Annotated in this window: 53 protein-coding genes and 1 pseudogene (1 of these 54 running past the window's edge); 37 read left to right on the plus strand and 17 right to left on the minus strand. The window is 55.2% G+C overall.

Annotation, left to right across the window (positions count from 1 at the left end):
* Nucleotides 1-12 precede the first annotated feature (12 nt).
* From mhpT to JZ00_RS15240, 4 genes are all read left to right on the plus strand, one after another.
* Complete coding sequence (gene mhpT / locus JZ00_RS15225) at nt 13-1227, plus strand: 3-(3-hydroxy-phenyl)propionate transporter MhpT (protein ID WP_039591838.1); 1215 nt, start codon at nt 13-15, stop codon at nt 1225-1227.
* A 41-nt stretch (nt 1228-1268) separates the two neighbouring features.
* Entirely contained in the window at nt 1269-2537 is a 1269-nt protein-coding gene (locus tag JZ00_RS15230; protein ID WP_039591837.1) for an OprD family porin, read from the plus strand.
* A 409-nt stretch (nt 2538-2946) separates the two neighbouring features.
* Nucleotides 2947-4695 carry an FAD-dependent oxidoreductase gene (locus tag JZ00_RS15235; protein ID WP_039591836.1) on the plus strand — a complete coding sequence of 583 codons (1749 nt, stop codon included), beginning with the start codon at nt 2947-2949 and terminating at the stop codon, nt 4693-4695.
* 194 nt (nt 4696-4889) lie between these two features.
* Nucleotides 4890-6533 carry an acetolactate synthase large subunit gene (locus tag JZ00_RS15240; RefSeq protein ID WP_039591835.1) on the plus strand — a complete coding sequence of 548 codons (1644 nt, stop codon included), beginning with the start codon at nt 4890-4892 and terminating at the stop codon, nt 6531-6533.
* Nucleotides 6534-6551: 18 nt separating this feature from the next.
* Here JZ00_RS15240 and JZ00_RS15245 read toward each other — a convergent pair whose 3' ends face one another.
* Complete coding sequence (locus JZ00_RS15245) at nt 6552-7202, minus strand: TetR family transcriptional regulator (RefSeq protein ID WP_039591834.1); 651 nt, start codon at nt 7200-7202, stop codon at nt 6552-6554.
* Nucleotides 7203-7207: 5 nt separating this feature from the next.
* A complete protein-coding gene (gene srpS / locus JZ00_RS15250) occupies nt 7208-7987 on the minus strand; it encodes a solvent efflux transporter transcriptional repressor SrpS (protein ID WP_039591833.1) in 780 nt (259 codons plus the stop codon).
* A gap of 226 nt (nt 7988-8213) precedes the next feature.
* Between srpS and srpA the strand changes: the two genes are divergently transcribed.
* The 5 genes from srpA (at nt 8214) to JZ00_RS15275 (ending at nt 14642) form a co-directional block, all read left to right on the plus strand.
* Nucleotides 8214-9362: a solvent efflux RND transporter periplasmic adaptor subunit SrpA gene (gene srpA / locus JZ00_RS15255; RefSeq protein WP_152668439.1), complete on the plus strand. Its 1149-nt coding sequence runs from the start codon at nt 8214-8216 to the stop codon at nt 9360-9362.
* A gap of 13 nt (nt 9363-9375) precedes the next feature.
* Entirely contained in the window at nt 9376-12525 is a 3150-nt protein-coding gene (gene srpB, locus JZ00_RS15260) for a solvent efflux RND transporter permease subunit SrpB (protein WP_039591832.1), read from the plus strand.
* Entirely contained in the window at nt 12515-13927 is a 1413-nt protein-coding gene (srpC, locus tag JZ00_RS15265) for a solvent efflux RND transporter outer membrane subunit SrpC (RefSeq protein ID WP_039591831.1), read from the plus strand. Before srpB ends, srpC begins: the two co-directional genes overlap by 11 nt.
* A 114-nt stretch (nt 13928-14041) precedes the next feature.
* Nucleotides 14042-14362, plus strand: coding sequence for an antibiotic biosynthesis monooxygenase (locus JZ00_RS31975; protein ID WP_039591830.1), 321 nt, complete (start codon nt 14042-14044; stop codon nt 14360-14362).
* Entirely contained in the window at nt 14349-14642 is a 294-nt protein-coding gene (locus JZ00_RS15275; protein WP_039591829.1) for a LysR family transcriptional regulator, read from the plus strand. The genes JZ00_RS31975 and JZ00_RS15275 overlap by 14 nt, the downstream gene beginning before the upstream one ends.
* A 421-nt stretch (nt 14643-15063) precedes the next feature.
* Here the strand turns inward: JZ00_RS15275 and JZ00_RS15280 are convergent, their stop codons facing one another.
* The 3 genes from JZ00_RS15280 to JZ00_RS15290 form a co-directional block, all read right to left on the minus strand.
* A complete protein-coding gene (locus tag JZ00_RS15280; protein ID WP_039591828.1) occupies nt 15064-16068 on the minus strand; it encodes an AraC family transcriptional regulator in 1005 nt (334 codons plus the stop codon).
* A gap of 103 nt (nt 16069-16171) precedes the next feature.
* Nucleotides 16172-17281: an alcohol dehydrogenase catalytic domain-containing protein gene (locus JZ00_RS15285; protein WP_039591827.1), complete on the minus strand. Its 1110-nt coding sequence runs from the start codon at nt 17279-17281 to the stop codon at nt 16172-16174.
* A 151-nt stretch (nt 17282-17432) separates the two neighbouring features.
* Nucleotides 17433-18368: a LysR family transcriptional regulator gene (locus JZ00_RS15290; protein WP_039591826.1), complete on the minus strand. Its 936-nt coding sequence runs from the start codon at nt 18366-18368 to the stop codon at nt 17433-17435.
* Nucleotides 18369-18470: 102 nt separating this feature from the next.
* On the opposite strand from JZ00_RS15290, the gene JZ00_RS15295 reads away from it, so the two are divergent.
* Together JZ00_RS15295 and JZ00_RS15300 are read left to right on the plus strand one after the other, a co-directional pair.
* Nucleotides 18471-19235: an SDR family oxidoreductase gene (locus tag JZ00_RS15295; protein ID WP_039591825.1), complete on the plus strand. Its 765-nt coding sequence runs from the start codon at nt 18471-18473 to the stop codon at nt 19233-19235.
* Between the two features lie 9 nt (nt 19236-19244).
* Complete coding sequence (locus JZ00_RS15300) at nt 19245-19724, plus strand: lipocalin-like domain-containing protein (protein ID WP_046509802.1); 480 nt, start codon at nt 19245-19247, stop codon at nt 19722-19724.
* A gap of 40 nt (nt 19725-19764) precedes the next feature.
* On the opposite strand, the gene JZ00_RS15305 is transcribed toward JZ00_RS15300, so the two are convergent.
* Nucleotides 19765-20253, minus strand: coding sequence for an antitoxin Xre/MbcA/ParS toxin-binding domain-containing protein (locus JZ00_RS15305; RefSeq protein ID WP_046509804.1), 489 nt, complete (start codon nt 20251-20253; stop codon nt 19765-19767).
* A gap of 116 nt (nt 20254-20369) precedes the next feature.
* A complete protein-coding gene (locus JZ00_RS15310) occupies nt 20370-21272 on the minus strand; it encodes a site-specific integrase (RefSeq protein WP_039591824.1) in 903 nt (300 codons plus the stop codon).
* A gap of 336 nt (nt 21273-21608) precedes the next feature.
* Here JZ00_RS15310 and JZ00_RS15320 point away from each other — a divergent pair, with 336 nt between their 5' ends.
* The 3 genes and pseudogenes from JZ00_RS15320 (at nt 21609) to JZ00_RS15330 (ending at nt 23954) form a co-directional block, all read left to right on the plus strand.
* Nucleotides 21609-21968 carry a hypothetical protein gene (locus JZ00_RS15320; RefSeq protein ID WP_412177675.1) on the plus strand — a complete coding sequence of 120 codons (360 nt, stop codon included), beginning with the start codon at nt 21609-21611 and terminating at the stop codon, nt 21966-21968.
* Between the two features lie 100 nt (nt 21969-22068).
* A pseudogene (locus JZ00_RS15325) lies at nt 22069-22810 on the plus strand (SIR2 family NAD-dependent protein deacylase).
* Nucleotides 22811-22937: 127 nt separating this feature from the next.
* The gene (locus JZ00_RS15330) at nt 22938-23954 is read left to right on the plus strand and encodes a DNA-binding protein (RefSeq protein WP_235433092.1); all 1017 of its coding nucleotides are present in this window, start codon (nt 22938-22940) and stop codon (nt 23952-23954) included.
* A gap of 94 nt (nt 23955-24048) precedes the next feature.
* On the opposite strand, the gene JZ00_RS15335 is transcribed toward JZ00_RS15330, so the two are convergent.
* On the minus strand, nt 24049-24960 hold the full coding sequence (locus tag JZ00_RS15335) for a hypothetical protein (RefSeq protein ID WP_039591823.1): 912 nt from the start codon (nt 24958-24960) through the stop codon (nt 24049-24051).
* Between the two features lie 248 nt (nt 24961-25208).
* On the opposite strand from JZ00_RS15335, the gene JZ00_RS15340 reads away from it, so the two are divergent.
* The 9 genes from JZ00_RS15340 (at nt 25209) to JZ00_RS15380 (ending at nt 37140) form a co-directional block, all read left to right on the plus strand.
* Nucleotides 25209-25808: a hypothetical protein gene (locus JZ00_RS15340; RefSeq protein WP_039591822.1), complete on the plus strand. Its 600-nt coding sequence runs from the start codon at nt 25209-25211 to the stop codon at nt 25806-25808.
* Nucleotides 25805-26200 carry a hypothetical protein gene (locus JZ00_RS15345; RefSeq protein WP_039591821.1) on the plus strand — a complete coding sequence of 132 codons (396 nt, stop codon included), beginning with the start codon at nt 25805-25807 and terminating at the stop codon, nt 26198-26200. Before JZ00_RS15340 ends, JZ00_RS15345 begins: the two co-directional genes overlap by 4 nt.
* Nucleotides 26201-26323: 123 nt before the next feature.
* A complete protein-coding gene (locus JZ00_RS15350) occupies nt 26324-26983 on the plus strand; it encodes a hypothetical protein (protein ID WP_152668440.1) in 660 nt (219 codons plus the stop codon).
* A 479-nt stretch (nt 26984-27462) separates the two neighbouring features.
* Nucleotides 27463-29388: a DDE-type integrase/transposase/recombinase gene (locus JZ00_RS15355; RefSeq protein WP_052742323.1), complete on the plus strand. Its 1926-nt coding sequence runs from the start codon at nt 27463-27465 to the stop codon at nt 29386-29388.
* The gene (locus JZ00_RS29735) at nt 29381-30313 is read left to right on the plus strand and encodes a TniB family NTP-binding protein (RefSeq protein WP_052742326.1); all 933 of its coding nucleotides are present in this window, start codon (nt 29381-29383) and stop codon (nt 30311-30313) included. Before JZ00_RS15355 ends, JZ00_RS29735 begins: the two co-directional genes overlap by 8 nt.
* On the plus strand, nt 30310-32580 hold the full coding sequence (locus tag JZ00_RS15365; RefSeq protein WP_152668441.1) for a TniQ family protein: 2271 nt from the start codon (nt 30310-30312) through the stop codon (nt 32578-32580). Before JZ00_RS29735 ends, JZ00_RS15365 begins: the two co-directional genes overlap by 4 nt.
* Before the next feature lie 541 nt (nt 32581-33121).
* A complete protein-coding gene (locus tag JZ00_RS15370; protein ID WP_039591818.1) occupies nt 33122-35410 on the plus strand; it encodes a DGQHR domain-containing protein in 2289 nt (762 codons plus the stop codon).
* Nucleotides 35407-36258: a DNA adenine methylase gene (locus JZ00_RS15375; RefSeq protein ID WP_039591817.1), complete on the plus strand. Its 852-nt coding sequence runs from the start codon at nt 35407-35409 to the stop codon at nt 36256-36258. Before JZ00_RS15370 ends, JZ00_RS15375 begins: the two co-directional genes overlap by 4 nt.
* A gap of 372 nt (nt 36259-36630) precedes the next feature.
* Nucleotides 36631-37140: a BRO-N domain-containing protein gene (locus tag JZ00_RS15380; protein WP_039591816.1), complete on the plus strand. Its 510-nt coding sequence runs from the start codon at nt 36631-36633 to the stop codon at nt 37138-37140.
* A 159-nt stretch (nt 37141-37299) separates the two neighbouring features.
* Here JZ00_RS15380 and JZ00_RS15385 read toward each other — a convergent pair whose 3' ends face one another.
* Both JZ00_RS15385 and JZ00_RS15390 read right to left on the minus strand, forming a co-directional pair.
* Nucleotides 37300-37731, minus strand: coding sequence for a helix-turn-helix domain-containing protein (locus tag JZ00_RS15385; protein WP_235433093.1), 432 nt, complete (start codon nt 37729-37731; stop codon nt 37300-37302).
* The gene (locus tag JZ00_RS15390; protein ID WP_039591814.1) at nt 37728-39041 is read right to left on the minus strand and encodes a type II toxin-antitoxin system HipA family toxin; all 1314 of its coding nucleotides are present in this window, start codon (nt 39039-39041) and stop codon (nt 37728-37730) included. Before JZ00_RS15390 ends, JZ00_RS15385 begins: the two co-directional genes overlap by 4 nt.
* A gap of 343 nt (nt 39042-39384) precedes the next feature.
* Between JZ00_RS15390 and JZ00_RS15395 the strand changes: the two genes are divergently transcribed.
* Nucleotides 39385-40374 carry a hypothetical protein gene (locus JZ00_RS15395; protein ID WP_039591813.1) on the plus strand — a complete coding sequence of 330 codons (990 nt, stop codon included), beginning with the start codon at nt 39385-39387 and terminating at the stop codon, nt 40372-40374.
* Between the two features lie 5 nt (nt 40375-40379).
* Here the strand turns inward: JZ00_RS15395 and JZ00_RS15400 are convergent, their stop codons facing one another.
* The gene (locus JZ00_RS15400) at nt 40380-41195 is read right to left on the minus strand and encodes a sulfite exporter TauE/SafE family protein (protein ID WP_039591812.1); all 816 of its coding nucleotides are present in this window, start codon (nt 41193-41195) and stop codon (nt 40380-40382) included.
* 113 nt (nt 41196-41308) lie between these two features.
* Between JZ00_RS15400 and JZ00_RS15405 the strand changes: the two genes are divergently transcribed.
* Both JZ00_RS15405 and JZ00_RS15410 read left to right on the plus strand, forming a co-directional pair.
* Nucleotides 41309-42085 (plus strand): AraC family transcriptional regulator, encoded by a 777-nt coding sequence (locus tag JZ00_RS15405; RefSeq protein WP_039591811.1) that lies wholly within the window; start codon nt 41309-41311, stop codon nt 42083-42085.
* An 82-nt stretch (nt 42086-42167) separates the two neighbouring features.
* Nucleotides 42168-42485, plus strand: coding sequence for a helix-turn-helix domain-containing protein (locus JZ00_RS15410; protein ID WP_003204826.1), 318 nt, complete (start codon nt 42168-42170; stop codon nt 42483-42485).
* A gap of 32 nt (nt 42486-42517) precedes the next feature.
* Here the strand turns inward: JZ00_RS15410 and JZ00_RS15415 are convergent, their stop codons facing one another.
* Nucleotides 42518-43576: an MBL fold metallo-hydrolase gene (locus JZ00_RS15415; protein ID WP_039591810.1), complete on the minus strand. Its 1059-nt coding sequence runs from the start codon at nt 43574-43576 to the stop codon at nt 42518-42520.
* 186 nt (nt 43577-43762) lie between these two features.
* Between JZ00_RS15415 and JZ00_RS15420 the strand changes: the two genes are divergently transcribed.
* Nucleotides 43763-44371 carry a TetR/AcrR family transcriptional regulator gene (locus JZ00_RS15420; protein ID WP_039591809.1) on the plus strand — a complete coding sequence of 203 codons (609 nt, stop codon included), beginning with the start codon at nt 43763-43765 and terminating at the stop codon, nt 44369-44371.
* Nucleotides 44372-44374: 3 nt separating this feature from the next.
* On the opposite strand, the gene JZ00_RS15425 is transcribed toward JZ00_RS15420, so the two are convergent.
* Nucleotides 44375-45322, minus strand: coding sequence for a LysR family transcriptional regulator (locus JZ00_RS15425; RefSeq protein WP_039591808.1), 948 nt, complete (start codon nt 45320-45322; stop codon nt 44375-44377).
* 14 nt (nt 45323-45336) lie between these two features.
* Here JZ00_RS15425 and JZ00_RS15430 point away from each other — a divergent pair, with 14 nt between their 5' ends.
* Both JZ00_RS15430 and JZ00_RS15435 read left to right on the plus strand, forming a co-directional pair.
* Entirely contained in the window at nt 45337-46047 is a 711-nt protein-coding gene (locus JZ00_RS15430) for a CTP synthase C-terminal region-related (seleno)protein (protein WP_039591807.1), read from the plus strand.
* Nucleotides 46044-46358: an antibiotic biosynthesis monooxygenase family protein gene (locus tag JZ00_RS15435; protein WP_039591806.1), complete on the plus strand. Its 315-nt coding sequence runs from the start codon at nt 46044-46046 to the stop codon at nt 46356-46358. The genes JZ00_RS15430 and JZ00_RS15435 overlap by 4 nt, the downstream gene beginning before the upstream one ends.
* Nucleotides 46359-46406: 48 nt before the next feature.
* Here the strand turns inward: JZ00_RS15435 and JZ00_RS15440 are convergent, their stop codons facing one another.
* The gene (locus tag JZ00_RS15440) at nt 46407-46733 is read right to left on the minus strand and encodes a DUF2025 family protein (RefSeq protein ID WP_039591805.1); all 327 of its coding nucleotides are present in this window, start codon (nt 46731-46733) and stop codon (nt 46407-46409) included.
* A 241-nt stretch (nt 46734-46974) separates the two neighbouring features.
* On the opposite strand from JZ00_RS15440, the gene JZ00_RS15445 reads away from it, so the two are divergent.
* From JZ00_RS15445 to JZ00_RS15455, 3 genes are all read left to right on the plus strand, one after another.
* Nucleotides 46975-48102: a glycerophosphodiester phosphodiesterase gene (locus tag JZ00_RS15445; protein WP_039591804.1), complete on the plus strand. Its 1128-nt coding sequence runs from the start codon at nt 46975-46977 to the stop codon at nt 48100-48102.
* Nucleotides 48103-48224: 122 nt separating this feature from the next.
* Nucleotides 48225-48533 carry a PepSY domain-containing protein gene (locus JZ00_RS15450; protein ID WP_039591803.1) on the plus strand — a complete coding sequence of 103 codons (309 nt, stop codon included), beginning with the start codon at nt 48225-48227 and terminating at the stop codon, nt 48531-48533.
* 208 nt (nt 48534-48741) lie between these two features.
* The gene (locus JZ00_RS15455) at nt 48742-49764 is read left to right on the plus strand and encodes a transporter (protein WP_039591802.1); all 1023 of its coding nucleotides are present in this window, start codon (nt 48742-48744) and stop codon (nt 49762-49764) included.
* A gap of 67 nt (nt 49765-49831) precedes the next feature.
* On the opposite strand, the gene JZ00_RS15460 is transcribed toward JZ00_RS15455, so the two are convergent.
* Complete coding sequence (locus JZ00_RS15460; RefSeq protein WP_039591801.1) at nt 49832-51457, minus strand: methyl-accepting chemotaxis protein; 1626 nt, start codon at nt 51455-51457, stop codon at nt 49832-49834.
* 287 nt (nt 51458-51744) lie between these two features.
* Here JZ00_RS15460 and JZ00_RS31245 point away from each other — a divergent pair, with 287 nt between their 5' ends.
* From JZ00_RS31245 to JZ00_RS15470, 3 genes are all read left to right on the plus strand, one after another.
* Entirely contained in the window at nt 51745-51888 is a 144-nt protein-coding gene (locus JZ00_RS31245) for a hypothetical protein (protein WP_196304793.1), read from the plus strand.
* Between the two features lie 75 nt (nt 51889-51963).
* Nucleotides 51964-52176: a hypothetical protein gene (locus tag JZ00_RS15465; RefSeq protein ID WP_039591800.1), complete on the plus strand. Its 213-nt coding sequence runs from the start codon at nt 51964-51966 to the stop codon at nt 52174-52176.
* A gap of 84 nt (nt 52177-52260) precedes the next feature.
* Nucleotides 52261-53460 carry an MFS transporter gene (locus JZ00_RS15470; protein WP_039591799.1) on the plus strand — a complete coding sequence of 400 codons (1200 nt, stop codon included), beginning with the start codon at nt 52261-52263 and terminating at the stop codon, nt 53458-53460.
* Here the strand turns inward: JZ00_RS15470 and arfB are convergent.
* Nucleotides 53457-53870: an alternative ribosome rescue aminoacyl-tRNA hydrolase ArfB gene (arfB, locus tag JZ00_RS15475; RefSeq protein ID WP_039591798.1), complete on the minus strand. Its 414-nt coding sequence runs from the start codon at nt 53868-53870 to the stop codon at nt 53457-53459. The genes JZ00_RS15470 and arfB overlap by 4 nt on opposite strands.
* A gap of 126 nt (nt 53871-53996) precedes the next feature.
* On the minus strand, nt 53997-55415 hold the full coding sequence (locus JZ00_RS15480; protein WP_039591797.1) for an amino acid permease: 1419 nt from the start codon (nt 55413-55415) through the stop codon (nt 53997-53999).
* Between the two features lie 937 nt (nt 55416-56352).
* Between JZ00_RS15480 and JZ00_RS31250 the strand changes: the two genes are divergently transcribed.
* Both JZ00_RS31250 and JZ00_RS15490 read left to right on the plus strand, forming a co-directional pair.
* Nucleotides 56353-56490 carry a hypothetical protein gene (locus tag JZ00_RS31250; RefSeq protein WP_003178782.1) on the plus strand — a complete coding sequence of 46 codons (138 nt, stop codon included), beginning with the start codon at nt 56353-56355 and terminating at the stop codon, nt 56488-56490.
* Nucleotides 56491-56575: 85 nt separating this feature from the next.
* Nucleotides 56576-57189, plus strand: partial view of a M29 family metallopeptidase gene (locus tag JZ00_RS15490; RefSeq protein ID WP_039591796.1) — the 5' portion only. 352 nt of this gene lie beyond the right edge of the window; 614 of the gene's 966 nt are visible here — the first part of the coding sequence; the start codon lies at nt 56576-56578; its stop codon lies off the right edge, out of view.

A 57189-nucleotide genomic window follows, 5' to 3' on the forward strand; every position in this document is an offset into this window, starting at 1 on the left:
GAGGGGGTCGCTATGACTGACAAAACTGACAAAACCAAACTTTTCATCACCATCGCGCTTTGCTTCCTCGTAGCATTGATGGAAGGCTTGGATCTCCAAGCCCCCGGGATCGCGGCTCACGGCATGTCTGCCGACTACAGCTTGGATAAGCTGGAAATGGGCTGGGTCTTCAGCGTTGGCGTACTCGGTATGCTCCCAGGCGCTTTCATTGGCGGCCGCCTTGCTGATCGCTATGGCCGGAAGAAAGTACTCATCGTCTCGGTTGCACTATTCGGCATCTTCTCCCTCGTCACTACGGTTGCCTGGAGCTTCAGCGCGTTGCTGTTCGCCCGGCTCCTCACAGGCGTGGGCCTGGGCGCATCGTTGCCCAACCTGATCGCACTCGCCTCTGAAGCCGCTGGTGAGCGCATGCGAGGCACGGCAGTGAGCTTGATGTACTGCGGTGTACCGCTGGGGGCCGCATTGGCAGCCGCCATTGGGCTGCTGGATTTCGGGGCTGGGTGGAAGCTCGTCTTCTACGTCGGCGGCGTGGTCCCTTTGGTCATCGTTCCCTTGCTGATTCTCTTCCTGCCCGACGTGTACAAGCAATCAATTGCAGCCACCACGATCGAAGTTCCCTCCACCAAAGCCATCTTGGTTGAAGGCGGTGCACTGAAGAAAACCCTGCTCCTGTGGGTTAGCTTCTTCTTCACACTGATGGTCACCTACATCCTGATCAACTGGCTGCCAAGCATCCTGATTGGACAGGGATTCAAACCGAGTGAAGCAAGCGTCGTCGTGCTGGCCATGCAGCTCGGTGCGGCCATGGGTACGTTGATGCTCGGCGTTGCCATGGATCGCCTGCCAATCTGGGCCATGTCGGCCCTGGTGTATGGGGGCATTTTGATTTCCTTAGCCTGCCTCACCGTGGCGGCCTCACTTCCTACCATGATCGGTGCAGGATTTTTAGCCGGCATCTTCACAACGGGTGGCCAGTGCGTGCTTTACGCCCTTGCTCCTCAGTTCTATCCCGCCAATGGCCGGGCTACCGGGACGGGTGCAGCACTCGCAATCGGTCGTATTGGTGCAATGACCGGTCCACTCGTCGTAGGAAAAATGATGGTCCTGGGGGCCGGTGCGGGTGGTGTGATGTTGGCGTCAGCGCCGGGCATCGTTCTGGCTGCTATCTCGCTGCTTTATCTCTCGTCGCTGAAAAAACGCCCCGAGCTGAGTGCCTCAGTGGTTTGACCGGCATTGCGTCATCACAAAAACAATAAAGAAGACACGACATGAGCAAATCAAGAAAAATTGCATTCGCAGGGCTGCTGGCTGCGCATGCTGCTTCACCCCAGGCGGCAGGTTTCATAGAAGATTCAAAAGCCAAGGTAACACTGCGCAACTACTACTTCGATCGCAATTACATCAACCAGACACCGCAAGCTGCAGCGCGAGAGTGGGCCCAGGGTTTCATCGTCAACTTCAATTCGGGCTTCACCGAGGGCGTGGTGGGCTTCGGACTGGATGCTCAAGCCATGATGGGGTTTCGCCTTGACTCCTCACCAGATCGTGTCGGCACTGGCCTATTGCCGTTCTCTCCCGCCACCCGGAAACCAGCGAAGGACTACTCCGAGCTAGGCCTGACAGCGAAGGTCAAGGTTTCTAAAACTGAGCTTCAGTACGGCACCGTGAGCACGTTCTTACCGATCGCTTTCGCAAGTCCGACACGGCTGCTGCCACAAACCTTCCGCGGTACTTACCTGCGCTCGCAAGACATTACCGATCTGTCGTTGCACGCGGGTTGGTTGGACCGAATCAACCTGCGTGACTCGACTGACTACCAAAAGATGCGCGTTGCAGCTCCAAACGGACGCTTCAACGGAGCAGCGGAGTCTGATGCGTTCTACTTCCTGGGGGGCGATTACGCGTGGTCGAAAAACCTCACGCTCAAGTACTACTACGCAGAGCTCGAAGACATCTACGACAAGAACTACCTCGGTTTCGTGGACAACCGAGAGCTGGGTCCAGGGCGGCTCATCTCCGACTTCCGCTTCTATGATTCCAAGGACAACGGATCCGCAAAAGCTGGGAAGGTAGACAACCGCAATACAGCGTTGATGCTGACCTACCAGCTCGGCGCGCATCGTCTCGGCGCTGGCTACATGCAGCTGACTGGGGATACTGCAATGCCCTATCTCTTTGGTACCGAACCGCTGGTGATCACGGAAGGCACCCTAAGCTCGGAGTTCCTGAACCCTAAGGAAAGAAGCTGGCAGGTTAAGTACGACTACGACTTTGTCGGCGTTGGTGTCCCCGGCCTGAAGGGCATGTTGCGTTACGTCAGCGGGGACAACATTGATCTTCCGAACCTCGGGGGCAACAAGCTCAAAGAATCGGAAAAAGACGTCGAGCTTTCATACGTGATTCAAAGTGGCACGTTCAAGGACGTGGCGTTTCGGGTCAGACACGCTTGGTATCGAAATGATTTCGGGCCTGGAGCTACCCACCGGGATGACAATGAGCTTCGTGTGAACATTGATTACACCTTTGCCCTTTGGTGAAGCTGACTTAGCTCCACACCCTACGCGCTACACCTTTAGCCACGGACTTACCCTGTGGCTTTTTTTGGCGTGACGAAAGGCGTTTCCAGACGATTGCGACAACACTTCTTGCATGCTAGCATGCAAGTAAGAATTGAGTGATCTCGCCTGCCAGCTGATGCCGCTGGTTTAGACACTTTGATGGCCTGAAAAAAATACAAGATCAGGAGGTACCATGAATCTCTTCCCCCTCATTCGCATCGCTCGCCCGAGCCGCGGGTCCTAATAGAGCCTGCCATTTCTAAATTTTTAATGTCTCGAACGCCAGGCTGGTGCTACTTCGTGCTGCCTGGCTTTGGGATCTGTCGGACGTGTTCCGGGCTTGCGTGCAAGTTCAGAGCATCAACATGTAATGCCTGGAGAATAAGAAATGACTACCTCCACTAGCTTCGATACCGACGTACTGGTGATCGGCACTGGCCCTGCTGGTGCAACTACTGCCTTGGCGCTGGCCACCTATGGTGTGCGAGTCAAAATGGTCACCATGTTCAATTGGCTGGCGAACTCACCGCGAGCCCATATCACGAATCAACGCGCCATGGAGGTCGTGCGTGATCTTGGGTTGGAAGACGAGGTTATGAGAGCGGCCACACCGTGGGATCAGATGGGCGATACGCTATTCACCACCAGCCTAGCAGGTGAAGAAATCGCTCGTATGCGCACTTGGGGCACTGGCGACAAACGCAAGGGCGATTACGTCCAAGGCAGCCCATGCACCATGCTGGATCTCATCCAGCCCGAGATGGAGTCGATCCTTCTTAAGCATGCTGCAATGCGCGGTGCCCAGTTGAGCTTCAACACCGAGTATCTGAGCCATGTCCAAGATGCCGAAGGTGTGACTGCTCGCATGAAAGACGTTTTGACCGGCGTCGAGTACGAAGTCCGGGCGAAGTACCTGGTGGGAGCTGATGGAGCCAACTCTAAAGTAGCCAAAGAGATCGATCTGCCGATCGTTGGCGAGATGGCCAGAGCTGGAACCGCCTACGTCATTTTCAACGCAGATCTGAGCAAATACGTAGAACACCGTCCGAGCATCCTTCAGTGGATCGCTACTCCCGAAGCGGGCTTTGGTGAAATCGGGATGGGCTTGCTGCGCGCCATTCGTCCGTGGGATCAGTGGATTGCGGGCTGGGGCTTCGACATAACCAAAGGTACACCCGATCTATCCCCAGAAGCTGTTTTAGAGAAGATCCGTCTCTTGGTAGGCGACCCCAAGTTGGAAGTCCAAGTTGAGCGTATGTCGACCTGGTATGTAAACCAGGCACATGCTACCGAATATTCCCGTGGTCGCGTGTTCTGTGCCGGCGACGCTGTTCACCGTCACCCACCATCAAGCGGCCTGGGCTCCAACACCTGTATGCAGGATGGCTTCAACCTTGCCTGGAAACTGGCTTACGTTCTTAAAGGCTTTGCCGATCCGAATCTGCTGGAAAGCTACACCGCAGAGCGTGCCCCCGTGGGCAAGCAGATCGTGGCACGTGCCAACCAGTCGCGTAAGGACTATGCCCTGCTGAAAGAGTGCTTCAACTTTGGCAATGGCGTGGACACCATCGCCAAGCTGCTTGATCGCATGCGTGACCCCAGCCCGGCTGGTGTGGAAGTTCGCATGAACCTGCAGAAGGCGCTGGAAATCAAGAGTCGCGAATTCAACGCTCAAGGTGTCGAGCTGAACCAGCGCTACGTGTCCTCTGCCGTTAAAACTGATCCTAGGGATGGTGTTGAACTCTGGGCTCGTGACAAAGAACTGTACCTGCAGGCTACCACTCGCCCTGGTGCCAAGCTTCCTCACGCTTGGCTGGTTAACGAAAACGGCCACCGGATTTCTACACTCGATGTCGTGGGTAAAGGGCAAATGACCCTTATCACGGGCCTTGCCGGCCAGGCATGGGTGGCTGCTGCAGAAAGCTTGAACCAGCCATTCCTGAAAACCGTTGTCACAGGCGCAAAAGGGACCGCGGACCTCTACTGCGATTGGCAATCGGTTCGTGAGATTCACGAGGCAGGCGCGCTTCTGGTTCGACCTGATGGCTATGTCGCTTGGCGGCACAGCAACGCTGTTTGGTCGGCCGACGAAGCAGTTTCAGAACTGCAGCAGGCTCTCCAAAGCGTCCTCGGTTAAGCATTACCTCAGAGGCCCGGCTCGATGCCGGGCCTTCTTTTTATTTGCTCCAACTGCGCTGGAGGCCACTCGGCCGCTGCGCTGCAAACACTAGATGTAAAAACCAACCGATAAGAGCCCGTGGGAGAGTGGCGCACATGCTGCTGCGCCTTCCTCCAAGGTCCAAACTGCCTCGAGTGCGATGAGGGTGAACTATGGCTAAGGCCGCTGATGTCGTTGTGCAATGCCTGGAAAACGAAGGTGTCGAGTATGTATTCGGCATTCCCGGTGAGGAGAACCTCGACCTGCTGGAATCCCTGCGCAAGTCGAAGATCAAGCTGGTACTGACCCGTCACGAGCAGTCCGCGGGCTTCATGGCCGCCACCTATGGTCGCCTGACCGGCAAGACCGGCGTCAGCCTGTCGACCCTCGGCCCTGGCGCGACCAACTTGGTGACTGCCAGCGCCTACGCCTATCTCGGCGGCATGCCGATGATGATGATTACCGGCCAGAAGCCGATCAAGAAGTCCAAGCAGGGCCGCTTCCAGATCATCGATGTGTGCGGCATGATGGACCCCATCACCAAGTACACCCACCAGTTCGCCTCGGCCGACAACATCCCGGCACGCATGCGCGAAGCCTTCCGTCTGGCTGAAGAAGAGAAACCGGGCGCCGTGCACCTGGAACTGCCGGAAGACATTGCCGCCGAGCAGACCGACAGCTTGCCAATTCCACCGAGCCTGCACCGCCGTCCGCTGGCCGAGCACGTGGCCATCGAAGCTGCCATCGAGAAACTGCGCACCGCACGCAGCCCTATCCTGGTGATCGGTGCCGGCGCCAACCGCAAGATGACCGCCAAGGTCCTCAAGCAGCTGGTCGATAAGACCGGTATCCCGTTCGTCACCACCCAGCTGGGCAAGGGTGTGGTTGACGAGCGTAGCCCGCGCTTCCTGGGTAACGCTGCGTTGTCGTCCGGTGATTTCGTGCACCGTGCGATCGAAGCGGCTGACCTCATCGTCAACATCGGCCACGATGTGATCGAGAAGCCGCCGTTCTTCATGGTCCGTGGCGGCACTGAAGTCATCCATATCAACTTCCGTTCCGCCGAAGTCGACGCCGTGTACTTCCCGCAGATCGAAGTGATCGGTGACATCGCCAACGCCGTCTGGCAGATCGCTGAAGGTCTGGGCGACACCTTGCACTGGGACTTCACCCGTCTCATGGCGATTCGTGAAGCCAACGAAGTCCAGATCGCCGAAGGCGCCGACGATGACCGCTTCCCGGTCTATCCTCAGCGCCTGGTGGCCGATATCCGTCACGTGCTGCCGTCCGAAGGCATCGTCGCTCTAGACAACGGCATCTACAAGATCTGGTTCGCCCGCAACTACAAGGCGCACAAGCCCAACACCGTGCTGCTCGACAACGCCCTGGCGACAATGGGCGCCGGCCTGCCGTCAGCCATGGCCGCCCATTTGGTGTACCCGGATCGCCCGGTGATTTCGGTGTGTGGCGACGGTGGTTTCATGATGAACAGCCAGGAATTGGAAACCGCGGTTCGCCTGAACATGCACATTACCGTGGTAATCCTGCGTGACGACGGCTACGGCATGATCCGCTGGAAGCAGGCGAACATGGGCTTCACCGATTTCGGTCTCGACTACGGCAATCCGGACTTCGTCAAATATGCCGAAGCCTATGGTGCCAATGGACACAGGGTGGAAAGCGCGGATGCTTTGCTGCCACTGTTGGATCATTGTATTGCCAACCCCGGCGTTCACGTCATTGACTGCCCAGTCGACTACAGCGAGAACGACCGCATCCTGAACAGCGAACTGCGCGAGCGAGCGCTGGCGGTCTAATCAGTGGCAGAAAAGGCGCTACTGTTGGCAGTACTCTGTTGAGGCTTGCGGAACTTGAACCTCCTCGCACAATAAGTGGCGAGGAGGCTCCTTGAGCAACGCCAAGAATGATCTCAGCGCGGCTTTGATGACTTGAGGCGGTTGATGCTGGCTGCGTAGGCCCTCATAAAGCAACCCGGTGATCAACCCTTTGAAGACGGCTATCGAAGTGAGAAGGTCCAGAGTCTGCGGCAATTCACCTTGAATAATCGCATGCCTAAGCACCTGATGAATGTAATGCAGGAATCGATTACTCGCTTGCTCCATGCGGCTATGGATCAGACCCGATTCGTCCCCCCCCTGATAAATCAAGATTTCCGAGAACCGCTTTGACTGGGGGCTATTAACAGCATCAAGCATGGCGGTCACCACTGCTTCCCAGGAGAGTTCGATTCCGTCGTCGGCGGAGAACTCCAATTCAAGTGGATGCTGCCGCGATGTCAGCACCGCCTGAAGTACTTCTTGCTTCCCATTGAAATGCCAATAAACGGCGCCACGAGTGACGCCTGCCTTTCGGGCTATTTGGTCCAGCGTAGCGTCTGGAACTCCTTGGACAGCGAACACCTCGACAGCCGCGTCGATAATGCGCTGTCGTGTTTCCTCAGCCTCGGCTACCGTCTTCCTGGCCATTTTAACTAGGGCGCTTTCTTTGACGCGCGACCGATGGCGCGCTCTATATTCTGCTTGGTCAATAGCAGAGCTTTTTTGATCGTGTCCGACTGCTTACTCGCTCTGGAACTCGGCATTACGACTGCGAGGGAGTAATAGCCAAGGTAGGTATCCAAAAGCGTTGCGAATGAGCAAACGCCATCGATATGTTCATCCAGATCGCTTGCTATGCCGCTCGCCCTGATTTCACTCAGTTGCTTAATCAGCGTCTGTCGTCCGAGCGTGTTTGGGGTGAACACTGGAAGTTGATCACTGAGTGCTGCTGGGAGTGACTCCTCAGGCAGCGCAGCCAAAAGGACCTTACCTGCGGCGGTCGCAGCGGCGGGTACATTGATGCCAATCGGAAACACCACACGCAGCTCTCGTTCTGACACGATGCGATCCAGCACGTAGATTTTATCGCCGGCCAGAGAAGCCAGGCAGACCGACTCTTCAAGCTCCTCCGCCAATGAGCGTAAGTACGGCTTTACCAACGAAAGAATGTCTGATTGTGCCTGGTTGATGAGCTGGCCAAGCGCCGGCCCAAGGCGGAAGCCTCCACTAGGGCCCAATGCCTCAACCAAAAACTCTTCTTCCAGGGCGTTGATGATTCTCTGGACGGTCGAGCGCGGCAGCCCGACCAACTGCGCGATAGCCGCCAAGCTCAAGCCATTCGGATGACTGCCAAGGGCTCGCATGATCGAGGCAGCTCTGGCGATGACTTGAATACCCCCCGCCTTTCCACCGACTTCGTCTGATTGGTTCATATTTCTCCTCAGCGTGCACCGCTGCAGTATCTGTTATGGCCGCCACTTTAGAGCTCCATGCCTCGCCTAGCCAGTCACACGTTCCGAACATCTATCTCACCAACGTTCGACCGATGGTCGTTACTGCTTGCTTGCGCTCATAGTATCGCATAGTGGTACACTTAACCACATTGTGATTCAGCAATTACAAGTCCCCGGCCTAGGGGCGCAGAGATGGAGCAAATCGGTGAGACAGATACGATCCTCGCGTGCATTACATGCAATTCCCCTAACGGCGCTGATGCTGGTAACCGGCTGTGGTGAAAAAGACCACATCGCCTCAGCTCCGCCTCCCCCTGACGTGGGCGTATACACCGTCCGCTCACAGTCTCTGACTCTGACAACCGACCTGCCCGGCAGGACTTCGGCCTACCGGGTAGCGGAAGTGCGCCCACAAGTATCGGGGATCCTTCAAAAGCGGTTCTTTGTTGAGGGGACTGAGGTCAAGCTGGGTCAGCAGCTCTATCAAATTGACCCGCGTACCTATGAGGCGCAATTGCGTCGGGCAGAAGCTAATCGAACTACTGCGCAGAACTTGGCGCGACGATATGAAACGTTGTTGAAAACCAAGGCTGTGAGCAAGCAGCAGTACGACGATGCCCTTGCCGCATGGAAACAGGCGGAGGCCGACTATCAGGTCGCTCGTATTGACGTTCAGTACACCCGTGTGCTTTCGCCGATCTCAGGCCGCATCGGACGGTCGACAGTTACCGAGGGTGCACTCGTTACTAACGGTCAAGCACAGTCGCTCGCCACTATTACTCAGCTGGACCCGATCTATGTTGACGTCACTCAGCCGATCACGAAGCTGCTGGGCCTGCAACAGGCATTGGAGTCAGGGCGACTTCAGAAAACAGGTGAGAACCAGGCCGAAGTCAGCCTGACCCTGGATGACGGTAGTGCTTACCCAATCCCGGGCACCCTTAAGTTTTCTGAGGTCAGCGTTGATCCGACTACAGGTTCAGTAACCCTTCGCGCCGAATTCCCGAATCCTAATCGCAAGTTGCTTCCAGGCATGTTTGTTCACGCCCTCCTGAAGGAAGGTGTGCAGCAGGCGGCGATCCTGGTTCCACAACAAGCCATCAGCCGCGATACGCGTGGCGTGCCAAGTGTCTGGGTGGTGAAGGCCGACAACACTGTTGAGGCCCGCGAGGTCCAGACCCTACGAACTGTGGGCAACGCCTGGCTGATCAGCAAAGGCGTATCCGAGGGAGAGCGAATCGTTACCGAAGGTGTTCAACGTGTCCGCAGCGGCATCGCCGTCAATGCGGCAGAAGCCAAAAATGTGGATTTGGTAGCTGACTTCGCCGCTACCACTGAAGCCTCGGCTAACTGAGGGGGTGCAGTAAATGTCTCGCTTCTTTATCGACCGGCCGATCTTCGCTTGGGTTCTCGCTATCGTAGCCATGCTCGCCGGCGCGCTCTCGCTGGCCAAGATGCCGATTAGCCAATATCCAAACATCGCGGCCCCTGCCGTTTCGATCCAGGTCAGCTACCCAGGTGCTTCTGCACAAACCGTCCAGGACACGGTGGTCCAGGTCATTGAGCAACAGCTCAGTGGTCTTGATGGGTTCCGATATATGTCGGCTGAGAGCGCCTCTGACGGCAGCATGACCATCATCGTGACCTTTGAACAGGGGACCGATCCGGACATCGCTCAAGTTCAGGTGCAGAACAAGCTGCAACTGGCGACACCTCGTTTGCCGGAGGAAGTTCAGCGTCAGGGGCTTCGCGTAGTGAAGTACCAGATGAATTTCTTCTTGGTCATGAGCTTGGTCGATCGCTCGGGGAAGCTCGATAACTTCGACCTGGGCAACCTGATCGCTTCACAGCTTCAGGATCCCATTTCGCGCATTCCAGGCGTCGGTGATTTCCAGCTGTTTGGCTCGCCTTACGCAATGCGTATCTGGCTAGATCCAGGCAAGCTCAACAGCTATCAGTTGACACCTACTGATGTAGCCAATGCTATCCGGGAACAGAACGTCCAAGTGTCCTCTGGCCAGTTGGGTGGACTACCAACTCGCTCAGGCGTCCAACTGAATGCCACCGTTCTCGGCAAGACGCGCATGACAACGCCTAGCCAGTTCGATGAGATCTTGGTCAAGGTGAACGCGGATGGCTCACAGGTACGAGTGAAGGATGTCGGACGTGCCGAACTGGGGGCTGACAGCTTCGCCATTTCCGCGAAATACAAGGACTCCCCAACCGCAAGCCTGGCGCTGCGTTTGTCCACCGGTGGCAACCTGCTGGAGACCGTAGAAGCTGTCAAGAATCTGATGGAGGAGCAGAAGGCCTATCTGCCAGATGGCGTAGAGGTCATTTACCCCTACGATACAACACCTGTCGTTGATGCCTCGATTGAGTCGGTAGTACACACCATTTTTGAAGCGGTGGTACTGGTCTTCCTGGTTATGTATCTATTCCTACAGAGCTTCAGGGCCACACTGATCCCCACCCTGGCAGTTCCCGTAGTGCTGCTCGCCACATTCGCACTTCTGCCCTATTTCGGCCTCAGTATCAACGTACTCACCATGTACGCCATGGTGCTCGCCATCGGCTTGCTGGTCGATGATGCGATCGTCGTGGTCGAGAACGTTGAGCGGCTCATGCACGACGAGGGGCTGACGCCACTTGAGGCTACACGTAAGTCGATGGACCAGATTTCCGGGGCCTTGGTGGGTATCGGCATGGTGCTGTCGGCTGTGTTCGTACCGATGGCTTTCTTTGGTGGATCCGCTGGCATCATCTATCAACAGTTCGCCATCACCATCGTGGTCTGCATGGGGCTGTCGATCTTTGTCGCGCTTGTGTTCACTCCAGCACTTTGCGTGACCATCCTCAAAGCTCCGGAAGGCGTTTCCCACCACGAGAAAAAGGGCTTCTTCGGCTGGTTCAACCGCATCTTCGACCGCGGCACTCTGCGATTCGAGCGAGGCGTCGGTGCAATGCTGAAGGGGCGCGGTAGATACCTGCTTGCGTTCTTGCTGATCACTGGAGGAACCGGCTATCTGTTCACCCAGATCCCGAAGGCATTCCTGCCCAACGAAGATCAGGGCTTGATGATGATCGAAGTGCGAACACCGGCAAATGCTTCAGCGGAGCGCACCGAGGGTGTGCTTCAAGAGGTGCGAGACTACTTGAGCAATGATGAAGGTGCGTTGGTTGAGCACTTCCTGACGGTGAATGGTTTCAACTTTGCTGGTCGTGGTCAGAACTCGGGGCTGGTACTGATTACTCTTAAGGATTGGAAGGAGCGTCACGGCGCTGCGCAAGACGTATTCAGCATCGCGCAACGGGCTAATCAGCATTTTGCCAAGATCAAAGATGCCAGCGTCATGGCGTTCGTGCCCCCTGCCATTCTGGAAATGGGGAACGCGATGGGCTTCAACTTGTATCTACAGGACAACCTCGGTCTTGGTCATGAAGCATTGATGGCAGCTCGAAACCAGTTCCTGCAACTGGCAAGCGAAAACCCCAAACTCCAAGCAGTGCGTCCAAACGGTAAGGACGACGAGCCGCAATTCCAGGTGAACATTGATGACGAAAAGGCCCGTGCGCTGCAGGTAAGCATCGCGTCTATCAACGAAACGATGTCTGCAGCCTGGGGCTCAATGTATGTCAACGACTTCATCGACCGCGGTCGGGTTAAACGGGTGTACGTACAGGGCGAAGACATCTCGCGAATCTCTCCAGAAGACTTCGATAAATGGTACGTGCGCAATAGCCTTGGCCAGATGGTTCCGTTCTCGGCGTTTGCAACCGGTGAATGGGTGAACGGCTCACCGAAGCTGGAGCGCTACGGTGGCATTTCTTCCCTGAACATCCTCGGCGAGCCAGCCCCTGGATACAGCACTGGTGACGCGATGATTGCCATCGCTGAAATCATGCAAAAGCTGCCTGCTGGCATCGGTCTGAGCTACACCGGTCTCTCTTATGAAGAAATACAGACTGGCGACCAGGCACCGTTGCTCTACGCATTGACTGTGCTGATCGTATTCCTGTGCCTGGCCGCACTGTATGAAAGCTGGTCGGTACCGGTCTCGGTGATCATGGTTGTTCCTCTGGGTATTTTGGGCGCCGTGCTGGCAACGCTTTGGCGCGACCTGACGGCGGATGTGTACTTCCAGGTGGGCTTGATGACGACAGTTGGCCTGTCCGCCAAGAACGCCATCCTAATCGTGGAGTTCGCAAAAGAGCTGTATGAAAAGGAAGGTTATCCGATCGTCAAAGCTGCGATAGAGGCCGCCAAGCTGCGTTTGCGTCCGATATTGATGACCTCGCTGGCATTCACATTCGGTGTGCTGCCGATGGCCATTGCATCGGGCGCAGGCGCTGGGAGCCAGCACTCCATTGCTACGGGCGTCGTCGGAGGCATGATCACAGCAACCGTGCTGGCCGTCTTCTTTGTTCCGCTGTTCTACGTGGTAGTTGTCAAGCTTTTCGAGGGGCTCATGAAACGAAAGCCAAAAGCGGTCAAGGAGGTGACTCATGAAGTTTAAGTCGCTCCCCGTCTTTGCATTGCTGATGCTCAGCGGATGCAGCTTGATGCCCGACTACCAGCAGCCAGCCGCCCCTGTGCAGGCGCAATGGCCAACGGGCGAGGCCTACGGCGGGCAGGGAGAGCAGCGTAGTATCGCGGCGGCTCTCCCCGAGGCAAAAAATTTCTTCAAAGATCCAGCGCTGGTCCGCCTCCTCGATGCGGCGTTGGAGAACAACAGAGATCTTCGAATCGCTGCCAAAAATGTTGAATCCTACAGAGCGCTTTACCGTATCCAACGAGCGGAGCGGTTTCCCACACTTGATGGCGAAGCATCTGGAAATCGAACTCGCTTGCCTGATGATTTGTCCCCCACCGGCGATTCTCGGATCGATAGCCAGTACCAAGTCGGCCTAGTGACTGCCTACGAGTTGGACTTATTTGGCCGAATCCGAAGCTTGTCCAGCCAAGCGCTTGAAAAGTATCTGGCTACTGAGGAGGCGCAACGCAGCGTTCAGATCGCACTGATAGGCGATGTGGCAACCACTTTTTTTCTGTGGCGAACCGACCAAGCACTTTTGGATTTGACCGAAGCGACGCTGACCAGCTACGTCGAAAGCTTGGCAATGATCGAGTCCAGTGCAGCGGCGGGTACTTCGTCGGAGCTGGATGTTCGACAGGCGAGGACGCTGGTTAACCAAGCCCAGGCACAGCAGGCTTTGTACACCCGGCGTATCGCGCAGGATGTAAACGCAATGCAATTGTTGCTGGGCAGTAAGATTCCAACTGATTTGCCACAAAACTTGCCGCTGGCCATGAGTGCCATAGGGAAGGTTCCAGCAGGGCTACCAGCGGATCTGCTACTAAACAGACCGGACATCCGTTCTGCCGAGCATCAACTTATGGCCGCTAATGCAAACATCGGGGCGGCTCGTGCGGCATTTTTTCCACGCATAAGCCTGACAGCGTCAGCGGGCTCAGCCAGCAGCGATCTGGACGGACTGTTCAACGGCGGATCTGAAAGCTGGAGCTTCGCTCCACAAATCAGTGTGCCGATCTTCAATGCAGGAAAGCTACGAGCCAATCTCGATTACGCTGAAATTCAGAAAGATGTGGGTATTGCGACTTATGAAAAGAGTATCCAAACGGCTTTCCGGGAGGTATCCGACGGCCTCGCTGCGAGGGGAACTTATGGCAAGCAGCTTCATGCTCAGAACGAATTGGTTGATAACTATAAATCGTATTTTGGCTTAGCGCAGCAGCGATACGACCAGGGCATTGATAGCTACTTGACAGTACTGGATGCCCAACGCGAACTGTTTGCCTCACAACAGAAGCTATTGAATGATCAGCTCGATCAAATCAACAGTGAAGTCCAGCTTTACAAAGCCCTTGGGGGCGGCTGGAGCGTAAGTCAAAACTGAGAATCTGGGCAGCGGCTTGCAGAAGTGCTGCCCTACTTTTCAAGAGAATGCTTGAATAAATTCTTCGACCTAAAGTGGCGAGCTAACGCTAATTTTAAATCGGGAGCAATAATAATGTCGTTGACATCAGCAAGCGCGATAGAGGTTCGCTTTGACAAGCGTCCTGACGATGATGTTCTTTTAGCCATAGACGAACTGGTCAATGTGCTCCGCACCGAGCCGGGGTGCATGAACTACTCGATAATCGCGCTAAACAAATACTTCAGCACGATGATCATTAGCGGCTTCTGGACCAACGAAAAAGATATGATTAATCATTTTTCAAATTCGAGTTTCGCAGCGTTGATAGCGTGTTTGACATCCAGTTGCCGAAGCATCTGCTTCAGATCATTATTTATGGATAGTGAAATACGGAGCCAACATGCAGAGCCTTGAAAAAATCTTATTGAATGCAGACATAAATAGTTTGATCACTTTCTTGGTGGTGTACCAAGAGAGAGGAGTGACACGAGCATCTCAACGCTTAGGGGTAAAGCAGCCAGCCATCAGCAATACCATAGCCAAGCTTCGCAAACGATTTGGCGATGAGCTTTTTTTAGGTAAGCGACCTTGGATACCAACAGAGCGTGCTGACCAGCTCGCTACTGCTCTAGGACCTGCACTCCACACTTTGCAGGAGGCACTCGCCAGCGTGGATAAAGAGAGAGCTCGGTAAGTTTAAATGCAATACTTCAACCACCTTCCCCCAGGTGGCCTCACCCTATTCCAAATCGAAGACGTAAAAAAACTATGGCCTGACGGCCATAGTAAAGGGAGGTTATTTATACCGTCCAAGGAGCCAACGTGGAGGCCACTACGCGCTCATTTGAGACGCAACGACTTAAAGAATTTTGGTAAAAAATCCGCCTGCGGGCAAGCGGCAACACCAAAGGGCAATGAAGGACACTCGCTCGGTACTAGGAGGGGGTACCGCGCCTCACTTCATCGAGATGTACAGTAATGGAAAACCTCCAACCGGTGAAATCAAATGTCCTAATAGTCACTATCGATAGACTTCTTCGTCCAACACCACTCTTCTTGTTTAACTACAATTTATCATAGAACTACGCCATCAGCAGACGCTGAACAAAGCTCATTTATCCCCCTCTCCGCTTGATCGTCATGGAAGGTGATTCTCCGAATCGCTGCTTGTAATCAGAGGAAAATCGACCGAGATGGGTAAAACCCCATTTCAATGCGGTGGACGACACTTGAACGTGAGCATGCTGAGTGGTCTCGAGCTCTACACGAACGCGCCGCAGGCGAATCTCCTTCAAGAATTGCATCGGTGACAGTCCGCGGAAGCGTTGAAAACTCAGCTGAACTGTTCGAGCAGTCACGCCAGCGTGCCTTGCAATCTGCGAGATCGTGATGGGCTCTTGAGCATGCTCTTCCATGAACTCCTCAATCATCCGTATAACTGCGGGGACTACTTTCTTTTCGGCCGAATCCCGCAGCGCCTGGCTGTGATTACTTTCATGGAACTCGAGCAAAGAAGAGGCCAGCACCTCACCAATTAGGTTTTGTAGATGCGATGAATGTAATGACTTGGACGACAGCTGGCTGTAAGCCCACGCCAGTGTCTGCAGCCAATTCTGGCCAGCGAAGGTATCCATTGGCAACTGAGGCTGAAAGAAAATGTCCTGCTTGATACTCCTCCCCAACTGACGTTGAAGCATCGATTCCAGCAGCGTTCGATCAATACGGACGAGCAGCTTGTCAGTCCCAGGGAAATGATTGAAGAAGGAGTGCCGGTGGTAGTTGAAAACGGTGGTATGCCCCGGGTTGCAACTGAGGCGTAACTGATCACTGATAACGTGCTCATGTCCAGTGAGTACCGACTGGACCAGCACGAAATTATCCAGCTTCCCCGGATGGATAGCGACCTCTCCCCCAAAGGACATTCTGGCAACCCCAGCCTCGCCAGCCGACCGATAAAAAAATTGAGCTTTGAACTCGGTTCCCTTTTTTTCAAGCCGGTTCTTGCAAAACATCCGCTCACCGCACAGCACTGCCTCCTCAAGATTGGACGACTCGCAGACGCTGAAATCCGCGAGAATCTTATCAGTTGGTACAAATGGGGCGACGTTGGGCCAGGCCATGGAGAGCCCCTCAAAGGCAATGAGCTATACGAGCAACCTAGCAACAAAAGGGAACTGAGAACAACGTCATGGCGACGATCTGTATCGTCGCCATGCTCCGCCATTAGCCGTGCACGATGTGATAGTTCAGGAAGCCGCTGCCATCGGCTTTGATGTCTTCAAGGGCTTCGTTGAGCTGATCCAGCGTGTAGGTTCGAGGTGCCCACTGATTGGTGTCGAGCAATCCCGCTCTGATCAACGCCATCAGCTCCTGGGCTTCTGTGGTGGTGAACCACAGGGAGCCGATGTAATGAAGCTGTGTACACATGAACGGGTGAGGATCGATAGGAATAGGTCCGCTGACTCCGCCGATCTGTACGATCTTCCCTCCCGACGTAACGGCGTTCATGGCCGAAACAGAAAGCTCCGCCGGAGCCTTCGCGCCGAGCGTATCAACGACTGCATCAACTCCGCACGGAGCCATTTCACGAATGCTGGAACGCAAATCGGTACTTGTAATCTGCAGGGTGCGAATGCGCTTTGGGGCCAGTTGGCGGAGCCGTTCGAGTGCAGTCCCATCTCGTGCTGCCACGATGATATCCGTCACGCCCATCGCTACTGCGGCCAGTGTCGCACCGATACCCAAGGTTCCAGAAGCCCCCAGTACCAGCAAGCTCTGACCTGGCGTGAGTTCGAGCTTTTTCAACGCAGAGTAAGCAGTACCTAGGTATCCAAGGCGTGTGGCTAGCTCGAATGACAAGTCGTCAGGCAAAGTGATCAGGTTACGCGCAGGTGCTCGGAGAAATTGGGCGTACCCGGCATGGCGATACTCGCGGAATACCTCTTTCGAAGACGGGCTGAATCCGAAATAGCCCATGAAGGTATAGCTAGCGCACCGCGTCGGAAGTCCGGCCAGGCAATGTCTGCATGTACCGCAACTCAATCCAGGATTGACGTAGACCCGGTCGCCTTCCTTGAAACCTTTCACAGAGCGACCAACCGATACCACGGTGCCAGCGGCGTCCAAACCGAACACAGCAGGCAGCTCAGGCAGCGGTAGAAACGGGTACCACTCCGGGAAGTTTGTGACGACGTTGCGCAGGTTGGGAATAACAGCACAGGCGGCAGTTTTGATCAGGACGTCATGCTCTCCAACATCAGGAAGAGGAATTTCGTCCACGGTAAATTTGCCACCAACTTCGTGGAGGCGAGCGGCCAACATCGTACCTGGCATGAAGCAAACCCTCTTTTTTTCGTTGTCAGGGCTGTGGGGCTCTTGGGAGCCGTTAAGGTGTGACCGGCGCATCGGCGGCCACAGCTCTAATTATCCGCTCGACTTCAAACGTGGCTATCCAGGCCCAGTAGCCACTATCCAGATAACGAAATTAATTGGCGTCGCTCGGTGCGGGTTGAGGTGATGCAGCCAGATTTTGGGCCAACTGACGCAGCCAGCGATTAGCCGGGTCTGCATCATCCCTCGGATGCCAAGCCATCACGAGTTGGAAAGGCTCGGTTTTAAACGGCAACTCAAACGTCTCGATGGCTTCGTGCTGGGCCTGAATAAGCATGCGAGGCATCGTACAGACCAAGTCCGTCGACATCAGGACCCCTGGGACCATCCCAGCGGTCGGCACGGTAAGGTGGATCCTTCGGCTCATGCCAGCGGAGCGCAAATACTCATCCATGTAACCCCTGAAGCTCTCCCGTTCTGGCGATACGACAAGATGATTGAGTTCACAGTACCCATCCAGGGTAAGAGGCTCGCGTCCACGAGGGTGATCTTTGCGCTGCGCCATGACGAACTCATCGTTCCCCAGTGCTGTGAGTTTTACCCCCTGCGGAACGCCGCGGCTTGAGTCGATCAGCAGATCGAAAAAACCCTCCTCCATTTGCCGTCCTATGAGTCCAGGATCAACGGCATTGAGAGACACCTGAATCTGCGTGCCTGCGTGCTTGGTGAGTGAAGCGATCAACGGCTCGCAGATGGTGCTCATGGCTGTATCACAGGCGGCTATCCGGAAGACCCTCTTGTCATTCCAAGGATCAAAACCCAACTCACTTTGAATGACTGAGCCGAGAGTCTTCAATGCCGAGCGAAGAGGTCCCCGCAACGCCAAGGCCCGGGCCGTAGGGGTCATGCTCCGGCCTTTTTGTATAGGGACCAACAGCGGATCGCCCATGAGCTCGCGCAAGCGTGACAGCTGTGCAGACATTGCTGGCTGGCTGATGTGAAGGCGTGTAGCTGCCTTGGTCACGTTCAGTTCAGCCAGTAACGTGTCCAGCGAAACCAAGAGGTTGAGGTCGATACGCGATAGGTCCATGACCAATCCATCCTAATGATAGGTCGCATAACGATAAACAATTTCATGGATAGCTTCGCAAGATTTTAATGTTGTGGCAGACCTACTCTATTGGAATCGACCATGACAAAGCAGAAAGTACTGATAACAGCGGGAGCATCTGGTATCGGTTATGCGATCGCGCTCGCTTTCAACAGCCGCGGCGCCGACGTCACGGTAGTCGACATCGACACTGAGGGCTTAAGCCGCCTTAAATTAGAGCATCCTTCTATCCGCGCCGCAGTGTGCGATGTAGCTGATCGCAGCAGCCTCGAACTCGGCATTCCAGAAATTATCGAAGCCATGGGCGGTTTAGATGTGCTCGTCAACAACGCCGGGGTATCCGGCCCCACCGCTCCCGTTGAGCAACTTGATCCCAATGAGTGGGACAAGGTCATGCAGATAAATTTGAATGGGACCTTCAATGTTACGCGCTTGGCCGTCCCTGCGCTCAAGCGTTCATCCCACCCCTCAATCATTAACATGTCTTCTGTTGCGGGACGACTGGGCTATCCCGATCGCTCCCCCTACTCGACCAGTAAATGGGGACTGATTGGTTTCACCAAGAGCCTTTCACGGGAGCTCGGCGCGTATGGGATTCGTGTCAACGCCATTTTGCCCGGGGCTGTCGAAGGTGAACGCTTCGACAACGTGCTCAAAGGTAGGGCCAATCTCAGCGGTAACTCGTTGGAGGAAGAGCGTAACAAGGCGCTTTCGGTTCAATCCCTCAAACGCTTGGTGGACCCGAAGGACATTGCAGAACTAGCAGTCTTTCTGGCGTCGGACGCAGGCAAATCCATCTCTGGACAGCTTTTGCCAATCGACAACGACATGCAGCAGACGATGTGAGGTACGACCATGGGCATGCGTGAAAAACTGATTGGAACCTGGGTGCTCGAGTCCTACACAGAATACCCAGTGGACGGATCTGCCCCTGTATACCCCTTTGGCGAATATCCTGAAGGCTTCATAATCTACACAGCAGATGGCTATATGTCGGCTCAGCTGAGCATGCCCAATCGGGCACCGTTCTCCTCAGGTGACTGGTTTGCGGGCACTGATGGGGAGTACCGCGCTCAAGGCCTCTCGTACATCTCCTATGGTGGCCCCTTCAATGTGAACGAAGACTCGGGTGAGCTCACCCACACCATCGCAGTGTCAATGTTCCCGAATTGGATAGGCCAGGTGCAGCCCCGAACGGTGAAGCTTGTTGGAGATATTTTGCAGCTGGGTAACTTCAGTCAATATCAGTCCAGCGGACGAGTCGTAGACGCTCGGATTCGCTGGCGTAGGGTGAAGCCCCCAACTCCCCTATTAACCCCGGTGAAACGGGGATGACTCCCCCAACACCAGACGCTCGCCGTTGTGGGCGTAAGCCTTACTGGTAGACGCCCATCTCTACCCTTTGCAAATACGCCTCGACAGTCTGGAAGCCAACCGCGTTTTCCACCATATCCAACGGCACGTAGCCTTCAAGATGCCGGCATGGCCACCCAAGCCAGGCTTCTGCCTGTAGCTGAGAGCCGAAAACCGCTGTGGCATGCTCAAGTACACGGGCATAGTGAAAAGCGATAGCACTTTGCTGAGCATTCAACCGCGCATTACCACTCTCCCGCGCCTTGCGCTGAAGCGTGCAAACTGACCGTCCCATCACCCGCTTCAAAATGCCTGCATCGCAGTAGAGAGCTGATGAAGAAATCATGGTTTTCACATCCGTCAATGTGAAGCCGGCACGCACCATGAGATATACCCGCAGTGAGCTGGGCGGCACCGGCTGATCCCCGATCAAATACGCCGTCGGCTTGCAGCCCTGGCGCTCCGCAGAACCTGGCTGCGCCCTTGCAGTAGATAAACGCGTCTGTTTCACGGCCCTGGGCTCCTAGTGAAATGCTCCCCAAATGCTGAAATGTCCACTCTGTCACACTCCGCATGCTTCGTGGTTTGCGCTGTGGTTTACGACCCTCGGTGGACACCTTCAGTGACTCAGCGCCGCAACGTGCCAAAGGGGGCCTCCGCATCGACATAGCGCATCGCCGATTGCACGTCGCGCCACCCAACATAATCCATCAAGGCTTTGGAGCTCCACTGGTTGGCACTGGCCCAGGTGGCGAAGCCCCTTCTCAGCGAATGTCCGCTATAGCCTTCTCCTTCCAATCCACTACGTTGCAAAATCCGCCGGAGTATCCGAGGGATGCTGTAGCTGTGTAAGCCCTCACCTATTCGCCCCCAACGGTCCACATTGCGCAGCAACGGGCCGTCGAGCAAACCGCTACAACCCAGCCAGTCCTCGTAAGCCTGCACTGGGCAGAGATGAGTGAGTGCAGGGACGCTGAGTTGCCGGCCCAGGTTGGCGCGATCAGTCTTGCTGCTGGGCAGAAACAGCGTCAGTCCCTTGGCCGCATCGAGCCGGATAAACTCGATGCGCAGTCGGCAGAGCTCGTCGCTGCGCAACGCGCGCCAGAACCCCAGTAACAGCAGCAGCCGATCACGGCAGGCACGCAACCGCACCACGGCCTGATCGCCCTGTTCTTCTCGCGTCAGCGCCTCAACGCAGGCTTCCAATTCCTGCAGTTGCAGCGGCTCGGCCTGTACGGTAGGCCGCGTGTGCAACGCTTGAATCCCTCGAAGCACGTCGCGCACGGTAGAGGCTTTGGTCGGATCGACAAAACCATGCTGCAAGTGCCACTGGGCCAATGCCGCCAAGTGGGTCCGCAGCGTGCCGGGGGAAAAACGATCAGCGTGCTCAGCGAGGTAGCGCCCGACACTGGCTTGGCTGGCCGGCAGCAGGCCACCCCACTCCGCTTCGAAATGTTCGATGACTCGCGCATAACGGCGGGCCGTGCTCTCACGCCGGGCCGCCTGGCGATAGTGTTCGGGATCGCTCATGACTCTAGCTCCGTACCGCAAAAACCTCACCAAGCGCCTGTATTCTTGGCTGAAGTTTGAGAATGCAGGCTTCTCAAACCTCAGAATCGTGTTCGTCCAGCGACTATATACGGAGCTGTACACCTGTAATTTCGTACTGCTCAAACGGTACGAAATAATCGGCTGTAACCGCGTCGGTAGTGCGGTACGCACAGTACGGCCCGGCGCCCTCTTGTCATGACCTCCGGAGATTCGGACGCCGACGCACCGTTCACCTATCTATGAGTCTAGCCAAGCACCAGTGAGCATCAGACAACGTGCCCAAAGGCCAGCACCCCGCACGGCCGATTGACCTACGTGGGCACCACTGACCTCTACGCTGATAGAAACAATCTGATTTGGGGCACGATGATGAAGATTCTAGGGCGCGTGGAAATAGAGGCCGTCACCGATGTTCGCTGTGACCTGTGTGAACAATCGACACGGCTGGCCAGCGGAAACCTGCAATATGGGACGCTCGCAGCGCATTGGGGGTATGGCTCAGCTCACGATGGTGAACGCTATGAAGTGCATCTGTGCGAAGGCTGCTTCTTTACCACCCTCGCCCACCTCCGTCAGGGTCGTCGGACGGCAGGTCGGTTCGCGGCGGACTCCGGATCGGTCGAAGGTGAGCTGGGCCTGATCATCCGCAACGATTTCTTCCAAGACGGCGGCTGACACCTAGGGTGGCTCACGCCATGATGCATTTTTAGGCGTATGGTCGAGCACTCAGGCCGCCCCCAAGAGGGCCAAGGCCACGCCTCAGGAGAACTTGGGTATGAATGCAGTGCAAGACGCCGTCAGGGCTCTGCGCAAGGCGCGCCATATCGCAGTATTTACGGGTGCAGGGATCTCGGCCGAGAGCGGTATCCCAACCTTCCGCGATCCATTGACCGGGTTCTGGGCGCAACATGACTCCGAGCGCCTGGAAGCGGCGAAGGCGTTCCGCTAAAACCCGCCACTGGTCTGGGGCTGGTACCTGTGGCGTCGTCAACAGATGATGCAGGCCAAACCGAATGCTGCGCATCGGGCGATCCCGCGGCTCGCCACGGGCGAACGCCAAGTCACGGTCATCACCCAGAACATCGATGATCTGCATGAGCGTGCTCGCAGCCAAGACGTCGTTCACCTGCATGGGAGCCTGATGACGCCGAAATGTTTTGCCTGTCATCGTCCTGCTGAGCGGCCGTCAGACCTGCAGCCAATATTGGCAAAAGGCGAATTGGTCGAACCCCCTCGCTGTGCACGCTGTAACGGCCGCTTGTGGCCCGGCGTGGTGTGGTTTGGAGAAGACCTGCCCATGGCGGCGTGGAGGCAGTTGTGACGTCATGCTGTCCATTGGCACTTCCGGCGTCGTCATGCCCGCCGCGGGCCTGCCCGACCTTGCATTGGGTGCCGGGGCCACGATCATTCATATCAATCCAGTCGATGTGGGCCTGGACCAGCCAAAAGAGCTGATAGTGATGGGATCGGCTGAGCAACTCCTACCCCATTTGATCGACGTTATGCTCGCTGGGTGATCGCCGGAGAAGGTGGCAGCGTGGTGCACCAGAAGGGCGCGGGGTGCTAGCTTCGCGGCCTGAGTCGCGTTAACCCAAGCAGCACATTTCGTCGGTCTGGGGCCCGCGCCCACGGCAGGCGAGCATAATGAATCACTTAACGGCCTTGTCGGAGTCTGAAATGGCTCGCTCTGGGGTGAATAAAGCAATAGTACGCGGGGCACGGGATGCCCTGCTCGCTCGTGAACAGCGCCCAAGCATTGAGGCAATCCGAGCGGAACTCGGTCATACGGGCTCGAAGACGACCATTCAGCGTTTTCTCAAAGAGCTGATCAACGAAGAGCCCCATCCCCCCCAGGTATCGCTGAGCGAGGAGCTTATGACGCTCATCGGGAGCCTTGCGCAGCGCTTGGCAAACGAGGCGCAACAGGCCGTCGTCGCCGACCGGGCGAGGCTCGAACGTCAACAGGCGGCCTATCAGCACCAACGTGAGGTGGAACAGGCTCGCCAAGACGAGTTGCAGAAGAGTAAGGATTACGTCCTGGCCGAGCTCCTGGCTCTCCGGGAGGAACATCGCCAGTTGAACGATCAGATGCAGCACAGCGAGGGTGAACGGCAGCGACTGCTGGCGATTGAAAGTCACCACCTGCAACTGCTGGAGGAACGGGCCTCACAACTGCGGTCGCTGGAAGAGCAGCGGGCTCATGCCCGGGACGGCTTGCTGCATTTTCGCGAGCAGGCCAGGCAGCAACGCCAGGACGAAGCTTCCCGCTATGAATCAACGGTGGCACTGCTTCGGCACGAACTCCGGTCACTGCAGGAGCAACTGCTGGTCAAACAGGATGAACTCGGCCTCGTCTATCGGGACCTTGAACGACTCAGTGCCGAGCACACCCTCTCTGAAAGGGCGCTGCGCAATCGCACTCAAGAACTGAATGATCGGGTCAACGAGTATCAGGAGCTACAGGTCAAACTCCACACTACCCAAGCCGAAGCGGCGACTTTCCAGCTGCAGCTTTCGGTGATGCGCGAGAAAGCTCGTCACTGCGTGCTGGATCGACGGCAGGACTTGCGCAACTTGCGCACTATGAGCCGCCAATTGGCGCAGCTGGAGACGCTTATTACGGGACGCAAGCGCTGTGATGCAGACTTCGATGGGCCATGAGTCAGGACTTCAACTCCCCGATCAAGGCATGCGCGCATTCATGCCCCCCCTTGAAGTTAAAGCGTTCGCGGTTCGAGTTGGGATACCCTGCACATTAAGCCGCCCGATATAACAGCCCCTCGTGTGGAAAACCGCAGTTAAAGCCGTTCAAGGCCACCGGATGGTCTAGCCAGCATTGACGTTTTCTGCGCCAGGCCTGGTAGCAGGCATTTGACATCGCGTCTGGTAATCGCTCTTTACCGTCACCGCAATCATACAGCCTATCTAATTCGGCATACCTCTGTGTGGGCGAGAGATTCCACCACAACAATGCCAACTGCTGATCCTGCGCCGACAGCCACCCAGCCAGACTGCTGAGTTTAAGGAGTCGTAAATTTTCCTGCTGCAATCGGGATAAGGCTGTCCAAGAGGTACTGCGTACCAAATCGAAATCGACTTCCATGTCGCAGAATAACGGCTGCAGTGGGCCGATAAATGCGTCCGCGATAAACACAAAAGGCGACTGCAAACTGACCCAACTTAAAGCTTGAACAAAATTCTTCGCCTCCCACTGGCGATAAATCTCAAAATGGCGGTGGCGAGTTCTGAGCAACACCAGATGAATGCAGAAGCATGACCAGTCCACCCGGTCGAATACGCACTTAGTCAATTTGCCCGACGCACCATCCAATGGGCGATCGTCTACGCGAATGGTATCGGCCAACTGATCCCAATACCCCGCCACAGGCGACTCGGACATCACTCTCCACAGCGGATTGGAAAATAGCGACTCAAGTACCGCGAAGCGGCTGAAAAAATCCTCTCGGACCCCGCTGGCAATGGTCGTTCCGCCAAATGCACGACGCCACTGCTTGGCCCAATCCCGCTCCATATTCGGGTGCAATCGGCGATAAGGCACTGCCATTGCAGAAGGAGTGTGCGCATAACCACTCACTTCCGCCGCAGCATGGCAAAACGCGCGAGCTCGAAGCTGCCGGATGGTTCGATCGAGTAGAGGCATTTGCATGGATCCACCTCCTGTCTGAATCGGCATTATCAACATGCGCGGTTTTTAATCTTTGATGTCGCTGTTGCAAGGCACGATCTAAAGCCTTGCGCGGTAAATGCGTTGATTATTTTAGACAGTTACTTTGAACGTGGTCAACGCAAAAGGAGAGGCACATACTTAACGCCAGGAGATGTAGTTTTTTTACTAACAAGCTTTGGAAATAACTGACCGCCTTTATATATACAACTGCACTAACGAGAGCCGTCATGAACACGTACTCAGGCTTCGGCAAACTGGATACCTATCCGACTTCTTTAGTGATTGAATTCGATGTTATTCAACTGGATATTCTAGTCCGGGATATTTCTGTTCCCTCCTATAGCCCATACGCGTACGAGCGGCCATATCTGACCGTGATGGCGGTCGGCCTTACGAATCAGATTTTCTGTTACACGATCACGTTAAAGTGTCCATCGGTTTCAGATCCGCTGAACACTTTGACTATTTCACATCAAGGCTGCGCGTTATTACAGCAGCCTGGCTTGGTCATCTGCGCTGACCCAGCTCTGTTCTGTTGTAAACTGTTGAACGGAGTTTTCTGGCGGGCGGTGTTTTACCCGGCGCACACGGATATCGAAACGCGATCGCCCCTAGAATCGACTATTACCGGTCTGGCTCGGGGGCTGAAGGACATACTGCCAGTGAGGGCTCTTCCAGGGGGCGTCAGTATCTCTCATGCGAGAAGCGTCGGGCAACTGAGAGCAACGCTCGGCTATTTGATCAAAGCATCAAACATTGCTCGCAATGCCAGAGTTGATATGGCCTGGGGAGCCCAGTTCATGCATGTCCTGGGTAAGCAGCCATGACCACATTCATTACAACAGGGTTGGTTGAGCAGCTCAGCGAAGTGGCCACGGCTGTCGAGACAGTACCTCAGCGCCATGGGCGGAGGGGCAGTCGAGTGACCAAACTCGCATCGCGGAAAAACCGTTCGGTCGTGGTGTGCGCCACGCCCCTTGAGGCCGCGTTCTGGCTGAAACGCCAGCGCGGCGCCGACGTCAACCGCTATGTAGCTCATCCGTTCACATTGAAGTTCACTGGCATTAACTATTACTTGGTTAGTTTCTCAGACGGTTCGCAGCGCTTGGTTGAAGTCAAGCCTGCAATAGCTCTATCCACGCGCGCGGGTGTTCAGGCGATCCAAAAACCTCGGAAGTCAAATCCAGAGATTTACGCAGACAATCAGCGAGAGATTTAAAACTTTCAATTAGAACAGCGGTACGACATATCACGTAGCCCGACCGAGCCATGTTCTGGAGTGCTGAAGGCTCTGAAACGCAGTATTAACCAATTTACGCGACCTGTTGATTTGGAGTCAAAAATGCTCTCATCAAATCATGAAACCATTCAGAACCGGCTGGCTCATATTGCCACTTTCAGCGCCACCCGCTTGCCACACCACGGCAGGCATGGCAGCCGCGTGACTATTTTTCCTTCGAGGAAAAACAATCGACCTCTGATGTGTGAGTCGTTACTTGAAGCGGCATTCTGCTTAGAGCTGGAACGTAGGCGGGACGTCCTCTATTACCTAATTCATCCTTACACGATAACTATTGCGGCAATCAAGGTCAGCTACACGCCCGATTTCGAGATCACATTTGTGAGCGGCGAACAGCAGCTGGCTGAAGTCAAGAATGATCAGAGTATGGAGTGCCAGCGCGTCAGGATCCGTTTGTCAAAAATTGTCGAATTACTGGGAGAACAGAACTGCCTGCTGGAATGTCTGCCACTACACCATTTCTATCACACCACACGGACTGGTAACCTCGAATACCTGTATTACCACGCATACAACGACGATGGTCGAACAGATGCCGCTATCCAGAAGTATCTCCATCAGCAGCCGCGCTCAGTACCGTTGCGACAGCTAATGGTTAATACTTTTCCGTTTACGGCTATCGCCCACGCATTATTTTATAATGCGATTCATTGCAACTTACGAAAACCCATCACCGGCGAAACAATGGTGTGGATCCAGTAATCCAATCTTAAGCCTTGGCATTATTCAATGTGAACACGTGGTCAGCCAAGCCCCATTGGGCTCACCATGACGCCTTTCATCAACCACTCGTAGGTACAGCAACATGCAATGCTCTTTATCGATCGAGGCACAAAGCAAACAAGCATTTAATTTATTATCACACAAAGAATTATTAGCCTACGACCTGCCGTTGCCTCTATCACAGAGCAATTACGACGATAGCGAAATTATATTTGCACACCACATTAGGCACGTCATTCGGGACTTTATATTTCTGGAGTCTTTAAAGACCAGGAAGCAACGAGAATTATCGACTTGGGCGCATGACTTGGTTTTGGAGCTTTACGGTTCACTACCCTTAGATTTGCGAATTGACAGGGAGCGTCTTCCGAATTAGGCAGCAATGGCGACCTCTTGCACTTTAGTGTCAAGGACTAACGACCCTGGCGATCGCCGACCACACTCATTGAGGATTGATCATGGCCACTCTCAACGAATTTAACATGAAGGCAGGCGAGCAATGGCGGTTCTATACAGAGGTGTATTTGGTCATCGCCGTAGACGATAAGCGGGCCCACTTGCGGAGCATAGCAAGGCGCACCCACATTGCCATTCATACGCTGGATCGCCTATGTCAAGCATTTCACCGTGGAAATTTGTTTCGCATGCAGGACGCACCTCTGGAACACAATGTGCAACGCATCGTGGCAGACCTGAGCGAAGAGCAGCGGCGCCAATTGGACAAACGCCTAGAATATGTTCGCGCCGCCGAGGCGAATCTCGGTAGGGGGTTGCCGCGGCCAGCAACTGTAGCCCTGATCCGTGATATCGGCGAACAAATCGGAGACCCCCATCCTCCCTGCTACACCAGCCTATATGGCTGGGTGAAGCTCTATCGGCAGGCCGGTGGAAATCCTATCGCGCTGATTCGCTCGCCCTTGCAACGTCGGCGTCGGCTGATCGACCTGCAACCGAACGTCGTCGCTGAGATTATCGACAATTGGGTGCAGGAGCTTTACCTCATCGAATTGCCACACAGCATCGTAGAGGTCACTGATGTTATTCAGTGCAGCCTGGAAGACCTTAACAGTAAGCGTCCGGTGACCGACCAACTGAGCATTCCAAGTAAATCAACCATCTGGCGAATCATTAAACAGTACGACACCTACGAAAAAGACGTCGCGCAGCTGGGGCATCAGAAAGCACTCAAGAAACAGAAATTCAGTCGAAAAACCCAGCCGCTTTCGCATCTGCTGGAGCGCGTCGAATGTGACTCGCAAATGCTGGATGTCCTAGTAGTCAACAAGCGCGGCCAGGTAATCGGTCGAGCTTGGCTCACAGTGCTGATCGATGTCACGTCCAGGATGATTATTGGGTGGGACATCTCCATCAACCCTCCCTGCATCGAAAAGACGCTCCGTGCGCTTAAACAGTCGCTCCGATCAGATCTGCCCTGCAACGGTCTTGCAACCACCTACGTCATGGATAATGGTAGTGAATTTGCAGGCAAAAAAATCGGCTACATCATGCAACTCTTGGGCGCGAGGGTTATTTATTGTGAGCCTTATACTCCCGACCAGAAGCCCCACGTCGAACGTTTTTTTAAAACTCAAAATATTCAGTTTGCCCACCACTTGAGTGGCACGACATTTTCGGCCCCTGAGGAGCGTGGGGATTACAATTCGGAGAAAAACGCGACGTATACCATTGTTGAGCTCCAAGAGGGATTCAGCAAATTTCTGGAGATTTATCACCAGAATTTTCATCGGTCTCTTAACGACTCCCCTCTCAACACTTGGAACAAATGCGTTGATAAACAATTTCCGCCAAGAAGGTACAGTGATTCGGACATTCAGCGCCTGTTTTTGAGCAAGACCACGGTGCTTCCTTCTAACGGCCGGGTAGGCTTCGCAAAACTTCAATGGACCGGCCCTGCGGTACCCGCACTGGCGACCCGGGGTCCGAAAAAAGTAAGACTCGCACTGTTCTTCGACATCAGTGACTTGGGAACCGTTTGGATTTGCCATCCGGACCGACCCGAAGACCTATTTCCAGTTGAATCGGTGGATCCGGAGTATCAGAACGGCCTCACTATGCAAATGCATCGCTTGGTGCAAAAACAACTGCGAAGTGAACGGAAAGCTTTCGACTTCAAGACCGCTCGCGATCTTCGAGTCAAGTTCATCCTGGCGCTGCGCAGCGACAAAAGCAAAGCCGCACATAAACGTCTGGCGCGGTTGGCAGAAAGCCAGAAATCGGACACGGCGGAATCCAGAGATCTCCAACCCACATTGCTTACTTACGAACCTAATCAGCCCACTCCACCTGTACAGCTTCCAAAAGTCACGCTGCTCGAAGGGACCCCACTCAGGTCGAGCACAATGGTTCAGGTGCGCCATGACTAATTCAGATAATCAATGGCTTCGAGACTTTGCCCAACAGTTGGTGTTGTTTCCAGCCTACCTGCACGCCTACACCATGCTTCAGAAGAGCGTAGAGACCGCGCGACAGCGCGGAATTCCCACCTCGGCCTTAGTAGTGGGCCCCACAGGCAGCGGAAAATCGACTCTTCTCAAGCTGTTCAGAGATTCGTTCGGCGCCCCTTACGAGCTTATTGAACCGGGCGGCATCACCACCGTGCGACCTGCGTTCTATTGCAGCGTCCCCTCACCAGTCACCGTGAAAGGTTTCGCGAAGAAATTGGTGCGTGAACTGGGTGGGCCTGATTTGCGGGGGGATACTGTAGAGCTGAGCTATCGGGTGATGGCGTTACTTAAGGCTTGCAAGGTGGAAGTCTGCGAATTAGACGAGTTTCACCATTTGGCTAGGCCTGAAGCGGAAAAAACCCGAGGGATTACCATTGATTGGCTCATCACCATGATGAACGACACCATGACATCCTTCGTCCTGGCGGGTGCTCCCGAATGCAAGTTTCTGTTAGATCAACGCCCGGCTCTTGCCCGCCGCTTTCCTTTTGTTATTGAACTTCGGTATCTCACCTTTAGTGAGGATAGCGGCTCAGATTTCATGGTATTGCTAGGGTGCCTTGACCAGCAACTTTACGCGCAGGGACTCCTTCAATCCGGAGCTCATCTTACCGATTCAGATATCGCCACGCGCCTCTACCTAGCGACATCCGGCAGTTTGGAATATATCAGGCTGATCATTCACGGCGCCGCCCAACACATGCTGGCACATCAGCGAAAGACGCTGGAATTGGTCGACTTTGACCAGGCTAGCAAATTGATCGACCTGAGGTTAAGCATCACCTCAGATCCGTTTGCCATGACCTTGGCTTCTTGCTATGACAAAATCCAGAGGGCCAGATGAAAACTCTTAACTTTATCCCGTTACCTCTTCCTGGCGAAAGTGCCAGCAGTGTCCTCTACAGGCTGGCCAGCCAAAATGGTTACACAACTGTTTCCAGATTCGGCGCATACTTTCTTGGATATGGCTACTCCGCAACCGGAGGTACCCTGATACAGGGAAATCGATACCAATCTATAATGCTCGCTCAGGTAGGCGCATCCTTAGGGCAGGCTATCCGGAGCGGGTTCTATCCGCTGGCCGATCAAGATGCACCGTCTGGTGCTTTTCTACTCGGAGCCGTAAAAGTCGGACGGCGGTTGTTGAGATCGAAAAATTTTCCCGTGTGTAGCGAATGCCGAAAATCAGGCCAAGGGATTTTAATCCACGACCTTTGCCTCTCGCGGTATTGTCCTGTACACCATCGTGAATTGATTTTTGCTTGCCCCAAATGCAACCGACGCTTTACGTTGAGAAATCAAGGTTGGATATACTGTGTTTGTGGTAAAGAGTTGGATTCACCCGAATGTTCCCGAGACATCTGCGTTCCTGAACAGCGCTTGATGCAGATATTTGAGCAACAAGATCAGCAAAAGTTGGACTCACTTATGTCAGTGATCAGTGCATTTGGCGTCGCGAGAAATACGGTCAGAACATTAGATCACAGCGTATTTGACGCTGCCATTTCGGTAGTCTTCGGGGACTTACAGAGACTGAAACGCACTCTTCCCGACATCTGGAACTCTCTTGATTCCGTCCAAGCAGAAATATTGAGCACACTGATCAATAAAGAGCACCCTAACGTCGCACCCTTGGTGAGCTTGCTACCCAAGCAAATCAGACGCGGTCGAGTTTTGAGCGCGAACAGAATTAGACTACTGCTCGGGGTCAGTTCAACGACATGGGATGAGTTTATGACTGCCAGTGCGACCGAAAACAAAAATGAGTATGATGCTGAAGATATCGAAAAGATCAAGAAAAAAATTGACAACTTTAAAGCTGTAAAAAAAGAGCTAAGACAGTTACTCGAGTCAGAGACCATATCATCCTCCCACTCACTTCAAATGATAGGTAAGCTTCTTGTCTTATCTCGCGCGGAGTGTGCAGTTATGGCGGAAAGAAATTTACTGACCCCCTTCATCAAGATTCGAACTCGCCCGTATTATCGTAAGGAAGACATCAAGACCTTTCAAAAATCTTTTATCGGCACGCGAGCTTTGGCTGCCCAACTCGATGTAACCCACATACACTTGCAGACAGCGCTTAACTGCTGCGAAAAGATCAGCCCGTTGATCAACCGCGCGGGAAACCCATTCCTCATTCGCACTAGGGATATCGAAGCATTAACCCAATCACTCAAGATCCTGCCGTCCAAAACCAATTCCCTGAAGGGTTGGAAGATGATCAGAGAGTGTGACACTTCAAATCTCGCAACGTGCACATTGGAACAAGCAGCGTCCGATCTTAAAATTCATCGCAGTAGCGTTATTTACTACCGCGACCTCGGGCTTATCAGATGTTCATCCGCCAACAGCCGAGTATTCGTACGTGACGACGTGATCAATTTTTACAAGCGCTTTACCACACCCAGCCTGCTTGCCAAAGAGCTATTCGTGCCTGCCACTAAAATAACCCGCACGTTAGAATCTCATAACATCCATGCTATCTCAGGCCCCCTTGTCAATGGCCACTGTCTGAGCGTGTATGACAGAAGACAATTTCCTGCGAATTTGGCATCACTGATAAATCCCACTAGCGACACATATGGCATTTGCTTTTCACGCAATCAAATCATGTCTATAGGAAATGCAGCGAAAGCGTTAGAACTGACGGACACCGACTTAAGGAAAATAGCCGTGCGCGAAATTCGCCCTACTAGGAGTGAGCAATTTAGGCACCATGAGTCGCTTTCATTTGACGAGGTCAACAGCTTAAAAGAAAAACTTTCTCACCTCACAAACGTATCTGATTTGTTGCAAAAATTTAACATGCCCCACCGGGTTTTTGCTCGACGCTTTGCTTCTTCCGGTTTTGTTAGCCCCGTCAGGTTACGGAACCAAGAATTTCTTACACCTGCCGACGCTTGGAAACTCACCAATCTGATGGAAAATTATTGCACTAGTAAGCAAGCGGCAAAAATGCTGGGTGTCTCATGTGAGCATGCGATCCTCCTGATCAAAGAGAACAATATTTCGACATACCAAGCCTATGACTACGATCACCCACAACCGCTGTTGAGCAGGCAAGACTTAGAAGCACTAGTAAAAGTCCGCTCTGGTAGTACCAAGTAAATTAGCGTCATTCCACGCCCCCCCCCTGCAACTGTTTTTTCTTTTTCGTTACAGCTCGATTCTGGCCTATCACGTATCATCTCTCTCCTCAAACTTCCTCTGATCTTCTGGCGCCCCCTTGCCTGCGAGCATATCGTGCATTCGCAAGTTATATACCCTGGGATCTATTTCAATGTGAATAGCTGCTATATCTAGATTCAAAACCTCATGCTGATACCTTGCATTTTGGATTCGGCCCCACATTCATTGAAGCTCTTCATCTAAGCTCACGAAGTTCAAGGTCGTATGAACGCTCCCTTCAGTTTTCCAGCGTCTCAGAAAATATATTTCAGGCAGAGTGAAAAATGCGTCTCGACGCCCCTTCTGGCTGGGGCGACCATTTCAAAGCGCGCTGAAAAGCTACGTTACTTTGACATGATATAAAAGCCTATCTGCTCAAAGGGATAGCAAATATAAAAACCCCGCAATGCGGGGTTTTTTTGCAAATTATAAAAACGCGGTAGAATTTTATTCATTATAAAATTTAGCTTAAGGACAAATGATGGATCGATTGATCAAAGGATTTATAGATAGCCCTCAAGAATTAAAAAAAGCGGCTATCGAGAACCGCAAAGAATTCATCGAAATATCTGTACCCTTGGAAGACAGAAACAAATACCAAACACAAGGCTTCGAACCCTTCAAAGAGCTTAAACGCAAAGTAAAATTAAGACGCCCTATCAATATATCGGAGCGACTCAATCGAAAAGTTTGGCTACTTCTATACCTACTAGGTTACCCAGTATTAAAGTCAACCTCCGACTTATTTATTTGCATCGACAACAAGGAAGAAATCTATGAACCCTTTGATGTTTTCGCGAAAGATGATGAAACTGTAATTATAGGAAAGTGCTTCTCACAGGATGAAATGGGAAAGGTAAATTTATCTGATGAGATTGAAAAATTCGCCTCACAAAAAGGCGCAATTTCAAAATCAGTAAAATTTCATTTTGGCAGTTCTTTTAAGCCAAAAATCATATGGCTATTATTTTCACAGAATATCATATGGTCCAAAGAAGATAAGCTTTTCGCAACCAATGAAAACATCCACATAGTCACCGAGCGAGAGCTAAGGTACTTCCTCCAAATTTCAGAGCATTTACGAAGCGCCGCTAGATATCAGTTTCTAGCTGAATTTCTTAAAGACCAAAAAATACCAGCGATGCAAAACAGGAAGGTCCCGGCCATCAGAGGTGTTTTGGGCGGGAGGAAATTTTACGCCTTTGTATCCCATCCCAAAGAGCTTCTGAAGATATCCTTTGTAAATCATCGCTCACTTAATGACCCTGAAGGCGCTCCATCTTATCAGCGCCTGGTGAGTAAGAGCCGATTAAAAAAAATCGCTGACTTTATAAACCTCGGCGGCTTTTTCCCTACAAACATACTAATGAATTTCGTCCACTCTGTTCGCTTTGAACAGATATCGAAAGATGAAGAGACTGGAGTAACCTGGGGTAATCTTTTTCTACCAGATAGGTATCGGTCAGCATGGATAATTGATGGACAACACAGGCTTTATGGATTCGCCCCCGTATCCTCCAAACATCAGGCACAAAATATTGTTGTTATAGCTTTTGAAAAGCTGCCAAAAAACGAAGAAGCCAACTTATTCGTGACGATAAATCATGAGCAGAAGTCCGTACCGAAAAATCTATTAGACGATTTAGAGGGTGAGTTGAAGTGGGAATCAAGCAAGCCGCTTGAGCGTATCGGAGCAATATCTGCCAGATTGATCAGTATTCTGAATAGTGATATCGGTGAGCCTCTCTATGGAAAACTTACTACTCAAGGAATGAAAGGTAACGACAGCGTCTGCTTAACGGTCCCAGCGCTGAAGCAAGCCCTCAGCAAATCAGGACTCATTGGCAAAGCAGTACTAAAAAATAAAGTTTATGCGCTTGGCCCCCTCAGCGATGCGAATGATACCGCTACAGTTGAGAGAGCAAGAGAAATAATTAATCATTTTTTCTCCCGAATACGAGACGCCAATTTTAAGGTATGGGATGCAGGTCGGTTGGGCTATGTGAGTACAAACACCGGCGTTCAAGGATACCTGTATCTGCTTCAAGCCTTAATCGAGCATATTGAAACATCTCGCAATCTAGACGCAAAAGAACTATCCACCGAAGAACTAATCTTGGAACTGGACGATTTCACACCACCACTCATAAACTTCTTAAAAGCTCAAACCATTCAGAAAATGGAAGCCCAATTTAAAGTTCAGTTTGGCTCGGGCGGACCTAGAGAATATTTTTTCAGACTTTGCAAGATCATTAAAGACGAAACAGAGAACTTTAATCCGCTAGGCCTCATCGAATGGGAAGAAGAAAGTTCGGAGGATCGTATATCTACAGCTGACAGGAAACTAAAAGAAATCAACATAGTTGTTCAACTATCATTATTTAATAGACTAAAGCAAGAATTTGGCGAAAGCTACTGGGAAAAAGGTATTTCAGACAAGGAAATCAAATCCAAGGCATACCGAAAATCTTTGGACGACGAATCTTCATCTCTACCTCTAGAAAACTATCTCGACTTTATCGAATACAAAAAAATCGTAGAAAAGAAAGAAGTCTGGCAACTATTTAAGCCAGTTTTTAATATCCCCGAACCCGGAGAAAAAGAAACTGCCAAGAACTTATCATGGATGGAAAAAATTAACGAGCTGCGCCGAATTCCTGCGCATGCGACGGCGCAAAGAACCTATAAACTAGAGGACTTTGACTACATAGATTACGTCCACCTTCAATTAGAGACTAGAGTTCCACAAGCTGTGTGGGACGAAGTATGAAAGCAGAACAGCAAATTGATAAAGTCGATCCATTCTTGAAATGGGCGGGAGGCAAACGATGGCTCGTTAAAGCGAGGCCGGACATTTTCCCCTGTGTCGTTAATAATTATTACGAACCTTTCTTGGGGGGTGGAGCGGTTTTTTTCCACATCGCTCCAAAAAACTCTACCCTTTCGGACAAAAATCCCGCGCTGATCAACCTTTACCTACAAATAAAGGAAGATTGGAAAACTTTAAAAAACGAACTAACCAAGCACCAACTTTTACACTCCAAGGAATATTACTACAAAATAAGATCAACCACTTACCAGTCCAACGAAGAGCAAGCAGCGCAATTCCTATATTTAAACAGGACATGCTTCAATGGATTATTTAGGGTCAACTTAAAAGGTGAGTTCAACGTACCAATAGGAACTAAAAGTTCCGTAATATTCCCAGAAGAAGATTTTGAAAAAATAGCGCAAAAACTTAAAAACTCAAAAATAATCACTTCAGACTTTGAAGAGGTTATTGACAAAGCCATGCTCAACGATCTCGTATTTGCGGATCCACCATATACCGTCAAACACAACAACAATGGCTTTGTAAAGTACAATGAATCGATTTTTAGTTGGGAAGATCAAGAACGACTGGCACGTGCGCTATTAAGAGCCGCAAAGAGAGGTGCGCATATTATATCCACAAACGCTAACCATCCTTCTGTTAAAGCTTTATATGAGAAAAACTTCACAATCACAATCCTTGATAGATCAAGCGTACTAGCAGGAAAAAAATCTGCACGCGGTGGCACTACCGAAATATTAATAATGAATAGAGATAAATTTTTAACCGATTTTGAAACACATTAGTTTTAAGAATATGTACATACTGATGCCTAAAGCTTGACCTCTTTGAAACAAATGAATAGTGTGACATTTGGTGCCTAAGAAACACCTCACACAGCGGACCAACCGCACCCGACAGTAGCGGCTTTTTTGTGCCTACGGTTTCTCCGTGCGCATCAGAAAATCTCTGTTATGCCGGGAGTGGGCGAATACAAGACCCGAAAGGGGAATAAGTCCGGCCCTCTGTGTGGGGTTTCTTAGCTCCCGGCACCCAGCCTTAAGAAAGCTGACACCACACAGAGGTAAAGGATATGCCTAAGAATCGTCTCTTCATCCTGAAGGAAATCAGCCACAGCGCCACATCAGACCGCGTGCCTTCCTGCACGGAGGTCTGTCATGTCTGATCCGCTGATTCCTACTCAATTTATTCGACACAATATTCATCTGCATGCTCTCCTGGTTGAAAACCAGGCTTGGTTCAGCGCATCCGATTTGGGGCGCTTGATGAGCAAGCACCTTGATGAGCGTATGACCCGCAAGCTTGACCCTGACCAGCGCCGGATGATGCTCGTGCATGTCCACGGCTTGACCGAGGAGCGTCTGATGCTGAGCGAGTCGGGCGTTTATGCATTGCTGGTTTATCACTACTGCCCTGAGTATCGATTGCTGCGGGAGTGGATCACGCATCAGGTGGTGCCTACGCTACGGGATGAGCGCTTCTCGCATAAGGTGGAGCGTCCTACGTTGAGCGTGCTGGATTGGCCGAAGATGTCGCTCTGCATGCTGCACTGGCAGGATGAACCATGGATTCGCTTGCGGGATATGCCGGCGGTGCTGGTGGATGATCCGTTTAGTCAGCATGAATCCTGGTGGCGGAAAGCGTCGCGGGTTTTGCGAGGGTTTTGAGATTCAATCAGAAACCGTCGTCCGCGTTTGGGCGACGGTTTTTTTGTAGGGGATATGGAATGGGGGCCGCTTCAGCCCAGCGGGAGCAAGCTCCCTCGCCACGGGTGGGTGCAGGGCTTGCTCGGCACGTTGGCTTGAAATTACAGGCCGGTCCCAGGTTCACTCATTCGGCCGCCCCTTGCCGTCATTCTTGGCCTTTGCAGCGGCTCGCGCAGTAGCCACGCTACTGAACCGCGCTGCGGACTGGCGTTTCGGGTTGACGCCACGTGCGGGCCCGTTTGAGGCGGGTGCTTGCTGCCCGAACGAGGGCGCGTAAAGGCTGGTGGCCGCCATGGTCAACCCCAAGCGCAACCCGAACTTCCTCAGGATGGATTCGAGTGTGCTGAGGGTCGGGTTACCCTTGTCCTTCTCGATCTGGTAAAGGGCTTTGGTTGACATGTTGCACATGACTGCAAAGGTGTCCTGATCCAGGCCGGTCACCTCAAGCCGTAGCCGGCGAATAGCGGTTCCCAGGGTTTCGGTCCCCATCGCGTGCTTCATGACGATGTCGTCAATGACCGCCCTGCGCCGCTCGCCAGTATTCTCTTTCATCGCAGCCCCCATTCACCCAGGCGCTTGTCCAGGTTGTTCATCGGAATAGACTGGGCGCGCTTCACTTCCTCTGGAACGTCGACCAGCAGGTCCGGCAAAGCTCTGAATGTCTCGGCAGCTCCGAGCAGGCGCTCGAAGAGCACGTCAGGGCTCATTACGTCGTGAAAGTATCCGCAGATCGTTCTCCAGTCCGGACTTCCCATGCGCTCGGGCTTCCATTTGGTGGCTCGAGTAACGCCTTCCGGATCGAGCACCATCGGTGCAAGGTCGTAGATTGGTGCCAGTTCGAACTTGTCCCGATACCGGAAAATGGACGTGTTGCGCCCATGGTTATCCGAGTTCCCGAGGATACGGTTGAGCAGGTCACGGCGCAGGTACTCGAATACCAGCTCCTCAAGCTCTCCCTCCTGTCCATTCGTACGCCACAGGAGCATCAATCGACTAAGCACATCCTCATGGTTCATCTTCGAGCCTGGCTCGGTGTTCCCACATACGGAATAGATGGACTCCACCGGAATCCTCTCCACCACGCCGTTGGCGACTCGCCTATCAAAGCGCGGCATCCACAAGCTAGGCTTAGCGGCTTCCTCGAGTACAAGTCCATCCGTGGATATCGTGTTCAAACCGAGCTGGGAGATCGCTTTGTAGTAGTGATACTCGGCCCGCAGGATGTTCTTGTCACGCTCAGTGGCCTGGTTGCGAGCAAACTTCACCAGCCAATGACGGTGCGCAAGCTCGTCAGGAAGCATCGCATCGGCATAAAGAGCTCCCTCTTCATCCTCAACCATAATCAGTTTCGGGGCTTCTCCCTGAGCGCCCGTTGCACCGCCTAGTGCACCCGACTCATAGGCGTATTCGAGGAAATCATTTGTTCTGTCTACGACTTCTTTACGCGCAAAGGCCTCCTTACGAGTCTGGTCGATATGCTCGAAAGACTCCTTCACCCGCAAGTGCCCAATGGGCGAAGGCGTGCAGCGACTCAGGAGGAAAAAGCCCATGTCCATACCATCAGGCTTTTCTCCGCCGAATCGCCTCTGCAATGATTTACGAGCGGCACCGGCCGGTATGATGTCGTAGACAAATGGGGGATAGCCTTTGCTGTCGACAGGGTTCCAGCTCAGCGGAAGATTTACGCTGATAGCAAATTCGAAAAGCGTTTCCAGCTTGTGGATGAAGTCGACCAAGTAATGTGGGTCGTAAGACACACTACATCGCGATTCATCAAGCTGCTGAACGTTCGACACGTCAAGCGTCGCCGCGTCGCGCCATTGCCCGTCAACGTAAGATTGGATTGTGAGATGCCCTGACATTTTCACCTAAACCGGAACTATGATGCCGACTAGTCTCGCTCAAAAGGCTTATACCAGCAATATAATTCCGACTACTGGAAGATATAGCCCGTAAATCGGCATTAAGATACCGATTACATCTGAACCTGAATTGTGGAATGGGGCTGCTCCGCAGCCCAGCGGGAGCAAGCTCCCTCGCCACGGGTTGGTGTCAGGTCACAGGTTATCGGCAGGCTTGATGGCCGGGGAATTTTGGGCATCGCGAGCAGGCTCGCACAGTTTTTGGTGGTGTGCTGAAACTTTGAGTGCAACCGGCCCTGCCCTTCGCTATTAATACATTTCCCCCTCATGGACCTGAGCCCCGATGAAATTCGACCTCGCCTACTGCCTCAGCCTCGACGACAAGCTGTCGATCTATGACGTGCGCGATTTGAATTTTGACGAGACGGTGGCGTTCGATTCCGCGAAGGAACAGTTTCAGTGCCCCAACGATGCCTGTCGGGCGGCGTTTGATGAGGAGAATCGGCTGACGACGTTCAACGCCAAGAACGTCAATTACATCCGCACGCCACATTTCAAGAATCAACCAACGACCCAGCATATCGAGGGCTGTCCGTATGTCAGTCCGAAAACGCCGGGGTTGGATGCGGAAAGTGTTGAGGCGGAAACGGATGACGACCGCGAGGAGCACTTTCCGTCGGAGCTGTTGCTGACTCGGCGTCAGTACGTGCGCAAGCCTTCCGACCTGCCAAAGGATTCTGAAGCGAATCGCCCCACGCCACCCTCCGCATCGCCCGACCGTGATAACGCTCATTCCGCCCATGATTCGACACCTGACAAGACCAGCGTCTTCGCCCACCCGGTGGAGTGTTTCGTCTCGAACTTCGCGGACAAGGACCTGCTCAAGCGCAAGCTGTTGAAGATTGGCGAGCAAACCGCGCCCTATGGATCGTTCTTCAAAAAGATCGAGTACTTGCAGGACAACAAGGGCTTGATTTACTGGGGCAAGATCAAAGAAATCAAGGATTACACGCAAAGCTTTCGCATCGACTTCGAACCCAAGGTCTGGTTCAAGCAACCGGACGAGGCGAAGAAGAAGCCTTACTCGGTCAACGTTTACCTGAGCAAGAAGCTGATCGATAACTACCGCAAGCGCAAAGCGTTCCTGGCAGAGATCAAGCACGCCATCGACAGCGATGCGCCGTTGTATTGCTTCTTTTATGGCGTCACGCCGGAGTTGAAGCAGGTGCCGAGCAAGAAGAACCCCGAAGAAACGTTCGGGGTGTTCAGTGCCAATATCGGGAACCTGGATCACTTCATTATTCGGGAAGCGCCGGGGTTGGTAGGTAAATAGCAACCCTATCCCAGCGACATTCCGCCCATTACCACCAGCAATAACCCCACATACACCCACGCATGCAACCGATCGGGTATCCGCCCGATCCACGGCGTTGCCAGACGAATCCCCACTAACGCGCCGAGTGTGAGCACAGCGAAAGCCATCAAGTCGACGTAACCGACAAACCACGGCCCCAAATCAAACTCGCTAAACCCGGCCAGGGCCATGTAAGTCAGCGTCCCGGTCACCGCAACCGGCAAACTCAGCGGGTTAGCCATGGACGTGGCGCGCGACATGTTCAGCCCGCAACGGCGTAATAACGGCACCGTCATGACACTGCCACCCACGCCCAGGAAAGTGGCGATGGCACCGATGCTGATCCCGCCTGCCGAGACCTCTGCCCTGCTCAGTCGCTGTGGGATCACAGCGTCAGACTGTGTCAGGAAACCGCGTCTGAACAAGCAGTCCAGAATGGTCACGCCCAGATAAACGATGAACGCGTAGCGAATCACTTCGCTGCTCGCCCACATCGCGGCAACGGCGCCGACGAGTGCCCCCAGGCCGATGAAACCGCCCAACGGCCACACATAATGGCGAATGAGGTTGCCGGCGCGGTGATGCTTCACGGTGGCGATCAGCGCGCTGACGATCATGACGCAGGTCGAAGTGGCCACGGCAATGTGCATCGCCGATTGGCCGATGGGGTCGTCGGCACCGTGGCTGGCGGTCAACATGCGGTACAGCAAGGGCACCACGACGAATCCGCCGCCGAAGCCGAACAGCACGGCGGTGATGCCACTCAGGCAGCCGAAACAGGCGAGCAGTACATAAAACATCAAGGCGAATCCGTGGAATGGAAAGACGTTCACGATAGGGAGGCTAAGCTTGGCCTGCTGTAGCAAACAGGCCAATAATGTTTGCGTTTACGCCAATCCTGGATGCCCTGCCAATGCGCAACAGTTCGATCGATTTATTGGATGCGACACCCAGGGCCGTCGTTGCCATCGGCACCGATTACGCTCACGGGCAAGTATTGCCGTTGCATCGCCATCGCCGCGCGCAGTTGCTCTACGGTGCCACCGGGGTCATGCAGGTGAGCACGGCGGATGGCAATTGGGTGGTGCCGCCGCAACGGGCGGTGTGGATTCCGCCGGGGGTCGATCATGAAGTGCTGATGCTGGGCGTGAGCACCCGCAGCCTGTACATCGAACCGGCCGCGGTACCGGCCATGGACACGCGGTGCCAGGTCATCAGCGTGTCGCCCCTGATGCGCCAGTTGCTGATGGAAGCCGTGGAGCTTGCGCCGGACTACGACGAGGCAGGACGTGATGGTACGTTGATCGATCTGCTGTTGCACGAGTTGCTGCGCAGCGCCCACTTGCCACTGCACCTTCCGCTGCCCAAGGATCCTCGCCTGCTCAGCCTGTGCCAGGCGTTCCTGGAACACCCCGACGCCCACGCCTCGCCCGTGGAATGGGCGGGGCTATTGCATATCAGCCTGCGTTCATTCAATCGCCTGTTCGGCCGGCAGACCGCGCTGAGTTTCAGCCAGTGGCGACAACAGGCTTGCGTGATGTCGGCATTGGCCCGCCTGGCCGATGGGGATTCGGTGACACGCATGGCCCTGGATCTGGGCTATGACAGTCCCGCTGCGTTCTCCACCATGTTCCGTCGGGTATTGGGCCATGCCCCAAGTGTCTGGCTGGAGAAGACCGCCGGTCATTGATCAAAAAAATGAGATTGATCGGGATTCAAAACAACTGTACAAAAACACAGTATTTTTAATCCCACAGCTTTGGAGCATCCCCATGGCCTCTCTCGCAATCAAAACTACCTTGGAACGCATCGCTGTCTATCAATTCACCCCCGCCCACAGTGCACAGGCGCGAGCCATGCTGGGCTGGAGCGTCGAGGAGCTGTCTCGACAATCCGGCGTCTCGGTCCAGGCCATCCGTCGCTTCGAGGCCGGTGGCGAGCTGCTCGATGTAACCCGCCTGGCCCTGGCGTTCCGCCTGGAGGCCGAAGGCTTGGTGTTCTTCCCTGGCTTCGCACCGGGGCGCGGCATGAACATCAAGGGCGCGACGCCAGACCCGATGGGGCGCTCCGATTACGCAATGATCGAATAACACCCACCGCGCAGGCACTTGTCGTACAAAGCCTAGGCGATACCGGCCTGGTCCTGATAGGCCGAGGGTTCCACGTCCAGCCACCAGGCGCGGCCACGTTGCGGCTGCGTCAGGGTGAATGCTTCGCCCATTTGCGGAGTGGTGATGCAAACGTTGCGCTCCCAGGCCAGGGCCAGGATGCGATCGAAGGGCTCATACCAGGCATGCATCGCCAGGTCGAACGTGCCGTTGTGGATTGGTAGCAGCCAACGCCCCTTCAGATCGATATGAGCCTGCAGGGTCTGCTCCGGTTGCATGTGGACATGGGGCCAATCGACGTTATAGGCGCCGGTTTCCATCAGCGTCAGGTCGAAGGGGCCGTATCGTTCGCCGATGCGTTTGAAACCTTCGAAGTAACCAGTGTCGCCGCTGAAGAAAATTCGCGTGGCGCCGTCGATCATGACCCATGAGGCCCACAAGGTGCTGTTGCTGTCGAACAGGCCTCGCCCGGAAAAATGCTGGGAGGGCGTGGCGACGAATTCGATACCGTCCACCTCGGTGCCTTGCCACCAATCAAGTTGGCGCACCTTGCTGGCGTCGACGCCCCACTTGACCAGGGTGTCGCCCACGCCCAGGGGCGTCAGGAAGTGGCGGGTCTTGTCCGCCAGCTTGAGAATGGCCTGATGGTCGAGGTGGTCGTAATGATCGTGGGAAAGAATCACCGCCTCGATCGGCGGCAATTCCTCCAGGCTGATGGGTGGCTGATGGAAACGCTTCGGGCCGGCCCATTGCACGGGTGAGGCGCGCTCGGAAAACACCGGGTCGGTGAGCCAGAATTTGTCCCCCAGCTTGAGCAGCACGGTGGAATGGCCGAGGCGGAAGATGCTGTGGTTCGGCGCGGCCAGCAGTGCGGCGCGCGTCAGCGGCTGAACGTCGATAGCACCTGCAGGGCGGGTGGAACGCGGCTTGTGGAAGATCATATTCCAGATGATGCGCAGGGTTGTGCCAAAGCCTTCACGCGGTGTGAAGGCGTGATTGCGATATTTGCCGTGGTCTTGCCGCGAGGGCTCAGGGGCAGACGGATTGGCGGTCGAAAAAGAAGGATGGGTCATGGTGCGATAACTCCAAGGGCGTCGGCACTTATGTGCTTCGCCGTTGTGGACGCTGGATGGCCTTCGCATGCACGCTCAGCCGCTTCACTCAGAACTACACCACTCGGTGTAGTTTCCAGATTGCATGAATCGCAAGAGCAAGTAAACTGCCGAGTGTAAGTTTTATCTTTCTACCGACGAGTGCCCATGACCGTACCGCAACGCCTTACCGAGCGAAAACGCGAAGCCATTCTCCAGGCCGCGATTGCTGAATTTCGTAGCAGCGGTTTTGAAATCACCAGCATGGACAAGATTGCAGCAACGGCAGGCGTGTCGAAGCGTACGGTGTACAACCACTTCCCGAGCAAAGAAGAACTGTTTGCCGAAATCCTGAATCGGTTATGGAACAGCATCACCGCTGAACAGGACATGCCCTACAGCCCGCAAAAGCCGCTACGGGAACAGCTGCAAGCGTTGCTGCAAGCAAAACTGCATATGCTGGCGGACGAGAACTTCCTCGACCTGGCGCGCATCGCCATCGCCGCAACCATTCATTCCCCTGAGCGAGCCCAGGACATGGTGTCGCGCATGGGCCAGCGTGAAGAAGGCCTGACGGCCTGGATTCGCCAGGCCCAGGCCGATGGCCGCTTGAAACCCGTGGAGCCGGCATTTGCCGCCCAACAAATGCATGGGTTACTCAAGACGTTTGCGTTCTGGCCGCAGGTTTCGATGGGGCAACCGAGCCTGACCGAGCAAGAGCAGACCCAAGTGATCGAATCGGCCCTCGACATGTTCCTGAGTCGTTATCAAGCCTGAGTCTCAACCCCAGCGCAGATTGCGCCCAAGCTCATCGAACAAGGTCACCACCGAGCGCAAGGCTCGGCAATCCGGTCGGGTCAGGAGCCACAATGCAGTGTCGTATCCCTCCAGCGGTTCGCCAAGGGGCACCAGGCCCTTGGTTTCGTCGATCAGAAAGTCCGGCAGCGCCGCAACCCCAAGACCGGCCCGCACCAGCTCGGTGACCGAGAGCATGCTGTTGCAGCGATAGGCGGGCATTACGCCGGGCAAATGCTGGCGGCGCCAGGCTACGGTGGGATGATCCGGAAGGAAATCGTCCGGCGCGATCCAGCACAGGGCAGCCAGGTCATCGGCATTCGCCGAGCGCAGGTACGTGGCGCCAGCACAGACCCGGTAGGCCACGTTGCCCAGGTTGCGACCGACCAGGTGTTCCGGCGGTGTACGAGTCAGCCGCAAAGCGATGTCGGCATCGCGACGGCTCAGGTTGGCGAAGTCGTTCGAGGTGCTCAGCTCAAGGGTCAATGCCGGATAAGCAGGCATGAAACGCGCCAGCGCCGGCAGCAACAATGCTTGCAGGACTGAGTCGCTGCACGTCAGGCGCACCGTCCCGCTGATCACCTCGCCACCCTGCTCCACCCCCACCCGCGCCGCCTCCAGTGCCTGCTCGGCGCGTTCGGCTTGTTCGGCCAACGCCTGGGCCAGGCTCGTGGGTAAATACCCGGAGCGGCTTTTTTCGAACAGGGGCAGGCCCAGGGCCGCCTCCAGCCGACGTACCGAACGAAACACCGTAGACACATCCACTTGTAGCAGCCGAGCGGCCCGGGCCAGCGAGCCGCCACGGACCAGCGCCAGGATCAGCGACAGATCGGGATAGTCCAGTCGATAGTGCGCAGCTGCATTGATCACTTGGATAAACGCCAATATTGATTGCGTGAACGCCAATCTATAGTGGCCACCAGGAATCAACAAGCGGCGAGCCTCCCATGGAAAAACAGCATGCCTTGAACATCGCCCTGATCGGCGATCGTAACCCAACCATCACCGCGCACCGGGCGATCCCCCTCGCACTTGAGCTATCTGGCAAGCAAACCGGCCATGCCATTCGCGGTCACTGGCTGGCAACGTCGCTCATCACCGACACCGCCGTGCTGGAGGATTTCGACGGTGTCTGGTGTGTACCCGGCAGCCCCTATCAGAACGAAGACGGCGCCTTGCACGCCATTCGTTTTGCCCGTGAACAGCGTCGCCCGTTCCTGGGCACCTGCGGTGGCTTCCAGCATGCCGTGCTGGAATATGCTCGTAACGTGATGTGTTGGGCCGACGCCGTGCATGGCGAAACGTCTCCAGAGGCGGAACGGGCGCTGCTGACACCGCTGAGCTGTGCCTTGGTCGAAACCATCGACAGTCTTCAGTTCGATGCGGATTCCTTGGTTGCCAAGGCTTATGGCCGGGAGACCGCGTTCGAGGGCTATCACTGCCGCTTCGGGGTCAATCCACAGTTTGAACAAGACTTGCTGGGCGAACACTTGCACGCCGTGGCCCGGGATTCGGCCGGGGACCTGCGCGCAGTGGAACTGCGCGACCATCCGTTCTTTGTCGCAACGCTGTTCCAGCCTGAACGGGCCGCACTGGAAGGCCGCGTGCCGCCACTGGTCAGCGCGTTTGTCCAAGCCTGCGCGAGGCGAATGTCATGAGCGCTCACTATTACGCAGTGATTTTCACTTCCTTGCGTACCGAGGGAGACCAAGGCTACGCCGAGGCCGCCGAGCGCATGCTGGCCCTGGCCCGGGAGCAGCCCGGATTTCTTGGTATCGAATCGGCCCGTGGCGACGACGGCCTGGGCATTACCGTGTCCTATTGGCGCGACGAGGCGGCGATCCTGGCTTGGAAACAGCATCCCGAACATGCCGCGATACGTGAGCGAGGCCGATCGACCTGGTATGCCCAGTGCCAGACGAGGGTGTGCAAGGTCGAACGGGACTATGCCTTCCAACGCCAAACTTGATGCCAGGCTCGCTCCCGCAAGTTCCATGTCCGGTTCAAGATCGAGGGCTCAGCCCTCCACCAACTGTCGCACCGCCACGATCTCCGGCAGATCGCTGCGGGCCATGTAAACCCGTAGGGGTTCGGTAAGGTTGATCCGATCGTCGATATTCTGCTCCAGCAATAGCTGGATTCGCTCACGCTTGAGGGCCATGGTGCCGTCTGCCACGGGGATCCAGAGAAATTCACTGGTGGGGATGATGCCGTCGTCGGCCACGTCCATGCCGAAGGCGTCTTCGCTGAATCGCACGATGTATTGGCCGGTCTTGCGGTTCAGGCCGACAAAACCCTTGAGCTGGTCGGCGGCCTGGCAAATGAGTGTTGAAGTGATGCGCATGGTAAACCTCATGAATGCGTCCCTAGGGACGTCTGATCGATGGTTTACACGCAGGGCAAGCGAACACAGGTTCAAGGTCTCCCTCTGCCGGGGAAACTGGAGCCAAGGGTACTTCAAAGTGGCTCGAAAGTGCGTGGGATAAATCTGCTTTACGTAGATCAATGTCGGTATGGCGATAGCATCCGCAGCGTTCAATTGTTAAAAGGGAGGTTTCACAGAAACCCACGAAAGGATCTCGAGCATGCCCATCACCGTTTCCCGTAGCGCCCTGATGCTGAGCCTGCTGCTTGGCGTCGGACAAGCACATGCCCTCGAAACGCCAAGCCCCAAGGCGCTGGCAACCCAACTGGGTATTCCCCATCCAGCGGTCATCGCCCATCGCGGCGCCTCGTTCGACGCACCGGAATCCACCGCCCCCGCCTACAAGCTGGCCCGCGACCTGGGTGCCGACTACTTGGAACTGGACCTGCAGCGCAGTAAAGATGGGGTGCTGTTCGTCCTCCATGACGACAGCCTGCTGCGCACCACCGATGTCGCGACCAAGTTTCCCGATCGCAAGGACCGCACCGCCAATGAATTCACCATGGCGGAACTCAAAACCCTCGATGCCGGCAGCTGGTTCAATGCCGCCTATCCAGAGCGTGCTCGGCCGTCATTCGCGGGCCAGAAAATCCTGACGCTGGATGAAGTCATCGACATCGCCGAGGGCAACCCCAAGCAAAAACCAGGGCTGTACATCGAGACCAAGGAGCCAAAGCTGTTTCCAGGCATCGAGCGTGATCTGAAGGACAAGCTGCAGGACCGGGGCTGGCTGAGCCCATCCGGCTCCAAGCTGGCCAAGCGCGCCCTCGGTGTAGGCCAGGGCAAAGGCAAGGTGGTCTTGCAGACCTTCGAGAAGAGCAGCCTGGAACTGCTGCACAAAGAGATGCCGAAGGTGCCGAAAATCCTGCTGCTATGGGTGGGCGAAGGCAACATCGAGCCCAGGTCCAAAGTGACGTTCGCCGAGTCCGGCGAAACCGACAAGGCTGCGTACTACGCCAAGCAGGAGCCCAAGGACAAGGCCGAGTTCGAGCAATGGGTCCGGTACGCCAAGGCCCACGGAGCCATCGGCACCGGTCCTTCGGCGGCGTTGACCCACGGCGGCAGCCAGAGTTATTCGGACCTGGTGAAACCGTGGATGAACCAGTACACCCATGATCAGGGTTTGCTGATACATGTCTACACTGTGGATGAGCCGGTGGATTTCACAAAAGTGTTGGATGCCGGCGTGGATGGTATTTTCACCAATCGGGCCAGTGAGTTGCTCAAGTACTTCAAGCGTCCCGTAACAGGCAGTGTGGCGCAACTATTGGAGAAGCACGGTTACTGAAGCATCAGGACCTGATCAGGGCATTCTCTGCATGTTTTCCGAATTAAGGGTGAATTAAGTTGCCAGAGATAATCTGAACCCACTTAAACGACTCACCCTTTAACGACACCAAGGAAAGACCTATGAAAACTTTGACTGCCCTGTTCACCGCTGCCGCTTTGACCCTCACCGCTGGCCTTGCCCAGGCGGACGACGATGTTCCTGGTGGGGAAATTCCTGCACTGGTGGCAAACAAAACGATCATGCCGCTTGATCAGTTGGAAAAAATAGCCAAAGACTTGCACAAAGAAGCTCGCATTACCGACACTGACTTGGAGAAGCGTCTCAACGGTGCTTACGAATACAAAGTCGAACTGGAACTCGGCCGCGATGAGTGGGACGTAGTTTTAGATGCAAGCAATGGCAAGGTTCTGAGCGACCGTCGAGACTAATAACCGTCCAGACTAATAGTTGTTGGCTAAAAAACCGTGCAACTTTCTAAGTTGCACGGTTTTTATTGGCTCTTACGAAACCACCCGAAAGAAAATCCGACCATCCACGCCCAACCCAACCGTCACAAAACCTTCAAGAATCCCTGCAATGATGCCGCTCAAGTGAACCTGTCATCGCCGCGACAGGCGCTCCCGCCAGCGAGCCCCCATGAACCACAGCCTCGACCAAAGCCATCGCGACCCGGACCTGTTTGGCCTGCTCTACGGGTTTCGCTTTCGCCCCGGTGAGCGCGGCAGGGAAATCGGTTCGGCCCAGGCCCTGCAAAGCCTGGAACAACCCCAGGAGGCCGATGAATTCCTCTGGTTGCACTTGAACCTCGCCCATGCGGCTTGCGAACGCTGGATGAAAAATCACCTGGCCTTGCCCGAGGAATTCTTCGAAGCCCTGCACGAAGGCTCGCGCTCGACCCGCATCGAGCATGTGGACTCGGCTTTGCTCGCCGTGGTGAACGATGTTGTATTCAACCTCAGCAACCTGGTGTCTTCGGACGTATCCACGTTGTGGGTTTGCGTGAGCAGTCGGCTGATCGTCAGCGCGCGGTTGCAGCCTCTGCACTCGGTCGACAAGCTGCGCTCATCGGTCAAGGCCGGGGAAAGCTTTCGCTCACCGCTGGAGTTACTTGTGCATCTGCTGCGCGACCAGGGCGAAGTGCTGACCCAGATCGTGCGCAAGACCAGCATCAGCGTGGATCAGATCGAAGATCAGCTGCTGTCTTCGCGGGTCTCGACCAATCGCGCCGAACTGGGCAGCCAGCGCCGCGTACTGGTGCGCCTGCAACGCCTGCTGGCCCTGGAGCCCGGGTCGCTGCTGCGCCTGCTCAATCGACCACCGCAATGGTTGCAGAAAGAAGACGTCAAGGAACTGCGCAAATCCACCGAGGAATTCGCGCTGATCATCAACGACCTCACCGCGTTGGGCGAACGGATCAAGCTGTTGCAGGAAGAAATCGCCGCCAACCTCAACGAGCAAACCAACCGATCATTGTTCACCTTGACGGTGGTCACGGTACTCGCGCTGCCCATCAACATCATCGCTGGTTTCTTCGGCATGAACGTTGGCGGCGTGCCGCTGGAGGGCGACCCCCACGGCTTCTGGATTCTCGTCGCACTGGTCGCCACGTTCACCCTGTTCGCCGGCCGCTGGGCGTTTCGCAAGCGGCGCGATTATTGAATCCAATCCGCTATTTCGTGGCGAGGGAGCTTGCTCCCTCGCCACGGGTGTTCATTCCAACAGCTGATCAGGCACTCAACCGCGCCGTCACTTCATTCAACTGCCCCGACAACCCGTGCAAATCGCGACTGGCCGCCTCGGTACGCTGCACATTGTCCAGGTTGGTGCTGGCGATGCAGGTAATCTCCGTCAGGTTGCGCGAGATATCCTCGGCCACCGAAGTCTGTTCTTCAGCCGCCGTGGCAATCTGGCGGTTCATGTCGCGAATCGCCTCGACAGCCTGGGTGATGCGCTCAAGCATCTCGCCGGCCTGGGTCACCTGCTCGACGCTTTCTTCGCTGCGCGACTGCCCGCTTTCAATGGCCTGGGCCGCGTCCACCGCACCGGTTTGAACAGTCTGGATGATCTGGTTGATCTCGATGATCGACGACGCCGTACGCTGGGCCAGGCTGCGCACTTCATCGGCCACCACCGCAAAACCCCGCCCGGCCTCACCGGCCCGGGCCGCTTCAATCGCGGCGTTGAGCGCCAGCAGGTTGGTCTGTTCGGCGATCCCGCGAATCACTTCCAGCACTTTGCCGATGCGCCCGCTGTCGGTTTCCAGGCGACGAATCACCGTGGCGGTGTTGGCGATTTCGCCGCGCATCTGGGTAATGGTGTGGATGGTGCCTTGCATGACTTTCTCGCCCAGCTGCGCCGAGTGATCGGCATCATCGGCGGCCCGCGCCGCGTCGGCGGCATGGCGGGCGACCTCCTGGGCGGTGGCGGACATTTCATTCATCGCGGTCGCCACCTGGTCAGTGCGTTCGAATTGTTCGCTGGTGCCCTGGCTCATCAGACTGGCAATGGCGTTGAGTTCGCCGCTTGCGCTGTCCAGCTCCGTGGCGCTGCGTTGCAGGCGGGTAAAGGTTTCAGCGAGGAAATCACGCAGCGTATTTGCCGCCAGGGCCAGGTCGCCCAATTCGTCTTGACGGGTGCTCGTTACGCGCTCGGCAAAACGGCCACGGCTCAGTTGAGTCACGTATTCGATCAAGTTACGGATTGGCTGCACCAGGTTGCGGTTGACCAACCACAGACTCAGCAAGCCGACCAGCAACCCCGACACCAGCATGATCACCGTGCCCAGCAGGATCGTGCGATTAGCTCCGGTACTGATCAACGCCGATTGTTCATCGCCCAGTTTATGCAGCTCTATCACCAATTCGCTCATCTGCTCACTGGCGGCACGGTCCACACCCTTGACCGCCGCATCCCCCGCCGCGGCGTCTGCGCCAGAGGCGACAAACGCATCACGGCCCTTTTGATAGGCTGCGCCCAGTTGCGCGTGCTCACCGCGCAGACGTTCGATGCGTGTCCTGATCGACGCCGGAACACCTTCATGCCTGGTCAACTCACCCAGCAGATTCTGAACGTCGCGCTGGCGTTCCTCGAACTGCTTCCAGTATTTATCCATGTCCGCCGGCTGCTTGCCACGCAGCAGGACGTTCTTCCATTCCTGGACCTGGACCTTGAATTGCAGATTGGCCTCATCGATCAGTTGCGAGGCGCGCAACGGACCATCGATCAGGTTGCGATAGTTATGAATGCCATCGGACAGGAAGTGAAAGGACGCCAGCGCGATCAGCAGCATTGCCAGCAGACTGCCGCTCAGCAGGGCCAGAATCTGCGCTCTCAGGGATTTTTGTAGAAACATGGAGTCGATCTCTTCGAATAAAGGACCTCCATGTCCAGGGTCCACTCTCGCGACTGAATGTGGAGGATATGTACACGGCATCGGCCCGCAACTCGCGTTCTTGAGCCGTGGCGACAACCGGTAGCGACAGCGGTTCGCGGATTGGACATGACTTGTCCAGACAAGCCCATCGGTCGCTCCGCCAGGATTTAAAAGTCTTTTTGTCATTTCTCCTGGGGTATCCTGCCCAGGCTTTTTAAAAGCGCGGACCTACCCGATCGATCAACAGACTTTGCGAGGAGCGCGATATGCACGAGATCCCTAATCTCCCCTTCCCAAGCCTGCACGAACCTGAGCAGACAACCCCGCGGCAAGCCGGTGGGCAACCCGACGCCCAGCCACCCGAGCAGCAGCAAGCCACTGAACGCCGCCCGGCCGACAGCGAAGACTGATTCACCCGCACCACCAGACTGTGTGGAAAGCGCTAAGATGCGCTTTCCACACCGCCTGAATCCGAGCCCCACGCCATGACCGACGACAACTCCTCCTTCAGCCCGGCCCAGGCCAGCGTGCTGATCGGCACCGCCGAGAAAATGGTCGAGATCTGGACCCGCCTCTCTCCCGAAAAACAAGCCACCCTGCTGGCTCGGTTCGGCACCCAAGAGAATGCCCTGGCCGCGCTGGTCACCACGCACCTGGTCGCTGGCAAGAGCACAACTGAACCGCCGTCCGGCAAATAGTTTTACTTTTCCACGCTCCACCCCCGGCGGTCACCGTTATCATAAGCAGCCTATCTATCCTGCTGCCCCGTGGACCTTTTCCCCATGCCAGATCTCCAGCGCCCCATGGCGGTCACGCTGCAAGTCGTTTCCATTGTCCTGTTTACCTTCATCGGCTATCTGAACATCGGCATTCCCTTGGCCGTCCTGCCCGGGTTCGTCCATGGCGAGCTGGGATTCGGCGCAGTGATCGCCGGACTGGTGATCAGCGTCCAGTACTTGGCCACTCTGCTCAGCCGTCCATATGCGGGACGCATCATCGACAACCTTGGCAGCAAGCGCGCGGTCATGTTCGGCCTGGCCGGGTGTGGTTTGAGCGGCGTGTTCATGCTGGTTTCCGCCTGGACCGCGAGCATGCCGGTCCTGAGCCTGACCAGCCTGTTGATCGGTCGTCTGGTGCTGGGCAGTGCGGAAAGCCTGGTGGGCTCGGGATCGATTGGCTGGGGCATCGGCCGGGTCGGTGCGGCGAACACCGCCAAGGTCATCTCGTGGAACGGCATCGCCAGTTACGGCGCCCTGGCGATTGGTGCGCCGTTGGGGGTATGGCTGGTGAAATCCCTGGGATTGTGGAGCATGGGCGTCAGCATCGTCCTGCTGGCCGTGCTAGGGCTGGCGTTGGCCTGGCCGAAAACCGCCGCGCCCATCGTCATCGGCGAGCGCCTGCCGTTCCTGCATGTGCTGGGGCGCGTGCTGCCCCACGGCTGCGGGCTCGCCCTGGGCTCCATCGGTTTTGGCACCATTGCCACCTTCATTACGTTGTATTACGCCACGCAGCATTGGGATAACGCCGTGCTGTGCCTGAGCCTGTTCGGTGCCTGCTTCATCGGTGCGCGCTTGCTGTTCGGCAATCTGATCAACCGTCTCGGAGGGTTCAGGGTGGCGATTGCCTGCTTGTCGGTGGAAACCCTGGGCCTGCTGCTGTTATGGCTGGCGCCTGATGCGCAATGGGCCTTGGCGGGCGCGGCGTTGAGTGGTTTCGGCTTCTCGCTGGTGTTCCCGGCTTTGGGTGTGGAAGCGGTCAACCTGGTGCCGGCTTCCAGCCGCGGGGCAGCGGTGGGGGCTTATTCGCTGTTCATCGATTTATCGCTGGGCATCACCGGCCCACTGGCCGGGGCGATAGCCGCCGGTTTCGGCTTTGCCTCGATTTTCCTGTTCGCGGCACTGGCGGCCCTGGGTGGGCTGGCGCTGAGCGTCTACCTCTACCGGCAGGCCCCTCGCTACCGTGAAGAGCGGGAGAAAAATTAGAAATCCACCTTGCCGCGCCCGGCCTTGATCGAGCCGCGCTTGGTCTTGGATTCAAGGCGACGCTTTTTCGAGCCCAGGGTCGGTTTGGTCGGGCGGCGCTTCTTTTCCACCTTGGTGGCGCTGAGGATCAGTTCGACCAGGCGCTCCAATGCGTCCGCCCGGTTCTGTTCCTGCGTGCGGTATTGCTGGGCCTTGATGATCAACACACCGTCGCTGGTGATGCGACTGTCACGCAGGGCGAGCAGCCGTTCCTTGTAGAACTCGGGCAACGACGAGGCCGGGATGTCGAAGCGCAAGTGCACGGCGCTGGACACCTTGTTGACGTTCTGCCCCCCGGCGCCCTGGGCGCGAATGGCCGACAGCTCGATCTCGGCGTCCGGGATGTGCACGGTGTTGGAAATGACCAGCATGGAAAGTGTCCGGTGTCAGGTTCCACAGGATACCGCGATCCCCCAGACAACACCTCCCGGGGATTTGTGTCTTGCCTGAAACGACAAACCCGGCACTTGGCCGGGTTTGTTGTATTTCAGGCTTGCTTACTTGGCAGCAGCCGCCACCGCCAGCTCATGCCGAGCCTCGCGCTTGTTCTTGATCAGATAGCACACCCACATGAACACCACCCACACCGGAATCGCGTACACCGAGATCTGGATACCCGGGATCAGCAACATCACGCCGAGGATGAACACCACGAACGCCAGGCAGACGTAGTTGCCATACGGATACCACAACGCCTTGAACAGCGGTGCCTGGCCGGACTGATTCATGTGCTGGCGGAACTTGAAGTGCGAGTAGCTGATCATCGCCCAGTTGATCACCAGGGTGGCAACCACCAGCGACATCAACAACTCCAGTGCATGTTGCGGGATCAGGTAGTTCAGCAGCACTGCCACCAGCGTAATCGCCGCCGAAGCCAGGATCGAACGCACCGGCACACCGCGCTTGTCGATTTTCGCCAGGGCCCGGGGCGCATCGCCCTGCTCGGCCATGCCCAACAACATGCGGCTGTTGCAGTAGGTGCCGCTGTTGTAGACCGACAGCGCAGCAGTCAGCACCACGAAGTTGAGGATGTGCGCCGCCGTGTCGCTGCCCAGCATCGAAAACACCTGCACGAACGGACTGCCGCTGTAGGCATCGCCGGAGGCATTGAGCGTGGTCAACAGGCTGTCCCATGGCGTCAGGGACAACAGCACCACCAGTGCGCCGATGTAGAAAATCAGGATCCGGTAGATCACCTGGTTGATGGCCTTTGGAATCACGGTTTTCGGCTTGTCGGCTTCAGCGGCAGTGAAACCGAGCATCTCCAGGCCACCGAAGGAGAACATGATGATCGCCATGGCCATGACCAGGCCGCTCACGCCGTTGGGGAAGAACCCACCGTGGGACCAGAGGTTGGTCACCGACGCTTGCGGGCCGCCGTGACCGCTGACCAGCAGATAGCTGCCCAGGGCAATCATGCCGACAATCGCCACGACCTTGATGATCGCGAACCAGAACTCGGCCTCGCCGAAGACCTTGACGTTGGCAAGATTGATCGCGTTGATCAGGATGAAGAAGGCCGCCGCCGAAGCCCAGGTCGGGATATCCGGCGCCCAATAATGGATGTACTTGCCGACCGCGGTCAGCTCGGACATGCCTACCAGGATGTAGAGAATCCAGCAGTTCCAACCCGACAGGAACCCGGCGAAACCGCCCCAGTATTTGTGGGCGAAATGGCTGAAGGAACCAGCCACCGGCTCTTCGACGATCATTTCACCCAGCTGGCGCATGATCATGAAGGCGATGAAGCCGCAGATGGCGTAGCCGAGGATCATCGACGGGCCGGCTGATTTCAGTACCCCAGCCGAGCCGAGGAACAGGCCGGTGCCGATCGCGCCACCGAGGGCGATCAGTTGAATGTGGCGATTTTTCAGGCCGCGTTTCAGCTCGCCCGAATGCGAGTTTTGTCCACTCATGAAAAGGGTCTCACGCAAGGTTTGATGATGTTCGTTAGACGTTGCCGCTCGAATCGGATCTCAAGCAGCGCCGATCAAACCCCAGCGCAGGCACCAGGAATTCAGCGTTTTTACAACGGTCATGCGTCACCTGTTTGTTTTTATCTGTGACGAAATCGAACCCGACACGCTTGTGGCGTGGCGGAGTGAACAAGGCGGATAACCTTGAAAGTGCGTGGGTACGCGAAGGGTCACAGTAAAACGCGGCGCATTGTACACCGCTGACCCCCTGCTGCCAGACACCACCGGATCAGCGTGTCGTTTGCCGGGATCGCACGGGGCCGCCCCGAGCATGTCGGGCGGCTGCGAAAAGATATCCGGGCCCTTGCGAGCCGATGATGCGAGCGACGTAAAAAACGCCACCACGGGAGAATGGAAACGGAGCTACGGCGTTCATTGCGCCTCCTTTTTGTTATTCGCCTGCACGACAGGCATGGAGCGCATCTCACCCTTGAAGTGCGCCTGAAACAACCGGGCCAGAGCCTTCAAAACGACTTGGGCCAAGGCGATGCGGAAGCTTTTTCTTACACGCGAATAAAACCTCGCTCGCCGCCAAGACGACGGGCATTTTCTGTCAGCATTTCTTTACGAGACGTAACGCAAAATTTCCAGCTGGGAAACTATCGAGGCCTGACTGCAAATTGACGGTAGGTAGCTACCTATCAAAATAAGATGGCCAATCAGCTGTTTTCCAACGGTTAACCTGCGCTTAAAAAATGGAACAAAAAGTTCAAAAGAAAAAACTAAAATATTTTTTTGCATTCCAAAAAACCCTCGACTAGGTTTTCAGCCACTTGCCCAGGCATCGTGCCGGCGAGTTTTTGCGGTGCCGATTCTGCCGGGTTTGACTTGCCGAATCGGCCCGCGTTTTCCGCAAAAGTCATCTAGGAGATTCACTATGCAAGCACTGGACAAAGACTTGGAAACCGAACTGCAACTGGACGAATGGTTCGAGGCACCGACCCATGAAGCCGCCGTTGAAATGATGCAAGCCGACGCCGTCGTTCCGTTCGGCACGGCGATGTGGCCTCTGTAAGCGATACCCGGCGGAGCTGATCCGGCCGGTCGGCTCCGCCATCCTGCTGCCAGGAAGCTAAATCAATCGTCAGGGAAGAATAAGCATGGACACACAACGAGCCATCTCACATTTCCTTTACTACCTCGAACATCATCCCGCCCTGGCCGGCATCCAGCCCGCCAAGGTATTGCTCGGCCACACCGCCGATTACGAAGCGCTGGCCGGCAGCATTGCCGAACAGGCCGGCGGCACATCACCGTTCCGGTTCAGCGCCATGCGCCTGGACCTTGAAACCACGGAGCGGCTGTCCCAAGCGATTGCCGACAGCGACCTGTACATTTTCTTCTACGACTCTTCCACCCTTCCCAACCCGCGCCCCGACGGCCCCGATTTTGTCCGCGCGTTGCAAGGGGTGATGGCGGACAACTGGAAAAAATCACTGTTGTTCAAAGATTACGGTGAATACTTCTACGACACCTTCAGCGTGATTCCGCAGCGTATCGCCGGGCTCAACAGCCACCTGATCCGCCGCATGTCCCAGGCCACCACGTTGAGCTTCGAGGACGAGCACGGCTCGTATTTCGACACCGCGCTGAACGGTGTCAAGAAGTGGACCGACATCAACGGCGTCGGCAATTACGATTTGGCGCCTGGCGAAATCGCCACCCACAGCGACACCATCAATGGCCGGGTAAAATTCGTCGGCACCTTCCTCGG

Origin of the sequence: Pseudomonas frederiksbergensis, assembly GCF_000802155.2 — a bacterium.
Taxonomy (GTDB): domain Bacteria; phylum Pseudomonadota; class Gammaproteobacteria; order Pseudomonadales; family Pseudomonadaceae; genus Aquipseudomonas; species Aquipseudomonas frederiksbergensis_A.

What these genes read in the sequence shown, in the direction of transcription:
- mhpT (WP_039591838.1), top strand. Translation starts at nt 13, where the DNA reads ATGACTGACAAAACTGACAAAACCAAACTTTTCATCACCATCGCGCTT.
- JZ00_RS15230 (WP_039591837.1), top strand. Translation starts at nt 1,269, where the DNA reads ATGAGCAAATCAAGAAAAATTGCATTCGCAGGGCTGCTGGCTGCGCAT.
- JZ00_RS15235 (WP_039591836.1), top strand. Translation starts at nt 2,947, where the DNA reads ATGACTACCTCCACTAGCTTCGATACCGACGTACTGGTGATCGGCACT.
- JZ00_RS15240 (WP_039591835.1), top strand. Translation starts at nt 4,890, where the DNA reads ATGGCTAAGGCCGCTGATGTCGTTGTGCAATGCCTGGAAAACGAAGGT.
- JZ00_RS15245 (WP_039591834.1), bottom strand. Translation starts at nt 7,202, where the DNA reads ATGGCCAGGAAGACGGTAGCCGAGGCTGAGGAAACACGACAGCGCATT.
- srpS (WP_039591833.1), bottom strand. Translation starts at nt 7,987, where the DNA reads ATGAACCAATCAGACGAAGTCGGTGGAAAGGCGGGGGGTATTCAAGTC.
- srpB (WP_039591832.1), top strand. Translation starts at nt 9,376, where the DNA reads ATGTCTCGCTTCTTTATCGACCGGCCGATCTTCGCTTGGGTTCTCGCT.
- srpC (WP_039591831.1), top strand. Translation starts at nt 12,515, where the DNA reads ATGAAGTTTAAGTCGCTCCCCGTCTTTGCATTGCTGATGCTCAGCGGA.
- JZ00_RS31975 (WP_039591830.1), top strand. Translation starts at nt 14,042, where the DNA reads ATGTCGTTGACATCAGCAAGCGCGATAGAGGTTCGCTTTGACAAGCGT.
- JZ00_RS15275 (WP_039591829.1), top strand. Translation starts at nt 14,349, where the DNA reads ATGCAGAGCCTTGAAAAAATCTTATTGAATGCAGACATAAATAGTTTG.
- JZ00_RS15280 (WP_039591828.1), bottom strand. Translation starts at nt 16,068, where the DNA reads ATGGCCTGGCCCAACGTCGCCCCATTTGTACCAACTGATAAGATTCTC.
- JZ00_RS15285 (WP_039591827.1), bottom strand. Translation starts at nt 17,281, where the DNA reads ATGCCAGGTACGATGTTGGCCGCTCGCCTCCACGAAGTTGGTGGCAAA.
- JZ00_RS15290 (WP_039591826.1), bottom strand. Translation starts at nt 18,368, where the DNA reads ATGGACCTATCGCGTATCGACCTCAACCTCTTGGTTTCGCTGGACACG.
- JZ00_RS15295 (WP_039591825.1), top strand. Translation starts at nt 18,471, where the DNA reads ATGACAAAGCAGAAAGTACTGATAACAGCGGGAGCATCTGGTATCGGT.
- JZ00_RS15300 (WP_046509802.1), top strand. Translation starts at nt 19,245, where the DNA reads ATGGGCATGCGTGAAAAACTGATTGGAACCTGGGTGCTCGAGTCCTAC.
- JZ00_RS15310 (WP_039591824.1), bottom strand. Translation starts at nt 21,272, where the DNA reads ATGAGCGATCCCGAACACTATCGCCAGGCGGCCCGGCGTGAGAGCACG.
- JZ00_RS15330 (WP_235433092.1), top strand. Translation starts at nt 22,938, where the DNA reads ATGAATCACTTAACGGCCTTGTCGGAGTCTGAAATGGCTCGCTCTGGG.
- JZ00_RS15335 (WP_039591823.1), bottom strand. Translation starts at nt 24,960, where the DNA reads ATGCAAATGCCTCTACTCGATCGAACCATCCGGCAGCTTCGAGCTCGC.
- JZ00_RS15340 (WP_039591822.1), top strand. Translation starts at nt 25,209, where the DNA reads ATGAACACGTACTCAGGCTTCGGCAAACTGGATACCTATCCGACTTCT.
- JZ00_RS15345 (WP_039591821.1), top strand. Translation starts at nt 25,805, where the DNA reads ATGACCACATTCATTACAACAGGGTTGGTTGAGCAGCTCAGCGAAGTG.
- JZ00_RS15350 (WP_152668440.1), top strand. Translation starts at nt 26,324, where the DNA reads ATGCTCTCATCAAATCATGAAACCATTCAGAACCGGCTGGCTCATATT.
- JZ00_RS15355 (WP_052742323.1), top strand. Translation starts at nt 27,463, where the DNA reads ATGGCCACTCTCAACGAATTTAACATGAAGGCAGGCGAGCAATGGCGG.
- JZ00_RS29735 (WP_052742326.1), top strand. Translation starts at nt 29,381, where the DNA reads ATGACTAATTCAGATAATCAATGGCTTCGAGACTTTGCCCAACAGTTG.
- JZ00_RS15365 (WP_152668441.1), top strand. Translation starts at nt 30,310, where the DNA reads ATGAAAACTCTTAACTTTATCCCGTTACCTCTTCCTGGCGAAAGTGCC.
- JZ00_RS15370 (WP_039591818.1), top strand. Translation starts at nt 33,122, where the DNA reads ATGGATCGATTGATCAAAGGATTTATAGATAGCCCTCAAGAATTAAAA.
- JZ00_RS15375 (WP_039591817.1), top strand. Translation starts at nt 35,407, where the DNA reads ATGAAAGCAGAACAGCAAATTGATAAAGTCGATCCATTCTTGAAATGG.
- JZ00_RS15380 (WP_039591816.1), top strand. Translation starts at nt 36,631, where the DNA reads ATGTCTGATCCGCTGATTCCTACTCAATTTATTCGACACAATATTCAT.
- JZ00_RS15385 (WP_235433093.1), bottom strand. Translation starts at nt 37,731, where the DNA reads ATGAAAGAGAATACTGGCGAGCGGCGCAGGGCGGTCATTGACGACATC.
- JZ00_RS15390 (WP_039591814.1), bottom strand. Translation starts at nt 39,041, where the DNA reads ATGTCAGGGCATCTCACAATCCAATCTTACGTTGACGGGCAATGGCGC.
- JZ00_RS15395 (WP_039591813.1), top strand. Translation starts at nt 39,385, where the DNA reads ATGAAATTCGACCTCGCCTACTGCCTCAGCCTCGACGACAAGCTGTCG.
- JZ00_RS15400 (WP_039591812.1), bottom strand. Translation starts at nt 41,195, where the DNA reads ATGTTTTATGTACTGCTCGCCTGTTTCGGCTGCCTGAGTGGCATCACC.
- JZ00_RS15405 (WP_039591811.1), top strand. Translation starts at nt 41,309, where the DNA reads ATGCGCAACAGTTCGATCGATTTATTGGATGCGACACCCAGGGCCGTC.
- JZ00_RS15410 (WP_003204826.1), top strand. Translation starts at nt 42,168, where the DNA reads ATGGCCTCTCTCGCAATCAAAACTACCTTGGAACGCATCGCTGTCTAT.
- JZ00_RS15415 (WP_039591810.1), bottom strand. Translation starts at nt 43,576, where the DNA reads ATGACCCATCCTTCTTTTTCGACCGCCAATCCGTCTGCCCCTGAGCCC.
- JZ00_RS15420 (WP_039591809.1), top strand. Translation starts at nt 43,763, where the DNA reads ATGACCGTACCGCAACGCCTTACCGAGCGAAAACGCGAAGCCATTCTC.
- JZ00_RS15430 (WP_039591807.1), top strand. Translation starts at nt 45,337, where the DNA reads ATGGAAAAACAGCATGCCTTGAACATCGCCCTGATCGGCGATCGTAAC.
- JZ00_RS15435 (WP_039591806.1), top strand. Translation starts at nt 46,044, where the DNA reads ATGAGCGCTCACTATTACGCAGTGATTTTCACTTCCTTGCGTACCGAG.
- JZ00_RS15440 (WP_039591805.1), bottom strand. Translation starts at nt 46,733, where the DNA reads ATGCGCATCACTTCAACACTCATTTGCCAGGCCGCCGACCAGCTCAAG.
- JZ00_RS15445 (WP_039591804.1), top strand. Translation starts at nt 46,975, where the DNA reads ATGCCCATCACCGTTTCCCGTAGCGCCCTGATGCTGAGCCTGCTGCTT.
- JZ00_RS15450 (WP_039591803.1), top strand. Translation starts at nt 48,225, where the DNA reads ATGAAAACTTTGACTGCCCTGTTCACCGCTGCCGCTTTGACCCTCACC.
- JZ00_RS15455 (WP_039591802.1), top strand. Translation starts at nt 48,742, where the DNA reads ATGAACCACAGCCTCGACCAAAGCCATCGCGACCCGGACCTGTTTGGC.
- JZ00_RS15460 (WP_039591801.1), bottom strand. Translation starts at nt 51,457, where the DNA reads ATGTTTCTACAAAAATCCCTGAGAGCGCAGATTCTGGCCCTGCTGAGC.
- JZ00_RS31245 (WP_196304793.1), top strand. Translation starts at nt 51,745, where the DNA reads ATGCACGAGATCCCTAATCTCCCCTTCCCAAGCCTGCACGAACCTGAG.
- JZ00_RS15465 (WP_039591800.1), top strand. Translation starts at nt 51,964, where the DNA reads ATGACCGACGACAACTCCTCCTTCAGCCCGGCCCAGGCCAGCGTGCTG.
- JZ00_RS15470 (WP_039591799.1), top strand. Translation starts at nt 52,261, where the DNA reads ATGCCAGATCTCCAGCGCCCCATGGCGGTCACGCTGCAAGTCGTTTCC.
- arfB (WP_039591798.1), bottom strand. Translation starts at nt 53,870, where the DNA reads ATGCTGGTCATTTCCAACACCGTGCACATCCCGGACGCCGAGATCGAG.
- JZ00_RS15480 (WP_039591797.1), bottom strand. Translation starts at nt 55,415, where the DNA reads ATGAGTGGACAAAACTCGCATTCGGGCGAGCTGAAACGCGGCCTGAAA.
- JZ00_RS31250 (WP_003178782.1), top strand. Translation starts at nt 56,353, where the DNA reads ATGCAAGCACTGGACAAAGACTTGGAAACCGAACTGCAACTGGACGAA.